Origin of the sequence: Anaerocolumna sedimenticola (genome assembly GCF_009931695.1) — a bacterium.
In the GTDB taxonomy this organism is placed as follows: domain Bacteria; phylum Bacillota; class Clostridia; order Lachnospirales; family Lachnospiraceae; genus Anaerocolumna; species Anaerocolumna sedimenticola.
Window position 1 is genome coordinate 3,088,600 of sequence record NZ_CP048000.1, and the last position, 57,671, is coordinate 3,146,270.

Sequence of the window (57,671 nt, forward strand, 5' to 3'; positions counted from 1 at the left end):
TAGTGTCTGATAATCATCTATTGACTCATTTCCTGATATTAGCTTAGGGCAAAATCCTCGGGAAATTTCATTTCTTATTTCTTTAGAGGCGGTATTATAGTCAAAGGAATAAGTCTTATCCGGAATTAATTCTCTTATAGTACCACCGGTCTGTTTTTCAATTTCTAATGCTAAGCTCTTAGTGTTTTGGAAAAGAGAATAATATACTATCAGTGTATTATTCATCATGTAAAATCCTTTCGTTATCCGAATTACCCGGTTGATAATAAATCATTACTTTGGTATGTATCGTTTTAATAACTGTCAGTTAAAGGTTTTAAGTATTTATCGGTCTTAAGACCGGGTTATATCCCAGTACTTTTAACTTTATAAATTTTTTATGATTTCTTTACTCTCTAATACCTTTCCAAAACGGTTATTCCAGATTCTATAAAAATAAAATTCACGTATTTCCTTTGCGGAGATTGAGGGCTGGTCAAAGGTCGAAATGGCATCTTCGGCTATGATCAGATCAAAGCCATTCTCAAAAGCCACTTTAATAGAAGTATCGATACAATATTCGGTCTGCATTCCGGCGATGATTAACGTAGCATATTCTTTCGTATCAAGATAATCCTGCAGCCCGGTACCTTTAAATGCACTGTTATAATCTTTGTTAAACACTCTTTCTGTACCGGTTGGTTTTATTTTATCATAAATCTGCCAACCCTCGGTTCCGGGGGCAAGATTTTCCTCTTCCTCTCCATTATGCTGAACATAGATAACTTCTATTTCTTTATCTCTGCAGCTGGATATTAATTGTTCCAATGAATGAATCATACTATCTTCCTGATAAGGGTGTTCCTTTACCAGTGCATTCTGAACATCGATTACTAACAAAGCGGTTTTTCCCATAATATCTACACTCCTTTTGATTATTTTTTAACAGGTAACTGTGAAACAATGTTATAGTCTGTAAATTATATAGTTTCAAAAGTACCTTATGTTTGTTTCAATATTCCTGATTATAGCATACTATTCGAAAAAAAAACAGTAAAGTCATGTAAAAATTGTAAATGGTTTCATTAATTTAAGAAAAAAATGTCTGAATTCGGTGAGAAAACAAACATGAAAATGGGACAAAATGGGAAAAATAGTTTGACAATATATGGAATAAGCGATAAAATAATTTTAATATCACTAAATTGAAAAAAAGGTGGTGAAACATTATGGGAGACAAGAATCCAAAAAAGGCACCGAAGAAAAAGGGATCAGAAAAATCTGGTGCACAATCTTCTGTTTCTTCAGGTTCTAACAAAAAATCAAAATAGTAAATATAAAAAATTCCCTGGTAATTAAGGGAATTTTTTATATTATTTACGTGAAAGCAAAGTGAGAATTAGCAAGCCAGCTTGCAATAATTCGAACGCCCACACGAGCCGGAGAAACACGCGAAGCGTGTTTCATCGGATTACGTGAAAGTAAAGTGAGAATTAGCAAGCCTGCTTGCAATAATTCGAACGCCCACACGAGCCGGAGAAACACGCGAAGCGTGTTTCATCCGGATTACGTGAAAGCAAAGTGAGAATTAGCAAGCCTGCTTGCAATAATTCGAAACACGCACACGAGCCGGAGAAACACGCGAAGCGTGTTTCATCGGATTACGTGAAAGCAAAGTGAGAATTAGCAAGCCTGCTTGCAATAATTCGAAACACGCACACGAGCCGGAGAAACACGCGAAGCGTGTTTCATCGGATTACGTGAAAGCAAAGTGAGAATTAGCAAGCCAGCTTGCAATAATTCGAACGCCCACACGAGCCGGAGAAACACGCGAAGCGTGTTTCATCCGGTTGGAATAGATCCCTTCAAATATATAAGCTAAAAACTTAGAAATGTATACTTTTACTTATAACTGGTAATTAATATCCTTGACAAATTACATGATTATCGGCAACTGTGGCTTTATATGCCGTAATTGATAGGAGCAGTTATGAGAGAAAGAAAAATAAAACAGGCTTTTGTAAGTATTACAAAAAATGAATCCGAGCAGAAATCCCTGACAGAAGCTTTGGATTTACTGCCGGTAAAGGATATAATTAGGGGAGGGGAAGTAGTTGTTATTACCCCGAACTGGGTGAATGAAAAACCTCCTGAAACAGGTACCGTCGTAGGTCCTTATACCCTGCAGGAACTCATTAAGTATGTGAAACGCTTTAATCCGAAAGAAATCATTGTAGCCACTGGTTCCGGAGGAAAAGAAACCGGTACGATATTTAAAAACATTGGATATGATAAAATTATTGAAGCAGAACAGGTTCAGTTTATTGATTTAAACTATGGACCTTATACCGAATTAGAGCTGGAACATTCCATAGTTACAAAAACAAAAATCAACACTCTCATTGAAAGAATGGACGTACTAATCAGTTTCAGCCAGTTAAAACAACATGAAGAAGCTACGGTAACGGCTTCTGTTAAAAATATTGCATTAGGGTGGCCGCCTGCTGAAATCCATGGTTTCCCTAAGAAGAACCTGGGTATTCATGAAGATCTCCACGGTTTTATTACTGCCATGGCTAAAAAAATACCAATTGATTTAGCTATCATCAGCGCTGATAAAGCCATGATCGGTACCGGTCCCTCAGATGGAAAAGCAGTGGATACCAAAGGTCTTGTTATTGCTTCAACGGATGCTGTAGCAGCTGATGCAATCGGTGCACGATTGTTAGGTTTTTTACCCCAGGGAGTACAATATCTATATTCCCTTTCAAAAAGCCAGACAGGAGAAACAGATCCCAGCCATATGATAATGAAAGGTATGCCTCTTCAGGAAGCAGAAAAAGTATTTTCAATGGCAGCTTACGGACAGGAAGTTGTTCTGGACAAAGATAAAATAAAAGGGACCCATGGAAATTGATAATGGGCAGGTAAAAAGTTTAGTAAAGCTTTGGTATAAACCGATATTGGTTTCTATAGTTAAAGTTTCCGAATCTGATGTTTTTGAGGTTTTAAGGTGATTTCGGATATTACCATACCCTCCCTTTGGTTCAGAATAAAATCTACCGAATCGGCAACTTCTTCCGGTTTAACATAGGTATCCTCGGTAATCCCTTCACAAAAGCCGGCATTTCGGTAAAAATTTGTTCTTGTCATATCCGGATGAATGGTTATTACTTTTACACCATATTTTCTTACTTCATCGAACAAACTGTCGGAAAAACTTGATAGCCCGGCTTTTGTTGCACCGTATGCACAGCCATGGGTATTTGATTTAAAAGCCGTAACAGAGGATATGTTTATAATATATCCTCTGAATTTCTTTAAGTCCCTTAAAAGCAGCTGGGTTAAAACAAGAGGAGTCTCCAAATTTACTGTGACCATTTCATGAATCTTTCCGGGATTTAATTCTTCATGGGGGCCAAAATAACCGACACCTGCATTATTGATTAATATATGAATTTCATCGGATTTTCTTATTTCTTTTATTCTGGTTATCAATTCAGATGTCTTAGTAAGATCTAGGGAAACTTTAATAAAATCTTCCGAGGGTAAATTGCATTCATTAAAATCCCTGCCTATTCCATATACCCTGTATTGATTATTAATTAAGATTTTACTGATTTCAAGACCGATTCCGGAGGATGCTCCGGTGACGATTGCTGCTTTCATTACTGTGTTTCCTTCCATACATATATATTTTTTTCGGGAATAAATTCTTTTATCTGATTATAGGTATAGGAAATCATCTCCTGGGACACCTGTTTTCCGTAATGGCATACACCGTTATCATTTTCATAAGGATATTGAATAATAACTGAATCAGGCCGCTGCTTTCTCATCTGTTTCAAATAATCATGAGAAACCCGGAATACCCCCAGACTTATATCTTTTATTTTATCGGCAGGTAACCCTGAAAAAACAGTAGTTATCATTTCTTTATATATATACTTCCAATCCTTTTGATAGATCAGGGGTCAAAACATAAACGGACGGTATAGCCTTTCGTTATAGCTTTCTTAATACATTCTAAACGTACATTCAGAGCAGGTGTATGATGTTCATAAGTTTTCTGTATGGAATCCGGTGTCAGTGTCCAGGCTAATATAAAATTATTAATTGGTTTAAGATGATTTAAAACATGAAAATTTGCACTTTTTGTACGTAATTCAATGGTTAAGTCAGGGTGGGAACCAGCAAATCCATGCCATTCCTTTACGTAGCCCAATCTATTTTCCAATGCCAGTAAATCCGTATCATAAGAGATACACAGATAAACAGGATAGCTTTTTAATAAGTTCTCCGCTTCATGAAAGATATCTTCCAGGTTGACAAAAATAACGAGATTGGCAGAGGGGTACATCCCTTGCAAATAACAATATTCGCAGTCATAAAAACAGTTCATGACGGAGGAAGAATAATAAAAGTGCTGATTTCCAAAATCCTGACAGACTGGAGCCCCTTCATAAACATAGGGCGGCTTTTTTATTGCGAGTATCAGATTGGGAGTTACTTTTTGAAGTGCATAATTCTGATGTCCCCTGTTGAATACATCTTTATAGTGATTTATATCAATGTTTTGGGCACCCGGAAACTGTGCAAGAATCTCCCTTGTTTTCGGATGGTTTTTGGCATCTTTTTCGATATATATATGGGAAAAATAAGGATTATATAAATTTTTTGCTAAGCTGTTCAAAATACTTCTTCCCTTCTATCTTGGTTTTGCAGGGTAAAGATATATCCTTAAAGAATTCCCGGATAGGCTCTATTAAGTTTCCCTCTTTTAATTTATAATATTTACAAAGCTGGATAAGCTGGTTTTCCATGGATACGGACAAAGATAAATCTTTACTCAGCTTTCCCAGATAATCTTCTTCTTCCGGTGTAAATGCAGAATCATTTTTATCAAATTCACTTTTTATATTAGCTGTCCAACCCGTTATAAACGGTACATTTATTTGTACCAGTGCAGATAATTTATCCGGAGTAATATTCGTATTTGTTAAGTTATCCGATACTATTTTAAGGAAAAACAACTGATGGGGCTGATAAAAATAGGAGGCTGCCTGATACAAACCGGCTGCTTCCATATCAACAAGAGCGGACTGTTTGATAACAGATTCACAAATAACAATTTCATCGGAATCAGATTGGCCAGTATGAAACTTGTCTGTATTTACAATGATGGGGCTGGTTATAATACTACGTTCCATAAAGGGATGAGTAAACAGGATATCAGGATAAAAAAAACGTTTCGTATCCCATTCCATGATTTTATTACATAAATATACGGTTCCCGGGGTATCTTCTTTTAAAGCAGAACCGCATACACCGATATTAACGAATATATCTTTCGGAGATGTGGTGATCAGAGAGCATAAATAAGCCGTTGCGATGGCAGCATGTATGGCTCCGGTTTTCGTTATCAAAAGAATGATATCTTCATTCCTGAAAACCTGGAATTTTATAAAAGAAGTATCTTTCTTTAACTGATAATATTCTATAAAAGGAAGCGCTTCACAATAAAGCGCAGCAGTGAGGATTAACATGATAGTACCTTCTTTGTCACTTAAATATTAGTATAATTATGTAAAAGAAATCAACAGATGTCAATAAGAAATGAAATATACAGCCTGATTTGACAATTAAATATCAATGGTTGCGGCATTTTACATATGTCTGTTATAATTTATTCAATTGTGAAACTATTTAATTTTTATATATACCGTAGAATCGGATTAGGGATTGTCAGAAGTCGCTGATATCGGTATAATAGATAGGACAAAGAGAAAGGGGCTTATTTGGAGGTAAATATGTCAGTAGAAAATAATTTTTTCATGCCCGCAGAATGGGAGAAACATGAAAGAACATTAATAGAATGGCCGGTTAAGGAATCATTAGTCTGGACAGATAATTATGAAGAAGTATGTAAAGGTTATGCTGCTGTAGTAAAAGCAATATCGGGATTTGAGAAAGTTACCATTCTTGTAAATCAGAACGACGGGGAAGAGGTTCGGGAATTATGCAAAACTTACGCAGAAATTCTGGAGATTCCCCATGATGATGCCTGGTGCAGGGACAATGGGCCTACTTTTATTATAAATAAGGAGAATGAATTAAAAGGAATTAACTGGAAGTTTAATGCCTGGGGGGAAAAGTATAAACCTTATGATCTGGATGATAAGGTAGCAGGGGAGGTATTAAATCATTATAAAGTACCGGTATTAAATGTACCAATTGTACTGGAAGGCGGATCCATCCATGTTGATGGGGAAGGAACTTTACTTACTACGAGACAATGCCTTCTTAATCCAAACAGGAATCCTAATTTATCCCAAAAGGAAATAGAACAAAAAGTAAAATCTGCATTAAATGTAGAGAAAGTCATTTGGTTGAATCAGGGATTGTTTGGAGATGAAACGGATGGGCATGTTGATAATATAGCCTGTTTTGCTAAACCCGGTACGGTTCTGATTCAAACCTGCAAGGATAAAAACGATCCTAATTATGAAATTACCATGGAAAACCTGGATATTTTAAAAAATGAAACAGATGCAAAGGGGAGAAAATTGGATATAATGGAAATACCCCAGCCTCCGGTTCGCTATTATAAGGATATAAGACTAACTTTAAGTTATCTTAATTTTTATTTGGTTAACAATGGAATCATTCTGCCCGTTTTTGGAGATGATGCCAAAGAGACGGATCAACTTACTTATGATATCTTGAAGAAGGTTTTTCCGGACCGTAAAATAGTAAAAGTAGACGGCATGCCTTTAATTAAGGAAGGCGGTAACGTGCATTGTATTACACAGCAGATGCCGGCTGGTATTCGGAAAAGTTAATCAGTTGAATCTGACCCAAAGGAGGAATTTTAATGAGAATGGTAAAAGTTGCAGCCACACAGATGAGCTGTACCGATAATATAGATGAAAATATTGCTAAAGCGGAAAAAATGGTTCGAAAAGCAGCCAGTCAGGGTGCACAGATAATTCTGCTGCAGGAATTATTTGAGACGATGTATTTCTGCCAGAAAGAAATACCGGATTATTATCATTATGCAAAAGAAGTAGCCAAAAACAAGGCAATCAATCATTTCAAAAAGATAGCAAAAGAACTGGGAGTTGTACTTCCTATCAGTTTTTATGAAAAGAAAAATAATGCCAGATACAATGCTCTTGCTGTGATTGACGCAGACGGGGAGGTTCTGGGGGTATATCGTAAAAGCCATATTCCCGATGGTCCCGGATATGAGGAAAAATATTATTTTAATCCCGGTGATACCGGCTTTAAGGTTTGGAATACCAGATACGGTAAAATCGGGGTAGGTATCTGCTGGGATCAGTGGTATCCGGAAGCAGCAAGATGTATGGCTCTTATGGGAGCGGAAATCTTATTTTATCCTACGGCAATCGGATCCGAACCGGAAAGTCCGGAGGTTGATTCCAAGGATCACTGGCAGCGGTGTATGATTGGACATGCAGCTTGTAACTTAATGCCGGTCGTAGCATCAAACCGGATCGGAAGCGAAACAATTGGAGATTCCAGTATTAAGTTTTACGGATCTTCTTTTATTACCAATGCTGTCGGTGAGAAAATCGCTGAGGCAGACAGGACGGAGGAATCCATACTGGTGGCTGAATTTGATTTGGATACCATAGCATTTCAAAGAACGGAATGGGGTATCTTCAGAGACCGCAGACCTGATTTATACAAGGTAATATTAACGTATGACGGAGAGGTGCGTTAGCTAATAAATTTTTTACTTGGAATTATAATCCAAAGTAATAAATTTTGATTCTTAGGTAATATAACGTTATTTAGGTAATGTAAACTTATTAAATATTATCTTTCAAAATGAGGGTGTTGCTTAATTCCTGGATATAAACTTGCAGAAGAATTTTTCAATGATATTGGGGCAAGTTAAGTAATCTGCAGAATTGGCAGCAGCCTCTTAATTTTATGAAATAGGATTGACTTATAAAGAATAAATATAATATAATACTAAAATATTAAAGCGTTTTCTAAAGAAAAATATGTAATTTACCAATTAAATAATTTTTTATCAAATATTAAAAAGAGGAAAACATGTTAACTATATATGATATAGCAAAAATGACCGGCTATTCCATTTCTACCATATCGAAAGCTTTAAATAATTATTATGGTGTCAGTGAAAAAGCGAAAAAGGCTATAAAAAAAGCTGTTGAAGAAACAGGATATACACCAAATCAATATGCCAGGACTTTAGCTACTCAAAGGTCCTGGCTTATCGGCGTATTGTATTCGGAAGAAAAAGGTTTAGGTATCGTACACCCCCATTTTAATAAAATATTGCAAAGCTTTCAGGTTAATATAGGTAAATACGGGTATGATACGATATTTCTAAATAATTCCGCCTGTTCGGATAAACTATCTCTTCTTGATAAATGCAATGCAAGAGGAGTTGACGGTGTAATACTTGCAGGCAGTGTTAAGTTCAATGATTCGCTGCAAAGTGTATTGGAATCGGAGCTGCCTAAGGTATCGGTTGAAACCATATATCCGGGTGTATATACCGTAATATCTGATAACCGACTGGGAACATTGCAGGCTCTGGAGCATTTATACCTGTTGGGACACAGGAAAATTGCACATATCGCTTCAGATTTAGAGGGCAGTGTAGCTGCCAGGGAACGGCATGAAGCCTATGTTGAGTTTATGACAAAAAAAGGTTTGGAACGAAAGGATTCCTATTTTGTAGAAGCAAAAAAATTTACAAAAGAATCGGGTGAACAGGCAATTCGGCAATTATTAAGCCAATGCTGGGATGACATGCCTACGGCTATCTATGCCTCCTATGATGAATATGTAGCCGCAGCAGTATCGGTTTTAACCAACCAGGGATTTAAAATACCGGAGGATATATCATTGGTCGGTTTTGATGACTTGCCATTATGTGAATATGTAGCACCGGCAATTACAACGGTTCATCAGGATAGAGAGTCAATCGGCAAAGAAGCAGCCGGAATCTTAAGTGCTATCATCACCGGAGAGGTTGAATATAAACCTGAGGTAATTCGAATTCCCACCTCGTTGGTAATCAGGCAGACAACCCGAAAAATAACGAATTAGTTTGTTGTGCAGGAATCCATAGCAGTAATGGTAGCACAAAAAATACGGGATGATATTATGAACCGGACTTTAAAATCAGGAGATAAGATCAAGAAAGTAGAATTAAGTAAACAGTTAAATATAAGCCGTATGCCGGTAAGGGAGGTATTTCATATATTGCAGTCAGTAGGTCTTGTGTCACATAATCCTATCTTAGAGGAACAGCTAAAAGAATTAAAAAATGTACAAAAGAGATTAGAGAGATATGGAGAACTGAAAAACAATCTATCATGATTAATACGGAAGTATAGAAAGCGTTTTCAATAAATGATATAAAATTCCATTATATTTTAGTTAAAGCAAGAGGCAATCCCTTATCCAAAGTATATATCGATTTATGATTGAGACATTGGAACAGGAGTAAGAGTTTAAATGCAGTTTTTCGGCAGTCACGTTATTAAATTGTCCTAAGGTTCTGTTGCATTGTGATGGACTTGATACTTTATGTACCATATATATGAATGATATTTTAATTGGTACTGCCAATAATTTACTTCAATTTTCCTCATAATTAATAAGGGATAGGAAGAGATTTGGGTTTCATTTCTTATCATTTCAATATCGTAATTAAAGTGTATTGATAAAGTATATAGGTTTAATATATAATTAGAACATGTGTATAATCTCGGACGGATATATTACTTAAAAGGAGTTTGAAAATGAAGATAGTCGTATTGGACGGATATACGGAAAATCCAGGGGATTTAAGCTGGGATAGTCTTGGAGCCCTCGGGGATTTGACCGTTTATGACCGGACACCAAAAGAATTAACAATAGAAAGAATCGGCGATGCTGAAATTATATATACCAATAAAACGGTTATTAACAGAGAAATATTAGATGCCTGCCCGGATATTAAGTTTATAGGTGTATTGGCTACCGGATATAATGTGGTAGATATTGCAGCAGCAAAGGAAAAAGGAATTCCTGTTACTAATGTACCGGCTTATAGTACCGCTGCAGTAAGTCAGTTTACCATAGCATTATTATTAGAATTGTGTCATCATGTCGGGTCCCACTCTGACAGTGTTTTAAAGGGCGACTGGGCCAAATGCATAGACTATTGCTACTGGAATTACCCTCTTATCGAACTGGCAGGGAAAACTATGGGTATCATTGGATTTGGCCGGATCGGACAAGGTACGGCGAAAATTGCCCAGGCTCTTGGTATGAAAGTTTTGGCATATTCCCGTAATCGACATCCGGAGCTGGAAAATGAGACCTGTAAATATGCGGAATTGGATGAATTACTTGCAAATTCCGACGTAATTACCCTGCATTGTCCTTTATTCCCTGAAACAGAGGGAATTATCGATAAAGAAACAATAGCGAAGATGAAAGACGGCGTAATGATTATAAATGATTCCAGAGGTCCACTTATCGTAGAAGAGGATTTAAGGGATGCTTTAAACAGCGGGAAAGTAGCGGGAGCAGCCGTTGATGTAGTTTCAACGGAACCTATAAAACAGGATAACCCTTTACTTTCTGCAAAAAATATTATAATTACACCTCATATTGCCTGGGCACCTAAGGAATCCAGACAAAGGCTGATGGAGATTGCTGTGAAGAATCTGAAAGATTTCCTTAAGGGTGATCCTATTAATATCGTAAATAAATAATTAAAGGAATGCCACATATTGTTCCTATGATGATGGAAAATAATTTTAAACCTGGGTTTAAAATTAATTTACAAATAAAAGATTTAAATAATGCATTAGATACCGCTCATGAAGTCGGAGCACCTCTTCCTCTTACCGCGCAGGTAATGGAGAGGTTCCAAACACTGCATGCTGATAATTGCGGTGGCGATGATCATAGTGCTTTAGCAAAATATTATGCTAAGATTTCCGGAGCCGTTATCGGAGATTAAATTACAACGGAGGAATAAACATGAGTCAGATACAAAACGAGGCACAAATAATAATTGAGGAATCCATTAAAAATGTACTTCCTCAGACAGCAGTGGAAAAAGCACTTGCAAATAAATCATTTTCAGGGAATATCATAGTAATATCCATAGGTAAGGCTGCCTGGACTATGGCGAAAGCTGCAAAGAATATACTTGGTTCATCCATTAAAAAAGGTGTCATAGTAACGAAATATCAACACTCTCAGGGAGATATGGAAGGGTTTGAAATTATTGAGGCAGGACATCCGGTACCGGACGAAAATTCAGTTCTTGGTACGGTTCGCGCGATTGAAGCCGTTAAGGGATTAACAAATGAGGACCAGGTAATATTTTTAGTTTCCGGCGGCGGTTCCGCATTATTTGAAAAACCGGCGGAAGGTCTTAGTTTAGAGGATATTAAGAAAGTTACCGGGGATTTACTTAAGAGCGGTGCAAACATTGTCGAAATGAATACCATCCGGAAACATCTGTCCGATGTAAAAGGAGGTAAATTTGCGTCTCTTTGTGCTCCAGCTAAAGTTTATTCTATTGTTTTATCCGATGTAATCGGTGACCGTTTAGATTCCATCGCTTCCGGACCGGCTTATCCGGACAGTTCTACAGTTATGGATGTAAAAAATATTATTAAAAAATATAATCTGCAATTTAATGAAGCCATATTGAACGCTTTAAACAATGAAACTCCCAAAGAACTAAGCAATGTAGAAACCGTAATTACCGGAAGTGTCAGTGAATTGTGTAAAGCCGCAGCTGAAAATGCAAAAAAACTTGGATATACTCCCTATGTTTTATCATCAACCTTAGAGTGTGAAGCGAAGGAAGCAGGTAAATTTTTATCCTCTATGGCCAGGGAAATCCGTAATGGAAACCTTTACGGGCTGAAAGCACCTTGTGCTCTTATCGTAGGAGGTGAAACTACCGTTAAAATTCAGGGTACCGGTTTAGGAGGAAGAAATCAGGAGTTAGCATTAACTGCTGCAGCAGGAATTGAAGGAATGCAAGATACCCTTATCTTTTCCCTGGGTTCCGATGGTACTGACGGCCCAACGAATGCTGCCGGAGGTATGGTGGATGGAGAAACTCTGGATAAATTAAAACAGCTTGGTATGGATCTCGAAGAAATACTGAATAATAACGATTCTTATCATGGATTAAAGGCTGTGGACGGCTTGATTATGACAGGTGCAACAGGTACCAATGTAAATGATGTAATGGTTGTTTTATGCAGATAATTTATATTAAATTGATTTAATAAGTAAATTAACGGAATAATATATAGAATATAAATATAAGAACGAAAAACAGTTTAGTAAAAGCTAAGCTGTTTTTTTACAAGAAGGTAAAGAAAGTTAGTGAAAATAAGTAATGAAGCAGTTTAGCAATATTATATATCAAGGTGTTGCATATCGCTAAAGCTACCATAAATAATGTATCATAAAGCCGATTTTTAAATATTGGAGGTTATAAATGGAGAACGAGGTACAGATTAAAAATTTTTATGAAGTAGAGCTTGAAGACTTGAACAATTGCCATAATGGAGTCGGTGTTTTAAAACACAAAGAGTTATTTTCTGGTGAAGAATTTAAATCAGGACTTCGGTTTATGAATTATACAATTCTGCCACCGGGTACAACAATCGGTGATCATAAGCATGAAAATGATGAAGAAATCTATGTGGTTTTAGAGGGAAAGGGTATTATGCATTTGGACGGAAATTCGTTTGAAGTGAAAAGCGGATCTGTAATCCGTAACAAACCATATGGAACCCACGGATTAGTAAACACCGGAGATTCCGATATGAGAGTATTAGTATTTGAGGTTGCAATTTAACTATTCATTAAATTGCCTGAAATTTTTAGTTGCATTCAATAATAATACCGCATATAATTGAGGAACATAAATATTATATTAGATTTATTGTTAAGCAGCCGGATAAGCTATTATACTAAGTTTCTGCAAATCCGGATAGAAAGAAGGTTGGTATATGATTGTTTCTATCAATAAACCAGAATTGTTAAATATTACAGACAGTTTGGAACATAAAACGTATTTTGGTGCAAATCAGGTTTGGTATACAAAAACATGGAATAGGGAAGCCGGGTGCGGTCCAACCTGTGCTTCTAATATAACCGCTTATCTTGCCCAGACCAGGGAGAAATATAAGGAACTGTTTATACCAAATAGCTTGGAAAAAAAAGAGTTTCTAAAACATATGAATGAACTTTTTAAATATGTAACTCCCGGCGCCATGGGTGTCAATCATGTAGACAAATTTGTCAGCGGTATAACCCAATTTGCTAAGGATAGGGGCGTTTTAATAGAAACCGAAGTATTTTCGGTAGAGAATTGTTTTACCAAGAAAAGAAATGCTGAGAAATTAACCGAATTCGTATGCCGGGGACTTACAGCAGACTGCCCACTGGCATTTTTGAATCTGTCAAGGGGTGAGGAAACCAGTCTTCAAGCCTGGCATTGGATAACAATTACCAGTGCGGAAATTAAAGAAGGCAGTTTGATTGCAACCGCATCGGACGAGGGAAGGGCAATCCAGTTTGATTTACTGAAATGGTATTTAACTACCCGCATGCATGGTGGATTAATTTTTATAAAATAACTGTTAATGTGGATATGTTTGGTAAAAAAGGGAGGAGCTTAGAAAGTGAAAATTAATCATATAGCACTCTACACCAGTAATCTGGAAGGAATGAGGCAGTTTTATATTACTTATTTTGGAGGAAAGGCCAATCATTTATATGAAAACAAACAAAAAGGTTTTCAGTCTTATTTTATTACCTTTGATGATGATACCAGACTGGAACTTATGTTTTTAACCGATTTGAAAGACAGTCCGGAAAAACTCAATCATCTGGGATTTATTCATTTGGCTTTCAGTGTGGGAAGCATGGAGATGGTTGATCAACTGACTGATAAATTAGCAGAAGACGGTTATAAGGTTATCAGCGGGCCAAGAACTACGGGGGATGGATATTATGAAAGCTGTATTCTGGATCCGGATGGAAACCAGATTGAAATTGTAATATAACAAAAGTCGGGTGATTCATGAAGCGCTTTTGATGTATGACAGATTCCATGAACCGCCATAAAGGATGGAACACTTGTTTTTGTCTGCGTTTTTATGAAATTTTGGTATCTGATTAAAACCCAATAAGAAACTCCGTTAAACGATTTTACGCAAAATAATAACATACCTACTATTATCTATAAAGATATTAAAATAAATGCAGTTAAACTTATTATACCGTTTAACTGCATTTTCTATGAATTAAATTCCATTATATATGTCGTTTTTAATAATAACATAATGAATAAAAACGTTAAAACTATCATCATCCTTGGCCAAAATTAAGCGCAGATTCGTTCTATATCTTCCCCATTCAAAGATTCTTTTTCTAATAGCTCGGAAGTGATCTTTTCAAGAAGTTCTAAATTAGCTTCCAGTAGTTTTCTGGTTTCATCATATAGGATATTCATCTGATTCCTGCATTTGTTCACCAGCTCACGATCAAATCCATCCAGTAAAACAGCCGTACTGAATAACCCCATATCCTGGTCCATACCATATTTGTTAATATAATCCACTATGATGGAGGAAGCTTTCTGAATGTCATTGCTGGCACCGGTGGTGATTTCCTCTTCTCCAAAGATTAATTCTTCTGCTGCTCTGCCTGCAAGCAGCATTTGTATATTGGCATTAATTTGTTTCTGTGTCTGGAACATGGTATCTTTCGGAATACTTAGATTAAAACCTCCGGCCCCTCTGACACTGGGTATAATAGTAACTTTGGAAATATAATGATCGGGCTGGAGAAGTTTGGTTACCAATGCATGTCCGGCTTCATGATAAGCGGTAATCCTGCGATCACGATCAGAGATAAAACTGCGGTCTAACATAGGTGCTCCGGCAATTACAGTATAGAATGCCTTTTCAATATGTTCCATATTTATTACCGGCTGTTCCTCATTGGCAGCATTAATGGCAGCTTCATTTAAAAGATTTTCTAACATGGCACCGCTGAAATATACGGTGGATTTTGAAAGTGCATCTAAATCAACATCATCGGATATAGGTTTTTTGCCTGCATACAGATCCAGTATTTTTTTTCTGGCATTCACATCGGGTAGTCCGATTTCTATTTGCCTGTCGAAACGGCCTGGTCTTAAAAGTGCTTCGTCCAATGTATCCAATCGGTTGGTTGCACCGATTACAACAATTCCTTTATTCTCATGAAAGCCGGACATTTCCGTCAGAAGTGCATTCAGGGTTTGGTCTCGTTCATCATTACTGGCAGAAGTGTTTCTTGCGCGTTTTTTACCTATTGCATCAATTTCATCAATGAAAATTACTGCTTTTTCACTCTTTTTTGCTTTGCTAAACAGATTTCGGATACGGCTGGCACCTACACCGACGTACATCTGAACAAAATCCGAACCGCTCATGGCATAAAAAGGTACATTTGCTTCTCCGGCAATAGCTTTTGCCATTAAAGTTTTACCGGTTCCGGGCGGGCCATAAAGAAGAAGGCCTTTGGGCATTCTGGCTCCGACAGCAGCGTATTTTTCAGGCTGCTTTATAAATTCAATAATATCCTCAACCATTAATTTAGCTTCCGTGTTACCGGCAATCTGATTTAAAGTGATAGCTGAAGCACTGGCAGATTTATTTGCGTCCGAAATTAAAGGTTTGTTACTGCCTCCTTTACGAACATACAAGAAGACACCACCGGCGATCAGGATGAGAAAACCAAATTGTAAAAATTTCAATCCGGTACTGTTCTGACCGTAATTTACGGTAATATTATTGGTCAGTAAATATTCAATAAAATCTTCAGTTTTGGGATTTGGAACCATATAAATATTATCTGGTTCTTTGCTAAGCATTGCTTTGAATGTATTGCCGTTTATATCATAAATAACGGATTCCACTTGATGTTCATTTACTGCATCTAAAAATGAGGGGTAGGACATCTCAAGTTCTGTCTTATCTTTATTCACATACTGGTATCCTGCCAGGCCAACTAAAACCAGTATCAGGATTGACAGTATTATAAAATAAATTTTTTTCATTAAATAACCTCCCGAGGTTAGTAGTGGTTTACATAATACTTCTTAATTCATTGTAACGGTTTGTATTCCAAATTTCTACAAAATATTTCTGGAAAGTATGTTTGAAAATACCAAGTGGATTCCTGCGTTAGTAATAAACATAAGGAGGGACCCGTAAGTATCGTACCTAAACTGAATTTTTCACTCGTTTAATCTATATCCATATTTAGCAGTGCATTATCATATAATAAGATTAATAAAAGTTTTAAGCCAGAGGCTTACTATGCAGGAACAAGAATTTTTTACATTTCGGGAATATATGAGAAAAGACCAGGAACTCTTATCTGCATCGGCAGAAGATTATATGGAGATGATATACAGACTTTCAGAGGAAAACGGATTTACCAGGGTAAACGACCTTGCGGCAGCACTAAATGTACAACCGCCCTCCGTAACCAAAATGATTCAAAAATTAGCGGATATAAATTTGTTAAAATATGAAAAGTATGGTGTTATAATGCTTGAAACAAGTGGGGCAGAAATAGGAAAAGCATTACTGAACCGGCATAATTTAATTGAGCGCTTTTTAACATTACTGAACATAAAAGACGGTCTTTTAGAAAGTACCGAAAAAATGGAACATACCATAAGTAACGAAATATTACTTGGTATACGGGATTTTATTGATTTCTTTGACAGCAATCCCCAGGTTAGGGATAGTTTTTTTAACTTTCGGAATTCCAAAGATAAACGATAATTAAGAAACGGAGAAATGCCTAAAGTATTTCTCCGTTTTATTGTCCATGAAATAATATTTGCTATACCCAGTTAAATACCCGAAAAACAGTTGCTGTAATAAAACATACTATTACTGCAATAAGTGTAGGGATAACAGCACCAAGAATAGTCCATTTAATGCTTCCGGTTTCTTTGTGGATGGTTAAAAGGGTTGTCGCACAAGGCCAGTGAAGAAGGCTGAATAACATAACATTTAGTGCTGTAAGGTAGGTCCAGTTATGATTTATAAGGATTGTTCTTAAAGATTCAATATTATCATATTGTACCATAGCTCCCGTTGATAAATAACTCATTATTAAAATCGGCAGTACTAACTCATTCGCCGGAAGAGCTAACAGGAAAGTCATTAGAATATAACCGTCCAGCCCAATCATTTTTGCAAAAGGATCCAGAAACGATGCAACATGGCTGATGATACTTAAATCACCTACATGAATATTGGCGAGAATCCAGATAAAAATGCCGGCCGGGGCTGCTACGGCAACGGCTCTCCAAAGTACAAAAAGTGTTCTGTCTATTATGGAAGTATAAAGAACACGGCCTATTTGGGGTGCCCGGTACGGAGGCAGTTCCAGGGTAAAGGTGGATGGGATACCCTTTAATATAGTTTTGGATAATCCATAGGAGACCAGTAACGTTATGATGATTCCGAAAATGACCAGCCCAGTTACGGATAAAGCCGGAAGTATTCCATAATTCAAACCTGTATTGGTAACAAGAAAAACAGAGGATATGGCAATTAAAGTAGGAAACCTTCCATTACAGGGAACAAAATTATTCGTTAATATTGCTATTAACCGCTCTCTTGGTGATTCGATTATTCTGCAGGATACAATACCTGCCGCGTTACAACCAAATCCCATACACATACTGAGACATTGTTTGCCATGGGCACAGGCTTTTTTGAATAAATGATCCATATTAAAGGCTACCCGTGGAAGATACCCTAAATCTTCTAAGATCGTAAATAAAGGAAAAAATATTGCCATAGGAGGCAGCATAACGGAAATAACCCAGGACATGGTCCTAAAAAGTCCAAGAACGAATATTCCGTGCAGCCATTCGGGGGCATTTAAAAGGTTGAAGAGGTGAGTTAATTTGTCCTCAAGGTTAAAAAGTACATTGGATAACATTGTTGAGGGTATATTGGCTCCGAATATGGTAATCCAGAAGATAACTGCTAAAACAAGCAGCATAAGAGGAATTCCAAATATTCTGGATGTTATATAATTATCTATTATTCTGTCCCGATTCATTTTTAAACAGTCTTGTGTTACATATTTAACTTTAATATCCTCAGCTTTCTGATAAAGTTGTTTTGTTATTTCGTCCCGTATTTTCTTTTTTTCTGCTTCCATTTCATAGGAACATTCGGTGGAAATATATTTATTTAGCAGAGGGTGATTTAAATTTGTTAAGATGGAATCCAGAAACCTGGTATCTCCGTCAATTAGCCGCAAGACCAGCCATCTGGTATTAATTCCTTTTACATTCTCATCTAATACAGGAATCAATGCAGCAGCTTTCTCTTCAATGTCCTTACTGTAACGGACAGGATTCGGACTTGGATTAACTTCACCTGTAGTCACTTTATATATCATTTCTCTCAATTCCGAAAGACCGGTACCATTTCTGGCAGCACATAAAATTACAGGTATACCTAATTCTTTTTCAATTCCCGCCGCATCTACCTGAATATTTTTTTTCCTTGCTTCATCAATGAGATTGACACATAATATGACACGATTCGTAAGTTCCATAACCTGATAAACCAGATTTAGATTTCGTTCAAGGCAAGTTGCATCGCATACAACCACTACGGTATCAGAATTTCCAAAACACAAGAAATCCCTGGCAACTTCTTCTTCTGCCGAGGTGGCAAATAACGAATAAGTACCCGGCAGATCCACCAGAACATAATCATATCCGCTATAGGTATATTCACCTCTGGCATTAACTACAGTCTTACCCGGCCAGTTGCCGGTATGCTGATGTAGTCCGGTTAACGCATTAAAAACAGTACTTTTACCTGTATTTGGATTGCCCGCCAGGGCAATGACATACTGTTTCTCAGTTTTATCAATCTGAAAAATATCTGTCAGGGAACAGGATTGTATCGATTGAAATGTTAAACCCATTACGAACCTCCTAAGCTTATTTTTACATCCTAAATTTCTTTATTTCGCTCGTGGTTTATTTAAATATCCAATACGGTTATAAGGGAAGCCTCTTCTTTACGTAAGGCTATCATTGCTCCACGGATATTATATATGGTGGGATCACCGCTGGGACCTTTTCGAATAACTTCAATTTTAGCTCCCTTAGTTAATCCTAAAGCAAGCATTCTTTCTCTTGCTTTATCAGTGGATGATAATTCTTCGACAGTAACCAGTTTTCCAACAGATACAGCATCAAGTTTTATCATATAATTACCTCCAAATTTATTCCAAAGAAAAGTTATAATAAACTAATTTTATAGTATGATAAAAATATGGGATGGTTACTGAAATCAGCCGATAACTAAAAATTTTACCCTCCTTTAATTAAGTTTCATCAAACTAATACTTTCCCTGATTATGGATAATTGTGTAAAATGATAAAAAGAATTAGTAAGAAATTTAATTTGGCAGATTGACAGATATAGATTGTTGTTGTAAGATATATAACATAATTTAATCATAACCTCACTTTTGCAGGTGAGGTAGAGGCGCGATATTTAACAGTCTTTAGCGGAGTTTGAGAAGCAAAGATGCTATTGAGAAGGAAATGTCGCCGAAGTGGATAATATACTCAGGATTATCTGCTGGGCCTGCAGTTAATAGCTGTAGGACTGTCTCAATGAACATCCCAGTTTGTTGAGTTGTGCTATCTCGTTTGGGAAAGAAGGGGGTTATTAGGTCAATGTGTATATTAGACCTGAGGTTTCCTCAGGTCTTTTTTTTCGCGTTAGCAAATGCGATGGCATATATGAACCAAGGAAACCGGCATAAGGTGTTACATCAGGTTTTCCTTGAATAGAACAAAGAATATTTAGAATTAAATTGATCAAAAGAAGGAGAGACTAAGATATGAAGAAAAAATTAGGTGTATTATTAGCAATGTCATTATCGGTAGTTTGTTTATTAGCAGGCTGCGGAACTAAAACCGATTCCGGGAATCCTGGTACGGCACAGACCACATCAGGGGATGCAGCTACCGCTTCTGAAAATACGGGAGCAAGTACAACTGAAGAAGATACTTTTAAAGTAGGTATGGAAGCAGGATATGCACCATTTAACTGGACACAGATGGATGATTCCAACGGTGGTGTAGCAATAGAGGGCGGAGCGGAATTTGCAGGCGGTTATGATGTCGAGATCGCAAAGAAAATTGCAGATGGTTTGGATAAAAAATTAGTAATTGTAAAAACAGAATGGGATGGTCTTGTACCGGCTTTAACTTCCGGTAAGATAGACGCAATTATCGCAGGTATGTCACCTACGGCTGAAAGAAAAGAAACCATTGATTTCACAGATAATTATTACAAATCTGATTTGGTTATGGTTGTTAAAAAAGGCGGCAAATATGAAAGTGCCAAATCTATTCAGGACTTTAAGGGAGCTAAAATTACGGCTCAGTTAAATACATTTCATTATTCAGTTATAGATCAGATTGAAGGTGTTCAAAAGGAAACTGCTATGGACAACTTCCCGGCAATGAGAGTTGCACTGGAATCCGGAATTATAGACGGTTATGTTTCAGAACGTCCTGAGGGTGTCAGCGCTTCCAGTGCTAATGAAAATTTTGCCATGGTAGAATTTACAGACGGATTTCAAACATCGGATGATGATACAGCAATTGCAGTTGGTGTTGCTAAGGGAAGTGAACTTACTGCTAAAATCAACGAAATTTTGGCAGGTATCTCAGAAGAAGAACGTACAAGCATTATGGATACTGCTATATTAAATCAGCCAGCAGCTCAGTAATGAGAATACTTACGAAACCGGGTGTATAAAGAAGGCAGCCGGTTTCTATCTTTCATAGGAAAGTTCGTCCTATAAGATAGAAACCCCCAGGGGATACGTTTTACGCTTAAGATGAAATTATCACTAAAGTGACAATGTGTCAGCGCTGGAGTCTGGTAAACCAGACTCAAATTTGTTGAAAACTTTTAGAATATAAATCTGACAGAATTCAGCAATTCTAATTTTGTTATTTACATCTAAGGAGGTAATAATATGAGCCTGGATTGGCTTATGAAGATTATATCAAATAACTGGCCGATGTTTTTACGGGGAGCCGGGGTTACTCTATATGTTTCTATCATTGGTACCATTTTAGGGTCCCTGATTGGATTAATGGTAGGAGTCGTTCGTACCATACCGGTACCGGAACGCGGGTTTAAAAAAATTATATTAAAAATTATTAATTTTATACTTTCAGCATACATTGAATTCTTCCGTGGTACACCTATGATCGTTCAGGCCATGGTTATTTATTATGGTTCTGCACAGGCGTTTCACATTGATATGAATAAATCCGTTGCAGCAATATTTATCGTATCCATTAATACCGGTGCGTATATGTCTGAGATTGTCCGCGGTGGTATCGTTTCCATAGACAAAGGCCAGTTTGAAGCAGCTGCCGCAATTGGCATGAACCACATTAAAACCATGCTGCATGTTGTATTGCCGCAGGTTATCCGTAACATCTTACCCGCAACAGGTAATGAATTTGTAATTAATATTAAAGATACCTCCGTATTAAATGTAATTGCCGTATCCGAATTATTCTTCCAGACTAAGTCCGTAGCAGGTAATAATTTCAGGTATTTTGAATCTTTTGCGGTCGCCTGTGTATTGTACTTTATCATGACATTTACAGTGACAAGAATTTTACGAGCAATTGAAAGAAAATTAGACGGCCCGGATAATTACATTATGATGGGTAATCAGATGCAGGTTTAGGAAAAATACAGGGAAAGAGGTTAGGTTAATAGAATGGAAAAAGTAATTGATATTCAACATCTGAGTAAGTCCTTTGGGTCTCATGAAGTGTTAAAAGATATTGATTTCTCAGTAAATAAAGGTGAAGTAGTTTGTATCATCGGTTCTTCAGGATCCGGCAAATCAACTCTGCTTCGTTGTGTTAACCTGTTAGAAAAGCCTACCGGCGGACAGATTATATACAATGGAGAAAATATTTTGGATAATAAGCACGATATCTATGCTTACCGTACGAAACTTGGCATGGTGTTCCAGCAGTTTAACCTGTTTAATAACCATGATGTTCTAAGTAATTGTATGGTTGGACAGGTTAAAGTACTTGGCCGTTCCAAGGAAGAAGCGAAAACAGTTGCCATGAAATACTTAAAAATAGTTGGTATGGAACAGTACATCAATGCGAAACCAAGACAGTTATCCGGCGGACAAAAACAGCGTGTGGCAATAGCCAGGGCTTTATCCATGGAACCGGATGTAATGTTATTTGATGAGCCCACATCAGCCCTGGACCCTGAAATGGTAGGTGAGGTTCTTAAGGTTATGAAAGAACTTGCACAGTCAGGACTTACTATGTTAGTAGTAACTCACGAAATGGGATTTGCTAAAGAAGTTTCCAACCGTGTTGTATTTATGGACAAAGGTGTTATAGCAGAAGAGGGAAGTCCGGAACAGATTTTTAACAATCCAAGGGAAGAACGTACCAGGGAATTTTTAAGCCGTGTATTAAACGCGGATTAAATTTAATTTCCGCGAAAGCAAAGTGAGAATTAGCAAGCTTGCATGCAATAATTCGAACCCGCAGGCGAACCGAAGAAACTCGTAAAGCGTGTTCCTTCCGGTTTATAACAGATGATTTAACCTTACCTGCGTAGCAGGTATAAGGGATAGAGCCAAGTAGCATAGCGGACCTAAGAATATCCGCTTTGACTGCCAGATATTAATTATATACATGATCAGACATAATAGATATTTTATAGGGTCTGTTGCTAAAAGTAAATTTATCAGGTTGGGTCTGGAATATAAACTATATTCTCTCCCAAGTAAGATAAATTTTGAACTTTGCAACAGACCTTTTTATAACTGTGATACAATCATACATCTGCATAGGTTTAATAATATATCTTTTGTATTGGCCGTTTAAACTTTTGTTACTGTAAAAAGGTTATTCACTACCAGCCAGCTCTGCGGGAAGAAATTCATAATTTGCCATACTCCGACACCATGGAGATTATATTCCGGTATTAAGCGATATTTCGCATTCATACTTCTGACATCATCAAACCAAACCACATGGGCAGCACCCTCCTCACTTGTGTAATAATAAAACGGTGCTTGTGCCGGTTCATCAAATTGTATGGTTACTCCAAACTGAGCCGCCCGTTCAATAGCCTGCACATTACTGATATTTTCGGCCTTAGTCTGCCCCCTTATAAAAGGTAAAGGCCAGTCATAGGCATAATTTGGCATTCCCATTAATATTTTATCCGGATCAATTACGGAAACACCATATTCCAAAACCCTTCTGACACTTGCAAGCGGTGATGTTGCCATTGGAGGTCCGAAAGTATAACCCCATTCATACGTCATAAGTAACACCAAATCTGCAATTGCGCCAATAGTAGGATAATCGTGTGCCTGATATAAGAGACCGGGCTGTTCACCGGAGGTTTTCGGTGCTAAGGCCACGGTTAATATATATCCAGCCGGTGCTAAGGCATTTTTCATATTTCTGATAAAGTTAATAAATGATTCCCTGTCTTCCGGTAACACGTATTCAAAGTCAATATCAACACCCCGGTAACCTTTTTGTCCTAAAGTAGTCAAGATATTCTGAATTAATTGGTTTTGTCCTTCTGTATTAATAAACATTTCATGTGCAAGTTCACTGCTGAAAGTACCTTGGGCATTCATCGGAGCAAGCACCAATAAGGAACCCACGCCAAAGTCATCTGCAATTTGTATCAGTTCTTCGTCATCCGCAGGAATCAGCTCTCCCTCCGGCGTAAATCCATAATTAAATATGGATAGGTAAGTAAGGAAAGGTAAGGTTTTCCTAAGTACGGTCCGATCAATAAATGGATAAGCGTAGCCATTGATTGTAATGTTTCCAAAATTCTCATCCTTACGAAAACGGATAACAACCAACTGCCCTGGAACTAATCCTTCCTCTTCACTTATCCAGGGATTATTCTGAAGAATCTGGGTAGGGGTAACATCATAAGCTTCCGCAATCCCATACAATGTATCGCCGGCTACTACCGTATGTGTTACCTCTGTATATAAAACTGCAATGCTTTGTCCGACCACTAAATTATCAGGGTTTGGCAGTTCATTATCTGTTATTAATCTATTCTGTGTCACGCCATACTGGTTTGCTATAGAAGCTAGTGTTTCACCCGGCTGAACGACATGAATATCCATAAAAACCTCGCATTTAGAGTAAACAATTTATAATTAGTATATGCTCATATTATGGAGTTGTGATATGAATAGTAATGAATTAAGATGCCGCCTTATTTTGTGCCAGATTTAACCGTCTGTACAAACCGTCCTGATTTATTAATTCGTTATGGGTGCCACATTGTACAATTTTACCTTCTTCCAATACAAGAATCATATCCGCGTTCTGAATTGTGGAAAGCCTGTGGGCTATAGCAACAATTGTTCTGGTTCCCGCTAAATCATTGATTGCCCGCTGGATTTCCCGTTCCGTTTCAACATCTACGGATGCTGTGGCTTCATCCAGTATTATAATCGGAGCTTTTCTTAAAATAGCACGGGCAATTGCAATCCTCTGCTTTTGACCTCCGGATAAACGCATTCCCCGTTCGCCGACTTTCGTTTCATATTGATTTGGCATATCCATAATATTGTCATGGATTCTGGCTGCTTTGGCTGCAGCTATGATTTCATCCATACCGGCAGTAGGATTGGCATATCCGATATTATCTGCTATGGTTCCGTTAAACAGGAATGTATCCTGGAGTACCGGGGCTATATTAGAACGAAGACTTTCCAAAGTAACTTTCTTTATGTCTTTTCCATCAATTAAAATACGTCCGTTTGCGGGATCATAGAATCTGGATATTAGCTGGGTTAAGGTGGTTTTACCTACGCCTGTGGGACCGACCAGCGCAATCATCTGCCCGGGCTTACAATGGAAATTGATATCTTTTAAGACGGATACATTGTCTTCATATGAAAAATCAACGGAATCAAAGGTAATGCTGCCTTTTACATCTTTTAATTCTTCCGCATTCTTTTCATTTTTTATTTCAGTCGGAGTATCCAGAATTACCATAACACGTTCAGCACCTGCATACGCCTGCTGTACTTCTTCCAATAACCTGGCAAGTCCGGATATGGGAGTATAAAACAGAGATAAGTATAACAAGAAAGCAACAATATCAGCTACGGATAATCCGCCCTGGAAAGCCAGAACACCGCCAATGCCAACAACAATAACGGTTCCGGCAGAAGAAAGAAATTCAACTCCCGGATGAAATACCGCGCTTAAATTCAGGGCATGGAGCATTGCTTTAGTAAAATGTCCGGCATGTTCCGTAATCTGAAACTGTTCGTATTCTTCCTGCCCAAAGGCCTGAATTTCATGGATACCGGAGAAATTATCCTGCAATTTCGCATTTAATTCCGCCAGTGCTTTTTGTGATACTTTAAAATTCGGACGAATTTTAGTTGCAAATACCCAGCCGGAAAATAGAATTAACGGAATTGGAATACAGGTTAGCAGAGCCAGCTCCACATTAATGGTTAATAATATAATCATAACACCTATAACCGTAACTACGTTAGTTACCATTTCCGGTATGATATGGGCATACAACAATTCAAAAGTAGCGGTATCATTAATTACCCGGCTCATCAAATCGCCCGTTTGTTTGTCATGGAAAAAGTTCATGGAGAATTCCTGTATATGCTCATACACACGTACTCTAAGGTCCTCGACCAGATTCCAGGCAGCTTTGTGGGCCAGATAATTGCTGAGATAACGGAACAAAATCCGTAGTAAATACAGGGCAATTAATATGACAGTTAATAAAAATATCTGTTTTGAAGCTTCTTTGGATGCACCTTTTTCTACGATTGCTGTCATGGAAGAAAGTATTTTAGGTGCAGCCAGATTAATTAATGTTAATACAAATGTGGAAATTATGGCTATGAGATATAAAGTTTTATATTTTATTGCCTCTTTACCAAGCCTCCATAATAGTTTCATTTTAGTTTCCTCCCTCATTGGTCTTTTAACCAATTTTACCATATGTAAAATATTTTATGAAGCCCTGTATTAAAAAGTAAGGTTCATAAATCGGATTTGGCATAATTAAAAGGTTGGAGCTGATTTGATATTCATAGATTGTTATAAATTTATAAAAATAAGCTTTGCTTAAATTGGAATATAACTTTTCAATCGGAATTTTAAGTATGATATGAAATTTTAGGCACATACTAATTTGGACAAATTGAAAGGAGTGTGATTTATTATGAAGAAACAAATGAAAAAAATACCACATACCACACATCGTGTTCCATTAAAGACCTGCCCTACTCAGAATAACTTAATCAGAAACCAGACTATCTGCAAGTTAAACAAAGTAAAAAACAGCAGTAAGGCAGAAATATCAAAACAAATAAAACAACTTAATTGTGAATGGGATACGGAGAGAGTTATAGAAGTTCATGCAGCTTCCCTTATTCTTCTTAGTACGTTAATGGGTGTAAAAGGCGGACGTTTCTGGTTCTGTCTGACCAGTATGGTAGGAGTATTTTTATTAAATCACGGTTTATACGGGTGGTGTCCAAGTTTACCGATTCTTAGAAAGATGGGTATCAGGACGTCGGAAGAAATAAATATTGAAAAAACCGTTCTGAAAATGATTCGGGGAGATTTTATGAATATTGGTACGGATGTAGTTGCAATGTATAATATGGTTGTCAAACAATAATAAAAGGATAACAACAGATGAAATACATGGGCTTGCAGAAAGAATGTAATTTATATTTCCAGAATAAGATGTAAAACTTAAATTGCAGTAAATTAAGCTTTAAAAATAAATTGTAAATCAGATTTTGCTTATTATAGAAAATTTAAATTACATTCTTAAGTAAGTAGTATTATAATTTTATATAATTTAATTATCAATAATTTGTGCCATAAATTTATGCAAATCTGATAAAAGATCGTAGGCATCAAAATTTTCTAATTTAGTAGAACAGATTAAATCTTTAGGAATTTGGTATGCTTTGTTTTTTAAATCTCGTCCGTCATCGGTTAATTTAATTAAAACATTACGTTCATCCGAAGTACTTCGGATTCTTTCAATATAGCCTTGCTGTTCCAGCTTTTTTAAAAGCGGGGTCAGAGTTCCGGAATCTAAATACAGTCGTGATCCAAGCTCTTTAACGGTAATTTCATCCTCTTCCCATAATGCTAAAAGAGTAATATACCCGGTATAAGTAAGACCAAGGGGATCCAGAATGGGCTTATATTTCCGGATAATTTCTTTGGAACAGACGTACAGGGCAAAACAGAGTTGATTATCTAATTTTAACATTTCATCTCCCGAATTAGTAGTAGTTTTAACTGTTTTGATCCTATCAGCTTGGTTTTCAATCATATTAGTATTATCCTTCCTCATTTTATCAAAAAATCAATGAATGTTTTTTATTAGTATTAAATATATTTTAAAGGTTAACTTTCATGAAAGAAATACATTTTAGCAATTAAATAGTAATAAAGAATAAAAAAAAGTCAAGGAAGTATTGACAAAAGGAATTAAATTGAGTACAATTTAATTGAAAACAATATATAAAATTTGATCAATTATATTTTAGATAAATATGTTAAATTTATAAAGCATAGCAAATATAAAAAAGAAATCAGGAGGAAAAAATATGAATATTTATGATTTTAAAGTTAAAGATGTTAAGGAAGAAGAAGTTTCATTGGAAAAATATAAGGGTAAGGTAGTATTAATTATTAATTCTGCTACCAAGTGCGGATTTACCCCCCAATATGATGAATTACAGGATTTATATGAAAAATATAAAGATGAGGATTTTATTATTTTAGACTTTCCATGTAATCAATTTGGTAATCAGGCTCCGGGCAGTAATGAAGAAATATTAAGTTTCTGTGATGCAAAGTTTGGTATCACATTTCCTATGTTTTCTAAAATTGAAGTGAATGGTGAAGATGCAGAGCCGTTATTTAAATATTTAAAAAGCCAGAAAGGGTTTGCAGGATTTGATGAAGATCATAAATTAACTCCTGTATTAAAAAATATGTTATCTGAGGCGGATCCTGATTATGAAAAAGATCCCAGTATCAAGTGGAATTTTACTAAATTCTTAATTGACCGTAACGGTAATGTTGCAGAAAGATTTGAGCCGACGGAACCATTATTTGTGGTAGAAGATAAAATTAAAGAGTTACTTTAATTAGATTGGATGGAAAATTGATTTTAGGTGTGTTTAAACAAAAATACCAATAGATTTCGAAAATTTTTATTGAATATATAGGAAAAATAACTTTTAGCAAAGAATGAATTGACAAACAATAATTTGCCATTTATACTAGAATGATAAAGCAAAGGTGCTGCAGGGCTAATTCCTGCAGCGCCTTTTTCTTTTATACTTTTATATGGTATTATTAATTTTGAACAAAAATGACCATGTGAGATCATCGGTGTTAAAGGAGGAGTGTAATTTGGGTAATCTTTATTTATTATATTGCAGATTGAGGATATCTAATTTAAACAGTTTTAAACGAAGTAAGTATTATCTCAACGAAGTAACTGAAATTAGTAACAAATAGAATAAAACAAAACGCAAAGACGTGTATTTTGGATGATAGTAAAACCAAAGTATATGTTTTTTTTAATTTGGGAGGGAAAAATTATGTACTCAGCAGAAAATACAATTTGGGTTTTAGTTGCAGCAGCACTGGTTTTCTTTATGCAGGCGGGATTTGCAATGGTTGAAACAGGTTTTACAAGAGCAAAAAATGCCGGTAATATTATTATGAAAAATTTAATGGACTTTTGTTTAGGTACACCTATTTACTGGTTGTTAGGTTTCGGTATTATGTTTGGCGGAAGCAGCGCTTTAATCGGTGGTTTTGACCCTATGGTAAAAGGAGATTATTCCTCCATTTTACCATCCGGTGTCCCACCTATGGCATTTTTAATTTTCCAGACAGTATTCTGTGCAACGGCTGCAACCATTGTATCCGGTGCTATGGCTGAAAGAACGAGGTTTTCAGCTTATTGTATCTATAGTATGGTGATCAGTGCTATAATTTACCCGGTTTCCGGTCATTGGATCTGGGGCGGCGGCTGGCTGGCTCAATTAGGATTTCATGATTTTGCCGGTTCTACCGCAGTTCATATGGTTGGAGGCATAGCAGCTTTTATTGGTGCTAAAATCTTAGGACCTAGAATCGGAAAGTATGATAAAAAGGGAAAATCAAAAGCAATTCCCGGTCACAGCTTAACACTTGGAGCTTTAGGTGTATTTATTTTATGGTTCTGTTGGTTTGGTTTTAACGGCGGTTCAACCGTATCCGCCACCGGTGATGATGTTTTAGCTTCCATGGGCAATATATTTGTTACTACCAACATGGCAGCAGCGGTGGCAACAATTACAGTAATGTGCATCACCTGGATTCGTTATAAAAAGCCGGATGTATCCATGACTCTAAACGGTTCTCTTGCAGGTTTAGTTGCTATTACTGCAGGCTGTGATTTAGTAACACCATTTGGGGCGGCTCTTATCGGAATGATCGCCGGATTTATTGTCGTATTTGGTATTGAATTTATTGATCAGAAATTAAAAATTGATGATCCGGTTGGTGCAGTCGGTGTTCATGGTTTATGCGGTGCTTCCGGTACGATAATGGTCGGTTTATTTGCACAGGAAGACGGTTTGTTTTATGGCGGCGGAGTATCCTTATTATTAACACAAATCCTTGGTGTTGTTGCTGTTATTGCTTGGGTTACAGTAGCAATTACAATTACTTTCCAGATAATTAAACATACAATTGGACTCCGGGTATCCAAAGAAGAAGAAATTATGGGGCTTGATGTAAAAGAACATGGTTTAGCAAGCGCATATGCTGACTTTATGCCTACAGTAGATGTAATTTCCGAATTTCAGAGAGTACCGGCTGCTGTATCAGCTGAACAGGCTATTCCCGTATCTAAGGTCGGATATACTGATTCCAATCCAGACGGAAGTAAGCTTACAAGCATTGTAATTATTGCAAAACAAAGTAAATTTGAAACCCTGAAACAAGCCATGAATACCATTGGTGTAACAGGTATGACTGTTACCAATGTGCTTGGATGCGGTATACAAAAAGGTGCAACCGAATATTACCGTGGTGTTCCTTTGGAAATGAATCTTCTGCCAAAAGTCAAGGTGGAAATTACCGTATGCAAAGTTCCGGTTGATCTTGTCATCCATGAAGCAAAAAAAGCCCTGTATACCGGAAATATCGGTGACGGTAAAATATTTGTATATGATGTTGAAAACGTTGTTAAAGTACGTACCGGCGAATCAGGTTGTGCTGCTTTGCAGGATGAAGATTAATATTTTTGATTATTACTAAATAAGTGTTGATATGGAACTATTTTAATTAGTTTTCTATTAACACTTATTTTTTATAGCCTATACAGCATATCCGTTTTTTAACTAATATCCGGCGTGAAAAATGCAGGAAGGAATTTTTGCTAATGTATGTATATCTGGTAAGTCATATTGGTATAATATTCCAGGGAAAGTACCATAATTATTATTTCTAAGATTGCGAATAATTTTGGATAGTGGTGGGTTTGGGAATAACTTGTTTCAGTCGGAGTTCAAGCTCCGACTGAAATGCCTGCGCAGCAGGCATAAGGTTATGAGCAAGTATCGTAGCGGATTACGAATATCCGCTTTGATTGTTATTTTTATAATGTCTGTTAATTTGAATATTTCCATAAAATATTTATGACACCCGAAAGATAATTTTAAAATAGTTATTTATTATATTAAAAAAATACTGGTTAATAGTTAATATTGCGCAAAAATCCTCATTATTGAGAAAAATTATTGACAATTCGGTGTATTGAATAATTATTTCCGGGATGCTAGAATCTTACCTATAGAAATTGCATGCAGTCTATTTGACACAGGCGTCATTACTTTTTAAGTAATGGCGCTTTTTTCGTGAAAGCAAAAGGAGTATTAGCAAGCTTGCTTGTTTAATACGAGTGTACACACCAACCTTAAGATACTCACAAAAGTGCGTAATTAGGGAAATGTTTTAATTTTGTTTATTGATTAGGGCAACAAGGAGATTAAGGAGGAATGGATTATGAGACAGGTTGCAATTTATGGTAAAGGCGGAATCGGAAAATCTACAACAACTCAGAATTTAACTGCAGGTTTAGGCGAAATGGGTAAAAACATTATGATAGTTGGTTGCGATCCCAAAGCGGATTCAACCAGATTAATACTTGGAGGTCTGGCGCAAAAGACGGTGCTGGATACCCTTCGAGAAGAGGGGGAGGACATTGATCTTGACTACATCATGAAAAACGGATTTGCCAATATAAGATGCGTAGAATCCGGCGGACCGGAACCCGGTGTCGGCTGTGCAGGCAGGGGTATTATAACATCCATAAACCTGCTGGAACAGCTTGGGGCATATACGGATGATCTGGATTATGTATTTTATGATGTATTAGGAGATGTTGTTTGCGGCGGTTTTGCAATGCCGATTCGTGAGGGCAAAGCACAGGAGATTTATATAGTAGCTTCCGGTGAAATGATGGCTCTATATGCGGCTAATAATATTTCAAAAGGTATTCAGAAATATGCCAATACCGGTGGTGTAAGACTTGGCGGTATCATCTGCAATTCCAGAAAGGTTGACGGGGAAGCGGAATTAGTTTCAGCTTTTGCCAAAGAGCTCGGTTCCCAGATGATTCATTTTGTTCCCAGAGATAACATGGTACAAAGAGCGGAAATCAACAAGAAAACAGTAATCGATTTTGATCCTGCCGCAAATCAGGCAGACGAATACCGTGCATTAGCTAATAAGATCGACGGAAATGATATGTTTGTAATACCTAAGCCAATGAAACAGGAAAGACTTGAAGAATTATTAATGGAACACGGCTTAATGGATATCTAGATTAAAATATTGGAGGTAGATTTATGTTATTAGTGAGAGCAATCATCAGACCGGAAAAAGTCGGAACCGTTTTATCAGAATTATTGGCAGCAGGTTATCCGGCTGTAACAAAAATGGATGTTTATGGACGCGGTAAACAAAAAGGAGTTAAAGTTGGTGAAGTTTTTTATGATGAAATCCCTAAAGAAATGCTATTAATGGTTGTTGAGGATGCAGATAAAGATGATGTAGTTAAGCTAATTATGAGGTATGCCCGAACCGGAGAAAACGGACATTTTGGAGATGGCAGGATATTCGTAAGCCCGGTAGAAGAAGCTTATACCATCAGTACAAAGACAAAAGGTCTATAAGGAAGCTTAAGCTTAGATTATTTCAACTATAAAAGGGATTGTTCCATCATAAGCCAAATATCCAGAAAAGAGGTTCATATGAAAGAAGTAATGGCAATCGTAAGACAGAATAAAGTCAATGTGACCAAGGAGGCCCTGGCAGAAGCAGGTATCCCGGCTTTTACCTGCAGAAAGGTATTAGGCAGAGGAAAAAAACTGATTGACATGACATTATTACGCTCCATAGTAGATTCCGGAGAGGTTCCTGCAACTCCTGCAGGGGAATATTTATCCGAAATGAACCGGTTAATTTCTAAAAGGGTTTTTACCATGATTGTTGAGGATAATGACGTAGAAAAGGCAGTAAATACAATTATGGATGTTAATTCTACCGGAAATCCCGGAGACGGTAAAATATTTGTTCTTCCGATTTATGAAAATTACCGGGTGCGTAACGGAGAGAGAACAACGGAGGCATATTAACAGGAGGTGTAAATATGAGCGTAATGGAAAAGGTACTTGACCAGTACAACTCAAGAGTATATAAAAATCGAAAAGAGCATATGGTTACCGTTAACCGGAATGAAAAAAATGAAATTGCAGCGAATGTCCGTACCATACCCGGTATCATAACACAGAGAGGATGCTGTTATGCAGGCTGTAAGGGTGTTGTTCTCGGACCGATTAAAGATGCATTTATCATAACACACGGTCCCATTGGCTGTGCATTTTATTCCTGGGGTACCAGAAGACATAAAGCCAAGAAAGAAGATGGAGTTGATAATTACCTGCATTATTGCTTTTCCACGGATATGCAGGAAGCAGACATCGTATTCGGCGGTGAAAAGAAGTTAAAAAAGGCCATTGAGGAAGCAATGGATTTATTTCATCCCTCCACTATCATGATCTGTTCCACCTGTCCTGTCGGCCTTATCGGTGATGACATCCATGCGGTAGCAAAATGGGCGGAACAGGAATACAAAATCAAATGTATTGCTTTCAGCTGTGAGGGATATAAAGGGGTCAGCCAGTCGGCAGGACATCATATTGCCAACAACCAGTTAGTCAGATATGTCATTGGGGAAGGCGATCGGGAAATCAAAACAAAATTTGCCGTTAATATCTTAGGTGAATATAATATCGGCGGTGACGGCTGGGAAACCGAACGGTTATTAAAGCGCATCGGTTATGAAGTGGTATCAACTTTTACCGGTGACAGCAGTATGGATGATTTAAAAAATGCACATAAAGCAAACTTAAGCCTGGTGCAGTGCCACAGGTCCATCAACTATATCGCTGAATTAATTGAGACAAAGTATGGAATTCCCTGGATGAAAGTAAACTTTATCGGAGTGGAGGGAACCATAGAAACCCTTAAGAATATAGCCAGATATTTTAATGATCCTGAACTTATGGCCAGAACGGAAGCTGTTATCGCAGATGAATTGGATTTAATTGAAGAAGACATGGCATATTATAAATCCAAATTAAAGGGTAAAACGGCGGCTATTTATGTCGGCGGTTCCAGAGCGCATCATTACCAATTCCTTTTAGATGATCTTGGAGTGCATACCATACTTGCAGGCTATGAATTCGGTCACCGAGAAGAATATGAGGGAAGAGAAGTCATTCCATTTGTAAAACCCGATGCAGACAGTAAAAATATTGAATCCATTACCGTACAGCCAGACCCTGAAAAATACCATGTTTACTTATCAGAGGAGGATATAAACCGTCTAAAAGAAGAAAAGCTCCTTGATTATTACGGTGGTATGGTAAAGGACATGAATGACGGAACTTATATGGTTGATGATTTAAACCATTTTGAAACGGAGGAGTTTTTAAAACTATTAAAGCCGGATATTTTCTTCTCCGGTATTAAGGATAAATTTGTTGCACAAAAAGGCGGTACCTTATCCAGACAGCTCCATTCCTATGATTACAGCGGACCGTATTCGTGCTTTCGAGGAGCCGTTAATTTTGCAAGAGACATCACCATGGGCATTTATACCCCGGCTTGGAGTTATGTAAAAACACCCTGGAAATCAGCTCCAATCCTTGAGGGAACGATAGGAGGCGGTAAAGCATGCTAGATTATACAAAGAAAGAACAATATGACAGAAGTGCACTAAGAGTTAATCCTGCCAAGACCTGTCAGCCGGTAGGTGCAATGTATGCTGCATTGGGAGTACATGAATGTATGCCTCACAGCCACGGTTCACAAGGCTGCTGCGCATTCCACAGAATGTTTTTGACCAGGCATTTTAAAGATCCGGCTATGGCTTCCTCCAGTTCTTTCACGGAGGGTGCATCCGTATTCGGCGGAGGAAGTAATTTAAAAACAGCTGCAAAAAATATTTTTGATATTTATAATCCTAAAATTATCGCAGTGCATACCACATGCTTGTCAGAAACCATCGGTGATGACTTAAATGCTCTCATTCAGGGAATCGATATCCCTGACGGCAAATATATGGTGCACACCAATACCCCAAGTTACAAAGGGTCTCATGTTACCGGTTTTTCCAATATGGTTGCAAGTTTTATAAATTACCTGTCCGTATCCTCAGGAGCAAAAAACGGTAAATTAGCTATGATTCCGGGATTTGTTAACCCAGGTGATATGAGGGAAATGAAACGTCTTACGAAAGCAATGGGAATTTCTTATACCATGCTTCCTGACACCAGCGGTGTTATGGATAGCCCCATGACCGGTAAATTTGAGATGTATCCCCAAGGCGGTACTACCGTAGAAGAAATCATTGGACTTGGAGATTCAAAACTTACCTTGGCAATCGGTAAATTTGCCAGCGAGGCCGGTGCGGAAGCGCTGGAAAAGAAATGCAAAGTTCCTTATAAAACACTGCCAATGCCTATCGGAATCGGTAATACGGATAAATTTATCATGGAACTGCAGAGTTTTACCAAAGACGAAGTACCTTATTCCATTGAAGAGGAACGTGGACAATTAGTAGATATTTTAATTGATATCCATCCCTATACTTACAACAAGAAAGCAGCTATCTTTGGTGACCCGGATACGGTACTTGGTATCGCGGAATTTGCAATGGAAATGGGAATGATACCGAAATATCTGGTAACAGGAACTCCGGGTGAGGCTTTTGAAACAGCGGCGGAAGAGTTATTTACTAAATTCGGTTTGTCGGGCTGCAAAGCAAAAGCCGCAGGAGATTTATATGAACTGCATCAATGGATGAAAGAAGAAAGAGTAGATTTACTAATTGGCGGTACCCACGGTAAATACATTGCCAGGGCAGAGGACATTCCGTTTGTCAGAGCCGGCTTCCCAATTATTGACCGTTATATCCATTCTTATATGCCCTTAGTAGGTTATAAAGGCGGTATGAGATTAGCAGAATTAATTACCAATGCCTTGATGGACAGACAGGATAGGGATAGTACGGAAGAAGATTTTGAAATGGTCATGTAAAAGAACCGGTAAGATTTGAATGTTAAAATCCAATTGAATTTTAAATTACTAGAGTAAACTTATTCACTAAATCTACTCTGAATAGACTTAGGTATGGAGTTTAATAAAAAATATGGGTATTTCTATATAATTCTCGCAGGAAGACAAATAAGTCATTTTGCGGGAATTATGTGTTTTAATCTTAAGTTAAGTCCCCGCTTACAAAGCGTAAACAAAACCAATGGGATCGGGACTTACTTATTTCTTCGGAGGTGGACTCCGTCTGAAATACCTTCGTAGAGTTAAAAAGATAGAGTCGCAGCGTATCGGACCAGCAAATATCCGCTTTGACTCAATATATTATGAAAGGAAATGTATCCTATGGAAAAAACAAGTGTACTTGACGAGAGAAAAGATTTTATTCTGTATAAGCAGGACGGGTGTAACGGCAATGGAATGAAATGTGATGCAAACAGTGTATCCGGTTCGGTCAGTCAAAGAGCTTGCGTCTATTGCGGAGCCAGGGTAGTGCTGAATCCTATCACAGATGCATTTCATATTGTGCATGGTCCGATCGGATGTGCCAGTTACACCTGGGATATCAGGGGGAGTTTATCCAGCGGGGAGGATTTATACCGGAACAGTTTTTCCACTGACTTAAGGGAACAGGATATCATATTCGGGGGAGAAAAAAAATTAACAGCTGCGATTGAAGAAATCGCCGAAAAATACCATCCGAAATTAATTTTTGTATATGCAACCTGTATTGTCGGGGTAATTGGTGATGATGTGGAAGCTGTCTGTAAGATGATGTCAAACAAATATAATATGTCAGTCATACCCGTTAAATCCCCCGGATTTTCCGGAAATAAATCTGTTGGATATAAGATGGCCTGTAACGCTATTATGGATTTAATTTCAAAACAGAAGCCGGCAGAGAAAAAAGGAGTTAATATACTGGGGGATTTTAATCTGGCAGGGGAAATGTGGATTATTAAGGATTATCTTAAGAAGATAGGGATTCCGGTGGTCGCTGCCTTTACCGGTGATTCCTGTTATGAATCTTTGATGAAATCACCCAATGCAGAATTAAATATCGTCCAGTGTGCAGGCTCCAGTACCTATCTGGCTAACCGGATGGAAGAAGAGATGGGAATTCCATATATTAAAGTCAGCTTTTTTGGAATTGAGGATACCACAAGTTCGTTGATTCGAATAGCCGAAGCATTAAAGGATGAGGAAGCAAGGCGAAAAGCCATTCAATTTACCGAAACTGAGACCAAAAAACTGGAAGACTTTTTATCCAAATACCGCAGAAATCTGGAGGGCAAAAAAGCAGCTATCTATGTAGGCGGTGGATTTAAAGCAATTTCCCTGATTCGTCAGTTTAAGTCATTGGGGTTGGAGACGGTTGTGGTAGGGACCCAAACCGGTAAAAAAGATGATTATGAAGTGATAGAAAGTCTGGTAAATAAAGACACTGTGATTTTGGATGATACCAATCCGGCGGAATTAGAAAAATTCATGAAAGAAAAAGGTGCCGATATTTTAGTCGGAGGAGTAAAGGAAAGGCCGTTAGCTTACAAGCTTGGAATTGCCTTTTGCGACCATAATCATGAAAGAAAGCATCCTTTATGCGGCTTTGACGGTGTTATTAATTTTACCAAAGAAATTAATATGAGTATAAATAATCCGGTATGGAAATATTTACAAGAAGTTTTGTGAGAGTACATTACATCGGTTCTTTTTAGTTTAAGCAGAGTCAGGATCTTTGATTATGCGGAAAAGAGGTTGGTATGAGAGGGACATTAGTTAATTTAAACGTAAATCCTTGTAAGATGTGTATGCCCATGGGTGCAGTGACGGCATTTTATGGTATTAAGAAATGTATGTCCATTCTTCACGGCTCCCAAGGCTGCAGCACCTATATCAGACGGCATATGGCCACCCATTATAATGAACCTGTAGATATCGCCTCTTCTTCCCTTACGGAAGAAGGAACGGTATACGGCGGTGAGGAGAATTTAATAAAAGGTATCAAGAATGTAATCGCGGTTTATGAACCGGAAGTCATTGCAGTTATGACTACCTGCCTTGCTGAGACGATCGGGGAAGATGTTGTTCGTATTATAGAGAAATTTTATAGCGAAAATCCGCAATACAAAAATATCAAGATTATCCCTGTACCGTCAGCCGGATATGCAGGCACGCAATTTGAGGGTTATATGAAAGCATTATTTCAAATCGTAAAAAATACAGAGATGGACACTGCTAAAAATAATAAAATCAATATAATTACCAGTACCCTATCTCCTGCAGATACCAGATATGTAAAAGAATTACTGGAAAGCTATTCCATTGATTATATATTGTTGCCGGATTTATCCGAGAATCTGGACGGAATCTACAAACCGCAGTATGAAAAACTACCGTCCCATGGGACTGATATAGCTGATATCAGAAAAATGGCAGGTGCGCAGTTTACATTAGAATTGTCGGCTTTTACGAGTGATAATCCATCCGCAGCGGAATATCTGAATGAAACCTATGGGGTGCCATATAAAAAGCTGAATTTACCGGTCAGCTTACGGGATAATGATGAATTATTGCGTATCTTATCTGAAATCTCAGGTAAGAAAACTCCAGAAAAACTTTTAATACAAAGAGGGCGTTTCCTGGATGCCATGATAGACGCTCATAAGTATAACGGTGAAGCCAGGGCGGCTATCTACGGTGAACCGGATTTCGTATATAGTACAGTTCGTTTATGTGTGGAGAACGGAATTATGCCGCTTCTTGTTGCTACCGGTTCCAAGTGCGCTGCTCTGAAAAAAATGCTGGAAATAGAAATAAAAGAAATAGCTGACAGCTACTTTATTAAAGAATATATAATTCTGGATGACGTGGATTTTCAGACCATTGAAGAATATGCCAGGGAATTGGATGTGAATGTTTTAATCGGCAATTCGGACGGACGAAGAGTTGCTGAGAAATTAGGTATTGATTTGGTTAGACGAAGTTTTCCGGTTCACGACCGGGTTGGGGGACAGCGGCTGCGTACTTTAGGTTATGAGGGTGCCTTAAGCTTTTTAGACGACATATCCAATGTCATATTATCAAGAAAAGAAACAACATTCAGAGAAAAACTTTATAACCGGTATTATAAAGAGAAAAAGCTGGAGGATGTGAAACAGCAGATGAAAGAAAACATAACAGAACTCACTATACATAAGAAAGACTCAGCAGTGAAATATAAAACAATCGAAGAAAAAACTGCGACACATCCCTGTTATAATTGCGGTGCTCACGACTATGCCAGAATGCATCTGCCAATTGCTCCAAAATGTAATATCAGCTGTAATTATTGCGTAAGAAAATATGATTGCCCTAATGAAAGCAGGCCTGGGGTAACCACAGAAGTGCTGACTCCAACGGAAGCATTTCATAAATATATGGAGGTCAAAAAGAAAGTTCCCAATCTATCTGTGGTGGGAATTGCAGGTCCTGGGGATGTTTTAGCTAATTTTGAAGAAACGAAAAAAACCCTGGAACTGATCCGCGAACAGGATAAGGAGGTCACATTCTGCTTATCAACCAACGGACTTATGCTTCCTCAATATGCCAATGATCTGATTGATTTAGGCGTAACACATGTTACGGTAACGATGAATGCCGTAGATCCTAAAATCGGCGGAAAGATATATAAGTACGTGCATTATATGGGAGTATCTTATTATGGTGAAACTGCCGCTGCCATTTTAATGTCAAACCAATTAGCCGGCATTAAAATGCTTACATCAAGGGGGATTATCTGCAAGGTTAATATCGTTATGCTGAAAGGCATTAATGAAAACCATATACCTGAAGTAGTGAAGAAAGTGAAAGAAATCGGCGGAACCATAACCAATATCATGCAATTGATTCCGGTAAAGGGAAGTGTTTTTGAAGAGCTGCCACTGGTAAATAACCAGGAAATTATGGCAATGCGTAAGCTCTGCGGGGAAACTATGCAGCAGATGTATCACTGCAGACAGTGCCGGGCGGATGCGATTGGTATATTAGGCAGTGACAGGTCCATCGAATTTAATTCCTGTCATAAGGCAGCTGATACTATTGCTAAGACTGAAATTAAAACTTCTTTATCAATCACACAATTAAAAGAAAAGGAAGAAAAAACCTTTCAGGTTGCAGTTGCATCAAAAAACGGAATGCTGGTAGACCAGCATTTTGGTCAGGTTTCGGAATTTTATGTTTATGAATACAGCCATGGAAATGCAGTATTTAAAGAGAGAAGAAATATAGAAAAATATTGTAACGGTAAGAAAGAATGCGGTGATAAGGAGGACAAAATGGAATCCATTATAAACACTATTGCAGATTGTGATGCGGTTATCGCAATGCGTATAGGGGAATCCCCAAAAATGATATTAAACCAAAGGGGAATACAGGTTTTTGCTACCTATGACAGAATTGAGGATTCTGTTAAAAAAGCTGCTGCTGAATTAGGTTAGAGGATTTTTGCGAAACTCCAATATTGTATCTATATACCGTATATTAATACAATTTCAGAGCTGAATATTGCCCTGAAGGCAACTGAAGTTATGAAATACGTATCATGTATGGTATATTCGAAAAACTATATAGTTTAGCCATTACCTAAAAATAGTAAGAAGGAGAGGAGTTTATTATGATTAGCCCAAAGTATCATATATTTATTTGTACCAGCTGCCGAATTAACGGTGTCCAGAAAGGTTTTTGTTATTCAAAGGATTCGGTGAATATTGTTCAAAAATTTATGGAGGAAGTGAATGACAGGGATTTATCCAGTGAAGTGATGATAACCAATACCGGATGTTTTGGTATCTGTGATAAAGGTCCGATTGCAGTGGTTTATCCGGAGGGCGTCTGGTATGGCAACCTGACGGAAGAGGATGTGGAAACCATCATGGAGCAGCATATGGAAGGCGGAAAACCCGTAAAAGAGTTAATGATATAAAGCTATGCGTTGTTCTTTAGAACCGTCGTAACTTAAAAGTCATAAGAATTAAGTATAACAGAGAACTGTATAACTTCGTTAGGTGGCGGGAGATGGCAGTATGATTCGAATGATTGATAATACTTTAACCGGATTTGATGGACGACTGCCATCAAAAGAGGATTTACATTTATTTTGTAATCTATTAGTGGCAATTGGTGTGGATTTAATTGAATTATCCGTAGCAGCATTAAAAAAAATGGAGACATTACCTGGGGAGGGTAATTATGTATTACACATTGATTATGCTGACGAGATGATGAAATATCCGGGTTTTAGCCGTTATACCTGTCATCAGGAGGAGTATTCGGAAAAGTTGATCCGTGATATACAAATAAATGATGTAAGGGAAATAGTTAAGCTAAGAGCACTGAATTACTGTAAGGAAGTACGTATTATCGGTCTGGATGATTTAATGTGCGGATCCTATGATAAAACAATGAATGAAATAAAACGGGTTCTTCCAAACAGTAAGATAAATTTTTGTCCTGAAAATACTTACAGCTGTGCAAGTGCTATTGCGGTTCAATGGTTATTGAATTATGGGAATGATGTTACAACCAGCTTTGCCGGCTCACGAAATAATGCAGCTACAGAAGAAGTAATACTGGCATTACGCTTAAGTGTCAGACATAAACCGAACCGTGATTTGACGGTATTGCCACTGCTTGCTGCGCTTTTTGAAAAGATTTCAGATACCAGAATAAGCAACAAGAAACCGGTTATAGGGAGGAATATTTTTAAAGTAGAGGCAGGTATCCATGCCGATGGAATCAGGAAAAACCCGGCTACGTATGAAGCTTATGAACCGGAATGTGTCGGCGGAAAGTCAGAAATCGTCATAGGAAAACATTCCGGCATGAAAGCTATTAAATTAAAAATGGAAGAAATGAATTTAGCAATTCCGGAGGAGAAAACAGTTGAAAAAATCCTGAATTTAGTTAAGCAAGTATGTACTGATACCAGAAGCAGTTTAAGTGATGAAAAGTTTAAAAGATTGGCTATTGAGGTGATTGCCTATGAAAGAAAATAAATATATTGTGGATACAACCTTAAGAGATGGGGAGCAGAGTCCCGGAATTGCTCTTAATACCAGAGATAAGGTGAAAATAGCTAAATTATTGGATGAAATAGGAGTTTATGAAATAGAAGCAGGGGTTCCCTGCCTTAGTACTGCAGAAGCAGACGGAATCAGTGAAATTATCGAAAATACCAAACACGCCAAAATATCGGTCTGGAGCAGGATGAACGTAAATGATATAAAATATTCCATAGGGTGTAAACCTCATATTGTCCACATAGGAACTCCGGTTTCTTATATCCAGATTTACAGCAAATTAAAGAAAAATAAAGCATGGGTTCAAAAGAATATTTTAGAATGTGTGGATATTGCAAAAAGAAATGGTGTGGATGTAACAGTTGGATTAGAGGATGCCTCAAGATCAGATATAGGATTTATATTAAGCTTAATTAAGGAGTTGAAAAAAGCAGGGGTAAATACTATAAGAATTGCAGATACCGTTGGGATATTAACTCCAAGCCGTACGAAAGAAATAGTTAAAACTATTAAAGAACATTCGGATGTTGAGATAGAGATGCATGTACACAATGATTTGGGGATGGCTGTAGCAAATTCCATAATCGGAGCTAAAGCCGGGGCGGCATATGTTGACTGTACTTTATTTGGTATCGGAGAAAGAACAGGAAATTGTAATTTTTATGATTTTGTCCATGCTAGTGAATCTATTTTTAATTTTGCAATGAATAAAAGACAGATTAGAAAAATAGAAGAAGAAAGTTACGAGGAATTAAAAGGAGCGATGTAATTTAAAGTTTAAATTGGAATAAATTTAAAAGTAAGCATTCCTTAAAATATAAGACAAATAGCAGAAGAATAAAAAAATGCACAAAAATCATGGAGATTTATGTGCATTTTTTATATCCTGTCCTGGGATGCACTATTATAATAAAAAGTTTTTCATATTTCAAAAAATTTTGGAACCATAAAATAAATACTCTCGTCTAATCAATGTAAAGGCTTAAGAAAGGAGGCACTAGATAATCTCTTTCGGTACCAAAGAGATTATCAGAGAAAATAGAGTTTGTATAAAAATTAATATATGTTACTTAATAAATTATGAATTTATAACCTAATAAATTATTAATTTAATGATAACTATTAAAGAAACGAAATAGACGGAAAATTTTAAGAAAGATGAGGTATTATTTATGATTAAAACTAAATTTATGAAAGCTATTATGTTAGGTTTGTGTGTATCGGCATTGTCAACGGGTGTGGCATTTGCAGAAACCATTGACAGTAAAGCAGCAGAAGTAACAGCACAGGATACCGGGATTGACAGTGAATTATTAAAATTACAGAGTAAAATAGATCAATATGTGTTTGTTGATCATTTTGAAGAAATAGAAAAATTGGGATTTACCGTAACCCATACCGGGCCGGTAGATAATTATGTGGAGATTGGTATTAATCCTTATAGTGAGAAAAATGCAGATTATCTGTATGACATCTTTGGCAGCGAAAAGGTGAAAGTTGTGAAAGGGGAAGAAGCCGTATTATATGCAACCGGCGAGGCAGCAGCTCCGGATACCGCGGTATCATCAGAGATGATAGATAACAGCCTGGTTACCAGACAGGATGAAGTTAATAAAGCCTTATTTGAAGATAAGGCCTCTGAGTTAGAAACTAAGGGAATTTCAATTATGTATACTACTCCTCTCGACGGATATATAGAAGTTGGAATTCGTCCATATAATGAAGATAATGCTAAGTTTATTTATAGTTTAACCGGTGAAGATATGGTAAAAGTTGTCCTGGGTAAAGAACCGGAATTAATGGCAACTTCAGGACTTGCAACAGATGATGTGATGACTGCCACAGCAGCGCAGGATGGTAAGGAAATAGCAGAAGAGGGTAATATTGAAGTTGTCAGTGTAGCAGATAAAACGCCTGTTGAGGAAGCAGCTGCCAAAGAAAATAATTTCTTACCAATTGTAGGGATAGCCGGAGTTGCAGCCTTACTTGGCGGCGTGGTAATCTTTTCTCAGAAAAAGAAAACATCAAGATAAGAATGTAACAAAAATAATCAAAGACATATGAGGAAAATTCAAATAAGAGCTTATTTATAAGCAAAAATTAGATCAGGCTGTTGCAAAATCCAACTTGTTATCTGCAGGGCTGCAGGTCAAGTAGTAATGATTGTGCAACAGCCTGTTTTTCATGCAGCCTGTCCAATTAATCGACCGGTTCCGTTAGTTTAGAATTCTCCATACGGTAAGTCTTAGGGCTGACTCCGTAAGTATTTTTAAACATTTTTGAAAAATTAAACGGATTATCATAACCGGCCTTAATTGAAATATCCTGTATGGAAAGGTTAGTAGTTGTTATTAGTTCGGCTGCTTTGCGTAACCGGTAATTAACCAGGTATTCCTGAGGAGATACCTGGAGTTCTTTTTTAAATATGGAAGTAAGGTAAGAACGGTTAATACCGATATAATTTGCTATATCACATACTTTTATATGTCCATAGTTTAAGGATATATATTGAAGAGCATGTTCCACATAGGTTTCACTGGAATAATCATATCGTTTATCTTTGCTTCTGGTTGAACTTTGTGCGTCAATTAATGTAGATAACAAATCAAATAAATATCCAACTCGCCTTATCTCATTTGCTAATGTCAGGATATTGGTATCTAACATCTTTTTAACCATGGGCAGATAGGTTGCAATGGGGATAGCGGATACGGCTACCGGATTATCCGCAGAAAGACCCGCATAAGTTAGATAATCGGTTGCTTTATCACCGTCAAAAGTGACCCATATATATTCCCAAGGCTCCTCCATATCAGCATTGTATTGAATTGAAACATCTTTAGGAATTAAAAAAATATTTTCCTTCTTTACATGATAATGTTTACCATCTATAATTAAAGAACCCTTGCCGTTTAATACAAAATGTAGATGATATTCATTAGGTATCTTATGATTATAGGTGTATCCGGGCGGACATTGCTGCTGGCCGCAATGCACCAGGTACAAATCATTCGTCTGTTTTTTAATATTTCTAAGACAACGAAATCCGACTGTTGTATTATAGGTTGTGGGTTTTTCCATAAAACCCCCTTTCTACTTCTAGTTTATATAGTTAATTAGTAAAAATGATTGATATAAATTATTATAATTTTAACAGATAATTAAATTTAATTCAATCAAAGTTCCAGAATAATAACGCAATATTTTTTGTTTATGGACATATTTTACTAACAATGTATCTATTAATTATAAATTAGGGATAATAATAACAAAGGAAATTAGCTGGTTTTTAAGAATTAATTAGCTGGCATTGTCATAATGGTTAAAATGCATAAGTATAAGAGTGAAAATATATGTATAAGCAACATAATGACATGTTTATATAACATAAATCCATTTCCTAATTGTTAATATGACTATATAATTATATCTACATTGAATCTGAATTATAGATTCGGTAGAACACAAGGCATTATAAAGACGAGGAGGAAAATTATGAAACTTAAGAAGTTATTGGCTTTAACAATGGCAACAATTATGGTAATGTCTTTATCAGCATGCGGTAACAACAAACAAAGCGGCGGTTCAACAGATACTGCCAGTACGGTAACTGAATCATCAGGAGAAGAAGCAACTCCGGCTGCAGAGGGTACTGCAGATGCTGGAGCGGAGGTTTCCGGTGATACGTTAACCGTAGCAATTTGGGATACTAACCAGGAACCGGGATTAAGAAAAATTATGGATGATTTTACTGCTAAGACCGGTACTAAGGTAGAAATTCAGGTTACTCCATGGGATCAATACTGGACCATGTTGGAAGCAGGCGCAACAGGCGGAACGTTACCGGATGTATTCTGGATGCACTCCAATGAAATTGCAAAATATTCCGAATATGAAATGTTGCTTGATTTAACTGACAGAATTGCTAAAAGTGATGTAGTAGATATGTCTAAATTCCCTGAGGACATCGTAAATATCTATAAATGGCAGGGAGAAAAGCAATACGCTATGCCAAAAGATATCGATACAATAGCATTATGGTATAACAAAACTATGTTTGATGAAGCTGGTCTTGCTTATCCGGATGATTCCTGGACCTGGGATGATTTTAAAGAAGCTTGCAAGAAGTTAACGAAACCGGACGGAAGTCAATACGGATATACACTTAAACCAGGCAATAACCAAGACGGATGGTATAATATGGTTTATGATATGGGTGGAACCGTTATATCTGATGATAAAAAATCATCCGGATTTGATCAGCCGGGCACCATTAAAGCACTTGATTTTGCATCCGGTTTAGTAAAAGAAGGTTTAACACCGCCATATGAAACAATTGCAGAAAATGATGCAAATGCTTTATTTGAAGCAGGTAAAGTAGCTATGATCACACAGGGTTCCTGGATGCTTGCAGATCTTTGCAATAATGACTATGTAAAAGCAAACTGTGATGTGGCAGTACTTCCTAAAGATGCAGCTACCGGAAGAAGAGCATCTATCTATAATGGTCTTGGTTGGGCAGCAGCAGCTAACACAGATAAACCGGATCAGGCATGGTCTCTTATCGAATATATGGGATCACAGGAAGCTCAGCAAAAACAATCTGACTTAGGTATCGTTATTTCAGCTTATGAAGGAACTGTATCAAACTGGACCAAAGCTTATCCTGATTTCAATACTCAGGCATACCTGGATATGATGGGTGACTTAGTAATCAGACCATATTCTAAAACAACAGTAACTTGGGAAAATATGATTAGTGAAAAATTAGTAGATGCTTGGACAGGTAAAAAGAGCGTAGAAGATGTATGTAAAGACATCACTACAGAAATGAATGCAACTTTAGCAGAAGAACAGTAGAAAAAGTTCCTGATACTGTTTCGGGGCTAATATAGAATAAAAGAAGAACAATTGTGGCAGGCATCGTCCAGGTAGCAATGGGTGAAGTCTGCCATTCTTCTCAAAGAGAAATTATATAAGGAGATGATATTGTGTCAGGAAAAGTAAAATCAAAAGGGATAAAACAGAAAAGAAATGAATTTTTCTGGGGTTGGTTATTTATTCTGCCTACTATGATCGGCTTGGTTGTATTAAATATTATTCCTATTTTTCAAACCATATACCAGAGTTTTTTTAAAACCGGTGCATTTGGTAAAGGGAATATCTTTATAGGTTTTGATAATTATAAAAAAATGATTGCAGATGAAAATGTCTGGCAGGCACTTATTAACACATTTAAGTATGCTATCATAGAGGTTCCTTTTTCCATTGCCATTGCCATTGTTCTGGCTGTTTTATTAAACCGCAAAATACTTGGACGTACGGTTTACAGAACAATTTATTTTTTGCCTATGGTCGCAGCACCTGCGGCAGTAGCTATGGTATGGAGATGGCTATATAATTCTGAGTTTGGTTTGTTAAACCATATGTTAAATTCCATTGGGTTAAAATCCGTTAATTGGATTTCAAGCCCTAATTTTACTTTTATATCGATTGCAGCAGTAGGTATTTGGTCTGTTATCGGTTATAATTTGGTACTTTTTCTGGCAGGTCTTCAGGAAATTCCCAGGGATTATTATGAAGCATCGGAAATTGACGGTGCTAACGGAATAAAACAATTTTTCGCTATAACCCTGCCTTTAATTTCTCCAACTATGTTCTTTGTTACCATTACCAGAATTATCGGGGCAATGCAGGTTTTTGATTCCATTTTTATGATGATGGACAGAACTAATCCGGCGTTTCCCAAAACCCAGTCGCTGGTGTACTTATTCTATAAGTATTCCTTTATTGAATCTAATAAAGGTTACGGTTCCGCAATCGTAATGTTATTACTGCTTGTTATTATGATTATAACGGTAATCCAGGTTCAGTATCAGAAGAAATGGGTTAACTACAATTAGAAAGGAGAAGAAGATATGGGAAAACAAAAAAAATTCAGTCATGTTATTATTCATATTGTTTTGATTATTGGAGCTATTACCATGCTTGTTCCCTTTTTATGGATGATATTAACTTCATTTAAATCAATTTCCGAATCGACACAAATGAATCCGTTTATTATTTTTCCTACCGTTTGGAGGACGGAATCCTTTACCTCGGTTTTAAGTAAAATGCATTTCGAAAGATTATATATCAACACCTTAATATTAATAGTTGGCCGTGTTGTATGTGCCGTTCTTACTGCCACCATGGCAGGGTATGCTTTTGGACGTCTTACCTTTAAAGGAAGAGATATCGCTTTTTCTTTAGTATTATTCCAGATGATGGTACCGGGACAGATTTTTATCATTCCTCAATACTTAATGGTTAGCAAAGTGGGAATGTTAAATACTAGTTTTGCTCTTATTTTTCCTGGTTTGGTAACGGCATTCGGTACATTCCTATTAAGGCAGTCATATATGAGCCTTCCCAAGGATTTAGAGGAAGCTGCTACGCTTGATGGTTGTAATATCGGTCAGACGTTCTTATATGTTATGGCTCCCTTGACGAAATCTGCTATGGTTGCTCTTGGAATTTTCACAGCTCTTTTTGCATACAAAGACCTTATGTGGCCTTTGGTAGTAAATACGGAGCAAAATACCATGCCTTTATCAGCGGCATTAGCAAAACTTCAGGGTCAATTTTCTGCCAACTATCCGGAACTTATGGCCGCATCTTTACTTGCCTGTATCCCGATGATTGTTATTTATATTATTTTCCAGAAACAATTCATTGAAGGAATTGCAACCAGCGGCGGTAAACTGTAAGCCAAAGTGGATATACTTAGGTCCGCTGCGCTGCGGTTCTATCCTTATACCTGCTGCCGCAGGCATTTTAGCCAGAAGTAGTATTCCGACTGAAACAAGCAAGTCCAAAACCTACCGCTAAGAAACGGGATACTTACTTGTAAGGTTGAACTGACATAAGTTACACATTATAAATATGACAAAATTATATAAGGGAGAAAACTATGCCAATTTTATATCATGAACAATCAAAAGAATTCCACCTTTATAATAAAGAAATCAGTTATATTATTGAGATAATGGAAGATAATCAGCTGGGGAATCTTTATTACGGAAAGAAAGTTATAGATAGGGATTCTTTTGCCCATCTACATGAGGAAATGAAACGAAGCCAAGCGGCATCCCATTTGCCTGAACCATCAAAGCTTTATTTACAATACACCAAACAGGAATATCCTTCTTATGGTACCGGAGATTACCGTTATCCGGCTTTTGAAATAAAACAGAATAATGGAAGCAGAATCAGCCATTTTGAATATATCGGCCATAACATTTATAAGGGAAAGAAAAAGATAGAACCTCTTCCTGCAGTATATGTAGAAGAAGAAGGGGAAGCCGACAGCCTTGAAATTGAGTTATTTGATGAGCTGACCAATACCAGGTTATTGCTTTTTTATACCATATATGCCGAATTGCCGGTAATAACAAGGAGTGCTAAATTTATTCAGGAGGGAACGGAATCCATCTGCCTTACCAATGCTATGAGTGCCAGTATCGACCTGCCTGACATGGATTTTGAGATGCTTCATCTGGCTGGGGCCTGGGCAAGAGAACGCTATGTTAAGCTGAGAAAATTGGAACAGGGCGTTCAGTCCGTATACAGTATGCGTGGTGCCAGCAGTACGGAACATAATCCTTTCCTTGCTCTGAAACGTCCGGAAGCAACAGAACACACGGGGGAAGTATATGGTTTCAGCCTCGTTTACAGCGGAAGCTTCCTGGCCCAGGTCGAAGTTTGCACCCATGATATGACCAGGGTTTTATTCGGAATTCACCCCAATAATTTTGAATGGCCTTTAAATACAGGAGAATCGTTCCAGACGCCCGAAGTAGTTATGGTATATTCCGATCAGGGATTAAATAAGATGAGTCAGACCTATCATAAGCTTTACCGAACCAGACTGGTAAGAGGAAAGTGGAGGGATAAAGCCCGTCCTGTCCTGTTAAATAATTGGGAAGCTACTTATATGGATTTTAATGAAGAATCTATTTTGAAGATCGCAGAAAAAGCAAAATCCGTAGGAGTAGAATTATTTGTATTAGATGATGGCTGGTTTGGTACAAGAGACGATGATAAACAAAGCCTGGGTGACTGGTTTGTAGATAAAAGAAAACTGCCCAACGGTATCAGTGGTTTATCTGAGAAAATTGAAGCTATGGGTATGAAGTTCGGACTTTGGATCGAACCGGAAATGACCAATAAAAACAGCGATTTATACCGCAATCATCCGGATTACATTATCTCTGTCCCTGGCAGGTTTGAAAGCTTAAGCCGTACTCAGCATGTATTGGATTTTTCAAGAAAAGAAATAGTGGATTATATTCATTCCATGATTGCAGGTATTATAAGGGAATCAAAAATTTCCTATATTAAATGGGATATGAACCGTTATATTACGGAATGTTATTCAAGGGCTGCATTACCGGAAGAACAGGGTATGGTAATGCATAAGTATATATTAGGTGTATATGACTTATATACAAGGTTGATTACGGAATTTCCGGATATTTTATTTGAATCCTGTGCCAGCGGGGGCGGACGTTTTGATCCTGGTATGTTATATTTCGCACCACAGACCTGGTGCAGTGATGATACAGATGCCAATGAAAGACTAAAAATTCAATATGGCACCAGTATGGTTTATCCTTTATCCAGTATAGGTGCTCATGTATCTGCTGTTCCAAATCATCAGCTTGGAAGATTGACACCGATTCAGTCCAGAGCTAATGTGGCATTTTTCGGCGCATTTGGTTATGAGTTGGATTTAAATAAACTGACTGAGGAAGAAATTGAAGCAGTAAAAGAACAGGTACGCTATTATAAGGAAAACCGTAGTTTAATCCAGCAGGGCAATTTTTACAGACTAAAGAGTCCGTTTGAAGGGAATGACACTGCATGGATTGTGGTATCCGATGATAAATCCAAAGCGATTGCAGGTTATTACCAGCGTTTAAATAAAGTAAATGCCAGCTGGCTGCGCTTACAAATAAAAGGTTTGGATGAGAGTACTTTATATCAGGTTTCAAGCCTTGGAAAAACCATGGAAGCTTATGGGGATGAATTGATGAATATAGGTATTATCATTAACCGCAAAGATTTAAATCGTACCGGTGGTGATTTTGCCTCCCTGTTGTTTGATTTTGTTAAGGTTAAATAACTGGACAAGACACAATAAAGGAAATATTAACTAAAAACAGTTTCATAAATTATATATCAGAGCCTGTTTAACTTATTTTTTAAAGTAATATTTGATAAGTTAAAACGGGCTCTCTTTTTGTTCTGCTGCAAAGTTAACATAGTGTACTTTTAATTTTGTGAATTGGTATTAATTTTCACATTATACACATAATAAAAATATCGGTCAGAAACTCGTAAAGAATTCAGATAAAAAGGTTCAGCACGACAGAAAGTGAAAAGAAAGGGTATAAAAAATGAATGTAATTGGTAATGTTCCAAAAGATAAAACCTTAGATAACAGTATGGCTTTATTAATGGAAGGGTATGAATTTATTCCAAATAGGTGCAGAAAATATCAATCCGATCTATTCATAACAAGGTTATTAGGGGAAAAAGTAATTTGCATCAGTGGGGTTGATGCCTCCAAAATCTTTTATGATAATCAGAAATTTACAAGAAAAGGAGCAGCGCCCAAACGGGTGCAGAAAACTTTATTTGGTGTAAACGGAGTGCAGGCTTTAGACGGAAATGCCCATAAACACCGTAAAGCAATGTTTATGTCAATTATGACTCCCTATAATTTAAAAAGGCTGGAAAGTATTACAAGAAAGCACTGGGAAAAGGCAGCAAAAGAATGGGAACGGAAAACGAAATCCAGGAATAAGTCTTTTCTTAATCCTAAGCAGATTATTTTATTTGACGAAGTGCAGAATATAATGTGCAAGATAGCCTGTGAATGGGCAGGCATACCATTAAGTCCCAAGGAGGTAAAACTGCGGGCGGATGACCTTGGTAAATTGGTCGATGGTTTCGGTGGAATCGGTATCAGATATTATGAGGGACGTTGTGCGCGTAAAAGAACAGAAAATTGGATAAGAGGTATAATTACTCAGATCCGTCAGGAAAAAATTGTGGCAGCCAAAAATACGGCCGCTTATACCATAGCCAGACACCGGGGGCTAAAGGGCAAATTGTTAAATACACAAATAGTGGCGGTAGAACTGATTAATATCGTAAGGCCTATTGTTGCTATTGCTACTTACATTACTTTCGGGCTCTGGCCTTGTATGAACATCCGGATTGCAGAATAAAGCTTGCCAGAAATGAAGATAATTACGATCTTTTGTTTGTCCAGGAAATCAGAAGATATTTTCCCTTTACCCCATTTGTAGGTGCAAGGGTCAGAAATGATTTTGTATGGAGTAACTGCTTATTCAAAAGAAATACGTTGGTACTATTAGATGTATATGGGATTGATCATGATTCACGTTTATGGAAGAAGCCGTATGAATTCCAACCGGAAAGATTCCGTAAATGGGATGGAAATCCATATAGCTTTATACCTCAGGGAGGAGGAGACCATTATGATGGCCACCGCTGTCCCGGTGAAATGGTTGTAGTTGAAATAATGAAAGTAAGTTTAGGTTATCTGGCAACGAAAGTGAATTATAATGTACCAAGACAGAATTTAACTTATCCTTTAAGAAGAATACCGACTCTTCCGAAAAGCAGATTTATAATTAATAAAGTAAGAAGGATATATTGATTTTAAATCATCAAGACTGTTGCTGCTTTATAAGCTGCAACAGCTTACTTTTTTAACCGGAAGAAACACGCATTGGGAGTTTCTCCGGTTCGCGTGCGCATTGGAATTATTGCAAGCAAGCTTGCCAACTCTCACTTTACTTTCGCGGAAATAAATAAAAGCAAGGATTAATTCAAATCCCTGCTTTTATTTTTGTGTCTCACTCAATATTCAGTTTTCATTCGATTAAAATTAAGTCTTACCAACATCATCTGAAATAGTAATTTTTTGTGACACTAAGCCAGTCCAAGACAACCATCTCCTACAGTTTTGGTAAAAAACTTTTCTTTTGCAGTTCTGAGACTAAACCACAAAATTTCAAATTCTATCGGAAGGATACTTCTACAAAATCCATCTTATGAATCAGATTCATAAAAAAATTTGTTTTTGTATCCATTCCTTATTATATCAAATTCGAGGTTTATTATACATTACAGAAAATGTAATATATTGGTAATTTCTGATATTACTAATTCAACATCTAATTATAATACTCTTAAAACTTACTGCCGCGATAGTAAAAAAACAGAGAATAATTATTCTGCTTCGATAGTTAATTATAACTTTGCAAGTATAATATTGTGGTTATATTAACAAATCATTCCTCTATTTTACATCCAACCCGCTCAATTCCGTCTGTTATTTCTTTGGTATCGGTAGTTTCATTATATCCCACTTCAATGGTCCCCCTTACAAGATCCACATCAATGGAGCTTACTCCCTCAACTTTATTTAAAACATTTTTTACCTGAGTTTTCATTTTTTCATTTAATAATCCGGAAACATTATAGTGCACTTTATTCATACAGTTACTCCTTTCTAAAAATATGATTAGGTAATGCGAAACTATAAAGTTTTGCAAATTATAGTTTCGTAATTATCTAAAAAATAGGATTCATAAAAATTAAAAAATAAAATATTCCTTTAATTTATCAGCTTGTATTTAATAATTTTATTTAACATGAATAGTATTCGTTCATATGTAAGATTCTATAAATGGAAATAATTCTTATATAAATTGGAAAAGTTATGTTAAATATTAAACAGAATTTGGATGAAAACATGGTTGTAAAAAGTCAATCTATACAATATAATTGAAACAAGGGTTATTTATTGGCTCATAATTTTAGCTTAAGGAGAAAAACATGCAGGATTGGATAATTGATTTTATGAACCAGTTTGGTTATTTAGGAATTACGTTATTAATTGCTTTGGAGAATATTTTTCCACCAATTCCATCAGAAGTTATTCTGACTTTCGGTGGGTTTATGACAACTTATACAGATTTACAAGTGTTCGGAGTTATTATTGCTTCTACTTTCGGTTCTTTATTAGGAGCCTGTGTATTGTACGGTGTCGGAAATATACTTTCTGCTGAACGGCTGGGAAAGATTTTAGATGGTAAAATTGGCCAGATACTTCATTTTAATAAAGAAGATGTTTTTAAAGCATGCGACTGGTTTAACAGTAAAGGAAAAAACACTGTATTTATCTGCCGCTGTATTCCAATTGTCCGCAGTGTAATCTCCATACCTGCAGGTATGGCAAAAATGAAATTCGGATTATTTTTTATCTTAACGACTGCCGGTTCTTTTATTTGGAATACGGTCTTAGTATATTTAGGTGTAGCTGCAAGTTCTTCCTGGGAGAAGATCGTAGCAGGAACCGGCCTGTATACGAAGATTACGGTAATAGTATTAGGTGTTATTGCTGTTGTTATTGCTTACCTTTATCTTAAGAAAAGACTTGGAAAATAAATAATATTTAAAAAGTAAATTAAGAATTAATTTTTAAAAAAGTAATTACTAAATAATATTTGGTTAGAAATATCATATATACAGATATATCTATTTCATCTGTATGATATTAAAATATAACAGTTTTACATTACTACCGTTTTTATTTTGGAGGTGAAAATGTGGCTAACGAAATAGTACAAGCTGTTCGCCAGGCAGAGCAGGAAGCTGTTAAAATTGAAAAGGAGGCAATTCAGAAAGCAGAAACAATGATACAAAAAGCAAATATTGATGCTAAACAATTAATTTCATCAATGACCAAGGAAGTACTGGCTAAATCTCAAAAAGATTTGGAACAGGCACAGCTTCATGGGGAAGAACTTATGGTAACTGCTGTACAAAAAGCAGAGAAAGAAATACTTTTATTAAAAGAAATAGTAAAAAGTAAAGAACAAAATGCAATTGAGCTTGTTCTTTCGGAAGTAATATAACTCAACTGCCTGTCAGATGAGTTAATTCTAACATAAGAATTACTAAAGGAGGTGTTTGTTATATGGCAGTGCTGCAAATGCAGCGTATTTGTATATGTGCCTTAAAAAAAGAGCGAAAGCAGATTTTAGAACTATTGCAACGCCGTGGGGTAATTGAAATAAATGATGTATTACCGGAAGATAGTTTATTTCATAAGTCAGATGTTCATGCAGCAGAGAATTTATTAGAGAAAAATAAAAATGCTGCGAGAGAAGCGCTGTTAATTCTTGATCAGTATGTTCCGGAGAAAAAGTCCATACTAGATGCTTTAAATGGCAGAACAGAAGTAACTGCTGATGCTTATGATAATTTTAGAGTGAAATATAATTCGGTAGTTCATACTACAGAAAGAATCCTGTCTCTGGCAAAAATCATTGCAGAGAATAAGGCAGAAATACTCAGATTGCAGGCTCAGGCTGAGATGCTCTCACCTTGGCTGGCGCTGGATATACCAATGAACTTCACAGGGACGAAATCCACCAGCAGTTTTATCGGTACTTTACCCAATATGTGGACATTAGAGATGATTTATGAAAAACTTGCCGGGCAAAGTCCCCTTAATGTTGAAATCATCAGTACATCACGTGATCAAACCTGTATATTTGTTCTGTGTTTGAAACCAAGGGCCGAAGCTGTTTCTGAATTGTTAAGAACAATCGGTTTTTCTTATCCGAATACCCAGAATGATAAAGCTGCGAAAGAGTATTTACAAGTTTTAAATAATATGATGAAAGAGTCTGAAGCTGTAATTGTTAAATCGGAAGAAGAAATTAAATCATACAATACTTTAAAAAGTGAAATCTGTTTTTTGCAGGATTATGAAGCAATCAGGTCGGAAAAATACGAAGTAATCAGTCATTTGATACAGTCGAACAAAGTTTTTGTACTGAACGGCTATATTGCAAAAGATGAAGTGCAGGAGTTATCTGATTTTCTTAACAAGAAGTTTGCTATTGCTATTGATATTTCTGATCCGGAAGAGGATGAGGAAGTACCCATATTACTTCGTAACAATGGTTTTAGCAGTCCTCTTGAGGGTACGGTGGAAGCATTTAGCCCGCCGGGTAAAGATGATGTTGATCCAACTTTTATTATGTCATTATTTTATTATATGTTATTTGGATTAATGCTTTCGGATGCCGGATACGGTGCGATCATGGCGGCTGGCTGTACAGTTGGGTTAGTTAAATTTAAAAATGCGCTGGAAGATTCTATGAGAAAAACGCTGAGAATGTATTTATTCTGCGGAATCTCCACTATATTCTGGGGTGTAATGTTCGGCAGTTATTTTGGTGATCTGATTGATGTTATTTCTCAAACTTTTTTTGGTTATAAGGTAACAATCCCCCCTTTATGGTTTTTTCCGGTAAATGAGCCTATGCGAATGCTGGTATTTTCTATGTTGCTGGGAGTTATCCATATATTTACAGGCCTGGGAATTAAATTTTATATGTGCATCCGCAAAAAAGACTATAAAGCTTTAATTTATGATGTAGTCTTCTGGTTGGTATTATTAATTTGCTCAATTATTATTCTGTTATCAACACAAATGATAATTGATATATTCGGAATTGATTTGGGAATATCATCAGTGATTATTAATATTAGCAGTATTCTGGCAGTAATAGCTTCTTGTGGAATTGTTTTAACCAATGGGCGTGAATCAAAAAATCCGTTTAAGAGATTTTTAAAGGGAGCATATGCTTTATATGGTATTTCCGGTTATTTAAGTGATGTATTGTCCTATTCACGTTTATTAGCACTTGGTCTTGCAACCGGTGTAATCTGTAACGTTATTAATAAAATGGCAGGAATGGCAGCCGGCAGTGTCATCGGTATCATACCATTTATCTTAATTGTTGCATTAGGACATACCTTAAATATAGGTATTAATGCACTGGGTGCATATGTTCATACAAATCGTTTGCAATATGTGGAATTTTTCGGAAAGTTTTATGAAGGCGGCGGTCGTAAATTTAAACCGTTCAGTGCGAAAACAAAATATTACAAATTTAAGGAGAAGAGAAATAATGAATAATTTAGGAGTAGTATTTGCTTTATTAGGAGCGGCATTAGCAGCATTATTGGCAGGAGTTGGTTCTGCTCAGGGTGTAGGAATCGCAGGTCAGGCGGCAGCCGGGGTTGTAACGGAAGACCCGTCAAAATTCGGTAAAGTATTAATCTTACAGCTGCTTCCCGGAACACAGGGTATTTATGGTTTATTAATTGCCTTTATTACATTGTCTCAGATCGGTGTTTTAGGCGGTAGCAGTGATATTTCCCTGGCAAAAGGATTTTTATATCTGGCAGCCTGCCTCCCTATGGCTTTTGTAGGTTACTTTTCAGCAATCAGCCAGGCAAAAGCATCTGTAGCAAGTATCGGTATCGTAGCTAAAAAACCGGAGCAATTCGGTAAATCTATGATTTTCCCCGCAATGGTTGAAACCTACGCTATTTTCGCATTGCTTATATCCATGCTGGCAGTGAATGGAGTGTCCGCATTAAACTTATAACAGTTAGGAGAGTTAAACGATGACTGGATTAGATAAGATATTAAAGCATATCGAAGAGGATGCCGTTTCTGCTGCAGACCAAATCCTTGCTGAAGCAAAACAAAAAGCCGATGAGATTATGGCTGATGCACGTGCTGAAGGCGAAAAAATGTGCGCCGAAATAACGGAACGTTCAAAACTGGATGTTCA

The 57,671-nt window shown here is 37.0% G+C and carries 54 protein-coding genes, 1 pseudogene and 1 riboswitch (2 of these 56 only partly in view); of the genes and pseudogenes, 41 read left to right on the forward strand and 14 right to left on the reverse strand.

Features of this window, described 5'->3' with window-relative positions; translation table 11 throughout:
• Positions 1-228: the start of a flavodoxin gene (locus tag Ana3638_RS13665; protein WP_330587566.1), read on the reverse strand. Its footprint begins 252 nt before the window's first position; 228 of the gene's 480 nt are visible here — the first part of the coding sequence; it begins with the start codon at positions 226-228; its stop codon lies beyond the left edge, outside the window.
• A gap of 138 nt (positions 229-366) precedes the next feature.
• Entirely contained in the window at positions 367-894 is a 528-nt protein-coding gene (locus Ana3638_RS13670) for a cysteine hydrolase family protein (RefSeq protein ID WP_161838520.1), read from the reverse strand.
• A gap of 1,075 nt (positions 895-1,969) precedes the next feature.
• Between Ana3638_RS13670 and Ana3638_RS13675 the strand changes: the two genes are divergently transcribed.
• Positions 1,970-2,896, forward strand: a complete 927-nt coding sequence (locus tag Ana3638_RS13675) for a DUF362 domain-containing protein (protein WP_161838521.1) — start codon at positions 1,970-1,972, stop codon at positions 2,894-2,896.
• Between the two features lie 59 nt (positions 2,897-2,955).
• On the opposite strand, the gene Ana3638_RS13680 is transcribed toward Ana3638_RS13675, so the two are convergent.
• From Ana3638_RS13680 to Ana3638_RS13690, 4 genes are read right to left on the reverse strand one after another with little or no spacing between them, the layout of a single operon-like run.
• Entirely contained in the window at positions 2,956-3,648 is a 693-nt protein-coding gene (locus Ana3638_RS13680; protein ID WP_161838522.1) for an SDR family NAD(P)-dependent oxidoreductase, read from the reverse strand.
• Positions 3,648-3,911 carry a hypothetical protein gene (locus tag Ana3638_RS26260; protein WP_330587567.1) on the reverse strand — a complete coding sequence of 88 codons (264 nt, stop codon included), beginning with the start codon at positions 3,909-3,911 and terminating at the stop codon, positions 3,648-3,650. Before Ana3638_RS26260 ends, Ana3638_RS13680 begins: the two co-directional genes overlap by 1 nt.
• A gap of 35 nt (positions 3,912-3,946) precedes the next feature.
• The gene (locus Ana3638_RS13685) at positions 3,947-4,672 is read right to left on the reverse strand and encodes a spore photoproduct lyase family protein (RefSeq protein WP_330587568.1); all 726 of its coding nucleotides are present in this window, start codon (positions 4,670-4,672) and stop codon (positions 3,947-3,949) included.
• On the reverse strand, positions 4,644-5,525 hold the full coding sequence (locus tag Ana3638_RS13690) for a 5'-methylthioadenosine/S-adenosylhomocysteine nucleosidase family protein (protein WP_161838523.1): 882 nt from the start codon (positions 5,523-5,525) through the stop codon (positions 4,644-4,646). The genes Ana3638_RS13685 and Ana3638_RS13690 overlap by 29 nt, the downstream gene beginning before the upstream one ends.
• Positions 5,526-5,789: 264 nt before the next feature.
• Here Ana3638_RS13690 and Ana3638_RS13695 point away from each other — a divergent pair, with 264 nt between their 5' ends.
• From Ana3638_RS13695 to Ana3638_RS13740, 11 genes and pseudogenes are all read left to right on the forward strand, one after another.
• The gene (locus Ana3638_RS13695; protein WP_161838524.1) at positions 5,790-6,821 is read left to right on the forward strand and encodes an agmatine deiminase family protein; all 1,032 of its coding nucleotides are present in this window, start codon (positions 5,790-5,792) and stop codon (positions 6,819-6,821) included.
• A gap of 32 nt (positions 6,822-6,853) precedes the next feature.
• Complete coding sequence (gene aguB / locus Ana3638_RS13700) at positions 6,854-7,726, forward strand: N-carbamoylputrescine amidase (protein WP_161838525.1); 873 nt, start codon at positions 6,854-6,856, stop codon at positions 7,724-7,726.
• A gap of 338 nt (positions 7,727-8,064) precedes the next feature.
• Positions 8,065-9,090 (forward strand): LacI family DNA-binding transcriptional regulator, encoded by a 1,026-nt coding sequence (locus Ana3638_RS13705; protein ID WP_161838526.1) that lies wholly within the window; start codon positions 8,065-8,067, stop codon positions 9,088-9,090.
• Positions 9,091-9,117: 27 nt separating this feature from the next.
• A complete protein-coding gene (locus Ana3638_RS13710) occupies positions 9,118-9,363 on the forward strand; it encodes a GntR family transcriptional regulator (protein ID WP_161838527.1) in 246 nt (81 codons plus the stop codon).
• A gap of 145 nt (positions 9,364-9,508) precedes the next feature.
• Positions 9,509-9,640, forward strand: a pseudogene (locus Ana3638_RS27070) (glycosyl hydrolase 2 galactose-binding domain-containing protein); the annotation flags it as partial.
• A gap of 148 nt (positions 9,641-9,788) precedes the next feature.
• Complete coding sequence (locus Ana3638_RS13715) at positions 9,789-10,748, forward strand: D-2-hydroxyacid dehydrogenase (protein ID WP_161838528.1); 960 nt, start codon at positions 9,789-9,791, stop codon at positions 10,746-10,748.
• Between the two features lie 8 nt (positions 10,749-10,756).
• Entirely contained in the window at positions 10,757-10,999 is a 243-nt protein-coding gene (locus Ana3638_RS13720) for an NAD-binding protein (RefSeq protein WP_161838529.1), read from the forward strand.
• A gap of 20 nt (positions 11,000-11,019) precedes the next feature.
• Positions 11,020-12,270, forward strand: a complete 1,251-nt coding sequence (locus tag Ana3638_RS13725; protein ID WP_161838530.1) for a glycerate kinase type-2 family protein — start codon at positions 11,020-11,022, stop codon at positions 12,268-12,270.
• 235 nt (positions 12,271-12,505) lie between these two features.
• Positions 12,506-12,868, forward strand: coding sequence for a cupin domain-containing protein (locus tag Ana3638_RS13730; RefSeq protein ID WP_161838531.1), 363 nt, complete (start codon positions 12,506-12,508; stop codon positions 12,866-12,868).
• A gap of 154 nt (positions 12,869-13,022) precedes the next feature.
• Complete coding sequence (locus Ana3638_RS13735) at positions 13,023-13,652, forward strand: hypothetical protein (RefSeq protein ID WP_161838532.1); 630 nt, start codon at positions 13,023-13,025, stop codon at positions 13,650-13,652.
• A gap of 45 nt (positions 13,653-13,697) precedes the next feature.
• Complete coding sequence (locus Ana3638_RS13740) at positions 13,698-14,081, forward strand: VOC family protein (protein WP_161838533.1); 384 nt, start codon at positions 13,698-13,700, stop codon at positions 14,079-14,081.
• 320 nt (positions 14,082-14,401) lie between these two features.
• Here Ana3638_RS13740 and Ana3638_RS13745 read toward each other — a convergent pair whose 3' ends face one another.
• Positions 14,402-16,123, reverse strand: coding sequence for an ATP-dependent metallopeptidase FtsH/Yme1/Tma family protein (locus tag Ana3638_RS13745; protein ID WP_161838534.1), 1,722 nt, complete (start codon positions 16,121-16,123; stop codon positions 14,402-14,404).
• Between the two features lie 262 nt (positions 16,124-16,385).
• Between Ana3638_RS13745 and Ana3638_RS13750 the strand changes: the two genes are divergently transcribed.
• Positions 16,386-16,859 carry a metal-dependent transcriptional regulator gene (locus tag Ana3638_RS13750; protein WP_161838535.1) on the forward strand — a complete coding sequence of 158 codons (474 nt, stop codon included), beginning with the start codon at positions 16,386-16,388 and terminating at the stop codon, positions 16,857-16,859.
• A gap of 61 nt (positions 16,860-16,920) precedes the next feature.
• On the opposite strand, the gene feoB is transcribed toward Ana3638_RS13750, so the two are convergent.
• Complete coding sequence (gene feoB / locus Ana3638_RS13755; RefSeq protein ID WP_161838536.1) at positions 16,921-19,038, reverse strand: ferrous iron transport protein B; 2,118 nt, start codon at positions 19,036-19,038, stop codon at positions 16,921-16,923.
• 59 nt (positions 19,039-19,097) lie between these two features.
• Positions 19,098-19,325: a FeoA family protein gene (locus tag Ana3638_RS13760; protein ID WP_161838537.1), complete on the reverse strand. Its 228-nt coding sequence runs from the start codon at positions 19,323-19,325 to the stop codon at positions 19,098-19,100.
• A gap of 269 nt (positions 19,326-19,594) precedes the next feature.
• Positions 19,595-19,776: riboswitch (Lysine riboswitch) on the forward strand.
• A 192-nt stretch (positions 19,777-19,968) separates the two neighbouring features.
• Between Ana3638_RS13760 and Ana3638_RS13765 the strand changes: the two genes are divergently transcribed.
• The 3 genes from Ana3638_RS13765 (at position 19,969) to Ana3638_RS13775 (ending at position 22,620) form a co-directional block, all read left to right on the forward strand.
• A complete protein-coding gene (locus Ana3638_RS13765) occupies positions 19,969-20,865 on the forward strand; it encodes a transporter substrate-binding domain-containing protein (RefSeq protein ID WP_161838538.1) in 897 nt (298 codons plus the stop codon).
• A 252-nt stretch (positions 20,866-21,117) separates the two neighbouring features.
• Positions 21,118-21,846, forward strand: coding sequence for an amino acid ABC transporter permease (locus Ana3638_RS13770; protein ID WP_161838539.1), 729 nt, complete (start codon positions 21,118-21,120; stop codon positions 21,844-21,846).
• 33 nt (positions 21,847-21,879) lie between these two features.
• The gene (locus Ana3638_RS13775; protein WP_161838540.1) at positions 21,880-22,620 is read left to right on the forward strand and encodes an amino acid ABC transporter ATP-binding protein; all 741 of its coding nucleotides are present in this window, start codon (positions 21,880-21,882) and stop codon (positions 22,618-22,620) included.
• Positions 22,621-23,019: 399 nt separating this feature from the next.
• On the opposite strand, the gene Ana3638_RS13780 is transcribed toward Ana3638_RS13775, so the two are convergent.
• Positions 23,020-24,303 (reverse strand): glycosyl hydrolase family 18 protein, encoded by a 1,284-nt coding sequence (locus Ana3638_RS13780; protein ID WP_161838541.1) that lies wholly within the window; start codon positions 24,301-24,303, stop codon positions 23,020-23,022.
• A 79-nt stretch (positions 24,304-24,382) separates the two neighbouring features.
• Complete coding sequence (locus Ana3638_RS13785; protein ID WP_161838542.1) at positions 24,383-26,119, reverse strand: ABC transporter ATP-binding protein; 1,737 nt, start codon at positions 26,117-26,119, stop codon at positions 24,383-24,385.
• Between the two features lie 265 nt (positions 26,120-26,384).
• Between Ana3638_RS13785 and Ana3638_RS13790 the strand changes: the two genes are divergently transcribed.
• On the forward strand, positions 26,385-26,846 hold the full coding sequence (locus tag Ana3638_RS13790; RefSeq protein ID WP_246240224.1) for a YgaP family membrane protein: 462 nt from the start codon (positions 26,385-26,387) through the stop codon (positions 26,844-26,846).
• A 186-nt stretch (positions 26,847-27,032) separates the two neighbouring features.
• Here the strand turns inward: Ana3638_RS13790 and Ana3638_RS13795 are convergent, their stop codons facing one another.
• Complete coding sequence (locus Ana3638_RS13795; protein WP_161838543.1) at positions 27,033-27,518, reverse strand: MarR family winged helix-turn-helix transcriptional regulator; 486 nt, start codon at positions 27,516-27,518, stop codon at positions 27,033-27,035.
• 277 nt (positions 27,519-27,795) lie between these two features.
• Between Ana3638_RS13795 and Ana3638_RS13800 the strand changes: the two genes are divergently transcribed.
• From Ana3638_RS13800 to Ana3638_RS13860, 13 genes are all read left to right on the forward strand, one after another.
• Positions 27,796-28,341 carry a glutathione peroxidase gene (locus tag Ana3638_RS13800; protein WP_161838544.1) on the forward strand — a complete coding sequence of 182 codons (546 nt, stop codon included), beginning with the start codon at positions 27,796-27,798 and terminating at the stop codon, positions 28,339-28,341.
• A 459-nt stretch (positions 28,342-28,800) separates the two neighbouring features.
• A complete protein-coding gene (locus Ana3638_RS13805) occupies positions 28,801-30,492 on the forward strand; it encodes an ammonium transporter (protein WP_161838545.1) in 1,692 nt (563 codons plus the stop codon).
• Between the two features lie 766 nt (positions 30,493-31,258).
• Positions 31,259-32,080: a nitrogenase iron protein gene (gene nifH, locus Ana3638_RS13810; RefSeq protein ID WP_161838546.1), complete on the forward strand. Its 822-nt coding sequence runs from the start codon at positions 31,259-31,261 to the stop codon at positions 32,078-32,080.
• A 23-nt stretch (positions 32,081-32,103) separates the two neighbouring features.
• Positions 32,104-32,430 carry a P-II family nitrogen regulator gene (locus tag Ana3638_RS13815; RefSeq protein ID WP_161838547.1) on the forward strand — a complete coding sequence of 109 codons (327 nt, stop codon included), beginning with the start codon at positions 32,104-32,106 and terminating at the stop codon, positions 32,428-32,430.
• Positions 32,431-32,508: 78 nt separating this feature from the next.
• Entirely contained in the window at positions 32,509-32,892 is a 384-nt protein-coding gene (locus Ana3638_RS13820) for a P-II family nitrogen regulator (RefSeq protein WP_161838548.1), read from the forward strand.
• Positions 32,893-32,906: 14 nt separating this feature from the next.
• Positions 32,907-34,502: a nitrogenase molybdenum-iron protein alpha chain gene (gene nifD, locus Ana3638_RS13825; protein ID WP_202621497.1), complete on the forward strand. Its 1,596-nt coding sequence runs from the start codon at positions 32,907-32,909 to the stop codon at positions 34,500-34,502.
• Entirely contained in the window at positions 34,496-35,860 is a 1,365-nt protein-coding gene (locus Ana3638_RS13830; protein WP_161838549.1) for a nitrogenase component 1, read from the forward strand. Before nifD ends, Ana3638_RS13830 begins: the two co-directional genes overlap by 7 nt.
• Positions 35,861-36,220: 360 nt before the next feature.
• A complete protein-coding gene (gene nifE, locus Ana3638_RS13835; RefSeq protein WP_161838550.1) occupies positions 36,221-37,564 on the forward strand; it encodes a nitrogenase iron-molybdenum cofactor biosynthesis protein NifE in 1,344 nt (447 codons plus the stop codon).
• Between the two features lie 71 nt (positions 37,565-37,635).
• The gene (nifB, locus tag Ana3638_RS13840) at positions 37,636-40,350 is read left to right on the forward strand and encodes a nitrogenase cofactor biosynthesis protein NifB (RefSeq protein ID WP_161838551.1); all 2,715 of its coding nucleotides are present in this window, start codon (positions 37,636-37,638) and stop codon (positions 40,348-40,350) included.
• A gap of 176 nt (positions 40,351-40,526) precedes the next feature.
• Positions 40,527-40,835, forward strand: a complete 309-nt coding sequence (locus Ana3638_RS13845; RefSeq protein ID WP_161838552.1) for a 2Fe-2S ferredoxin — start codon at positions 40,527-40,529, stop codon at positions 40,833-40,835.
• A gap of 100 nt (positions 40,836-40,935) precedes the next feature.
• Entirely contained in the window at positions 40,936-41,907 is a 972-nt protein-coding gene (locus Ana3638_RS13850; RefSeq protein ID WP_161838553.1) for a homocitrate synthase/isopropylmalate synthase family protein, read from the forward strand.
• Entirely contained in the window at positions 41,894-42,700 is an 807-nt protein-coding gene (locus Ana3638_RS13855; protein WP_161838554.1) for a beta/alpha barrel domain-containing protein, read from the forward strand. The genes Ana3638_RS13850 and Ana3638_RS13855 overlap by 14 nt, the downstream gene beginning before the upstream one ends.
• Before the next feature lie 403 nt (positions 42,701-43,103).
• Positions 43,104-43,964 (forward strand): hypothetical protein, encoded by an 861-nt coding sequence (locus tag Ana3638_RS13860; RefSeq protein WP_161838555.1) that lies wholly within the window; start codon positions 43,104-43,106, stop codon positions 43,962-43,964.
• A 166-nt stretch (positions 43,965-44,130) separates the two neighbouring features.
• Here the strand turns inward: Ana3638_RS13860 and Ana3638_RS13865 are convergent, their stop codons facing one another.
• On the reverse strand, positions 44,131-45,012 hold the full coding sequence (locus tag Ana3638_RS13865; RefSeq protein ID WP_161838556.1) for an AraC family transcriptional regulator: 882 nt from the start codon (positions 45,010-45,012) through the stop codon (positions 44,131-44,133).
• Between the two features lie 414 nt (positions 45,013-45,426).
• Between Ana3638_RS13865 and Ana3638_RS13870 the strand changes: the two genes are divergently transcribed.
• The 6 genes from Ana3638_RS13870 to Ana3638_RS26270 all read left to right on the forward strand — a co-directional run bounded on the left by Ana3638_RS13870 (position 45,427) and on the right by Ana3638_RS26270 (position 52,663).
• Positions 45,427-46,791 carry an ABC transporter substrate-binding protein gene (locus Ana3638_RS13870; protein WP_161838557.1) on the forward strand — a complete coding sequence of 455 codons (1,365 nt, stop codon included), beginning with the start codon at positions 45,427-45,429 and terminating at the stop codon, positions 46,789-46,791.
• 128 nt (positions 46,792-46,919) lie between these two features.
• Entirely contained in the window at positions 46,920-47,834 is a 915-nt protein-coding gene (locus Ana3638_RS13875) for a carbohydrate ABC transporter permease (RefSeq protein WP_408609522.1), read from the forward strand.
• A 15-nt stretch (positions 47,835-47,849) separates the two neighbouring features.
• A complete protein-coding gene (locus Ana3638_RS13880; protein WP_161838558.1) occupies positions 47,850-48,680 on the forward strand; it encodes a carbohydrate ABC transporter permease in 831 nt (276 codons plus the stop codon).
• 203 nt (positions 48,681-48,883) lie between these two features.
• A complete protein-coding gene (locus Ana3638_RS13885; protein ID WP_161838559.1) occupies positions 48,884-51,097 on the forward strand; it encodes an alpha-galactosidase in 2,214 nt (737 codons plus the stop codon).
• Between the two features lie 274 nt (positions 51,098-51,371).
• Positions 51,372-52,208 carry a cytochrome P450 family protein gene (locus tag Ana3638_RS26265; protein ID WP_330587569.1) on the forward strand — a complete coding sequence of 279 codons (837 nt, stop codon included), beginning with the start codon at positions 51,372-51,374 and terminating at the stop codon, positions 52,206-52,208.
• Positions 52,181-52,663, forward strand: coding sequence for a cytochrome P450 (locus tag Ana3638_RS26270; RefSeq protein WP_330587570.1), 483 nt, complete (start codon positions 52,181-52,183; stop codon positions 52,661-52,663). The genes Ana3638_RS26265 and Ana3638_RS26270 overlap by 28 nt, the downstream gene beginning before the upstream one ends.
• Before the next feature lie 637 nt (positions 52,664-53,300).
• On the opposite strand, the gene Ana3638_RS13895 is transcribed toward Ana3638_RS26270, so the two are convergent.
• A complete protein-coding gene (locus tag Ana3638_RS13895; protein ID WP_161838560.1) occupies positions 53,301-53,507 on the reverse strand; it encodes a heavy-metal-associated domain-containing protein in 207 nt (68 codons plus the stop codon).
• 340 nt (positions 53,508-53,847) lie between these two features.
• Here Ana3638_RS13895 and Ana3638_RS13900 point away from each other — a divergent pair, with 340 nt between their 5' ends.
• The 5 genes from Ana3638_RS13900 to Ana3638_RS13920 all read left to right on the forward strand — a co-directional run.
• Positions 53,848-54,459, forward strand: a complete 612-nt coding sequence (locus tag Ana3638_RS13900) for a DedA family protein (protein WP_161838561.1) — start codon at positions 53,848-53,850, stop codon at positions 54,457-54,459.
• A gap of 161 nt (positions 54,460-54,620) precedes the next feature.
• Positions 54,621-54,929: a hypothetical protein gene (locus tag Ana3638_RS13905; RefSeq protein ID WP_161838562.1), complete on the forward strand. Its 309-nt coding sequence runs from the start codon at positions 54,621-54,623 to the stop codon at positions 54,927-54,929.
• A 62-nt stretch (positions 54,930-54,991) separates the two neighbouring features.
• Positions 54,992-57,007 carry a V-type ATP synthase subunit I gene (locus Ana3638_RS13910; protein ID WP_161838563.1) on the forward strand — a complete coding sequence of 672 codons (2,016 nt, stop codon included), beginning with the start codon at positions 54,992-54,994 and terminating at the stop codon, positions 57,005-57,007.
• Entirely contained in the window at positions 57,000-57,482 is a 483-nt protein-coding gene (locus tag Ana3638_RS13915; protein WP_161838564.1) for a V-type ATP synthase subunit K, read from the forward strand. The genes Ana3638_RS13910 and Ana3638_RS13915 overlap by 8 nt, the downstream gene beginning before the upstream one ends.
• A 19-nt stretch (positions 57,483-57,501) precedes the next feature.
• Positions 57,502-57,671, forward strand: partial view of a V-type ATP synthase subunit E gene (locus Ana3638_RS13920; protein ID WP_161838565.1) — the 5' portion only. Its footprint extends 427 nt past the window's final position; only the first 170 of its 597 coding nucleotides appear in the window; the start codon lies at positions 57,502-57,504; its stop codon lies beyond the right edge, outside the window.

Excerpts from the sequence above, each read along its gene's own strand:
- Ana3638_RS13670 (WP_161838520.1), bottom strand. The coding sequence starts at position 894 with ATGGGAAAAACCGCTTTGTTAGTAATCGATGTTCAGAATGCACTGGTA.
- Ana3638_RS13675 (WP_161838521.1), top strand. The coding sequence starts at position 1,970 with ATGAGAGAAAGAAAAATAAAACAGGCTTTTGTAAGTATTACAAAAAAT.
- Ana3638_RS13680 (WP_161838522.1), bottom strand. The coding sequence starts at position 3,648 with ATGAAAGCAGCAATCGTCACCGGAGCATCCTCCGGAATCGGTCTTGAA.
- Ana3638_RS26260 (WP_330587567.1), bottom strand. The coding sequence starts at position 3,911 with ATGATAACTACTGTTTTTTCAGGGTTACCTGCCGATAAAATAAAAGAT.
- Ana3638_RS13690 (WP_161838523.1), bottom strand. The coding sequence starts at position 5,525 with ATGTTAATCCTCACTGCTGCGCTTTATTGTGAAGCGCTTCCTTTTATA.
- Ana3638_RS13695 (WP_161838524.1), top strand. The coding sequence starts at position 5,790 with ATGTCAGTAGAAAATAATTTTTTCATGCCCGCAGAATGGGAGAAACAT.
- aguB (WP_161838525.1), top strand. The coding sequence starts at position 6,854 with ATGAGAATGGTAAAAGTTGCAGCCACACAGATGAGCTGTACCGATAAT.
- Ana3638_RS13705 (WP_161838526.1), top strand. The coding sequence starts at position 8,065 with ATGTTAACTATATATGATATAGCAAAAATGACCGGCTATTCCATTTCT.
- Ana3638_RS13710 (WP_161838527.1), top strand. The coding sequence starts at position 9,118 with ATGGTAGCACAAAAAATACGGGATGATATTATGAACCGGACTTTAAAA.
- Ana3638_RS13715 (WP_161838528.1), top strand. The coding sequence starts at position 9,789 with ATGAAGATAGTCGTATTGGACGGATATACGGAAAATCCAGGGGATTTA.
- Ana3638_RS13720 (WP_161838529.1), top strand. The coding sequence starts at position 10,757 with ATGCCACATATTGTTCCTATGATGATGGAAAATAATTTTAAACCTGGG.
- Ana3638_RS13725 (WP_161838530.1), top strand. The coding sequence starts at position 11,020 with ATGAGTCAGATACAAAACGAGGCACAAATAATAATTGAGGAATCCATT.
- Ana3638_RS13730 (WP_161838531.1), top strand. The coding sequence starts at position 12,506 with ATGGAGAACGAGGTACAGATTAAAAATTTTTATGAAGTAGAGCTTGAA.
- Ana3638_RS13735 (WP_161838532.1), top strand. The coding sequence starts at position 13,023 with ATGATTGTTTCTATCAATAAACCAGAATTGTTAAATATTACAGACAGT.
- Ana3638_RS13745 (WP_161838534.1), bottom strand. The coding sequence starts at position 16,123 with ATGAAAAAAATTTATTTTATAATACTGTCAATCCTGATACTGGTTTTA.
- Ana3638_RS13750 (WP_161838535.1), top strand. The coding sequence starts at position 16,386 with ATGCAGGAACAAGAATTTTTTACATTTCGGGAATATATGAGAAAAGAC.
- feoB (WP_161838536.1), bottom strand. The coding sequence starts at position 19,038 with ATGGGTTTAACATTTCAATCGATACAATCCTGTTCCCTGACAGATATT.
- Ana3638_RS13760 (WP_161838537.1), bottom strand. The coding sequence starts at position 19,325 with ATGATAAAACTTGATGCTGTATCTGTTGGAAAACTGGTTACTGTCGAA.
- Ana3638_RS13765 (WP_161838538.1), top strand. The coding sequence starts at position 19,969 with ATGAAGAAAAAATTAGGTGTATTATTAGCAATGTCATTATCGGTAGTT.
- Ana3638_RS13770 (WP_161838539.1), top strand. The coding sequence starts at position 21,118 with ATGAGCCTGGATTGGCTTATGAAGATTATATCAAATAACTGGCCGATG.
- Ana3638_RS13775 (WP_161838540.1), top strand. The coding sequence starts at position 21,880 with ATGGAAAAAGTAATTGATATTCAACATCTGAGTAAGTCCTTTGGGTCT.
- Ana3638_RS13780 (WP_161838541.1), bottom strand. The coding sequence starts at position 24,303 with ATGGATATTCATGTCGTTCAGCCGGGTGAAACACTAGCTTCTATAGCA.
- Ana3638_RS13785 (WP_161838542.1), bottom strand. The coding sequence starts at position 26,119 with ATGAAACTATTATGGAGGCTTGGTAAAGAGGCAATAAAATATAAAACT.
- Ana3638_RS13790 (WP_246240224.1), top strand. The coding sequence starts at position 26,385 with ATGAAGAAACAAATGAAAAAAATACCACATACCACACATCGTGTTCCA.
- Ana3638_RS13795 (WP_161838543.1), bottom strand. The coding sequence starts at position 27,518 with ATGATTGAAAACCAAGCTGATAGGATCAAAACAGTTAAAACTACTACT.
- Ana3638_RS13800 (WP_161838544.1), top strand. The coding sequence starts at position 27,796 with ATGAATATTTATGATTTTAAAGTTAAAGATGTTAAGGAAGAAGAAGTT.
- Ana3638_RS13805 (WP_161838545.1), top strand. The coding sequence starts at position 28,801 with ATGTACTCAGCAGAAAATACAATTTGGGTTTTAGTTGCAGCAGCACTG.
- nifH (WP_161838546.1), top strand. The coding sequence starts at position 31,259 with ATGAGACAGGTTGCAATTTATGGTAAAGGCGGAATCGGAAAATCTACA.
- Ana3638_RS13815 (WP_161838547.1), top strand. The coding sequence starts at position 32,104 with ATGTTATTAGTGAGAGCAATCATCAGACCGGAAAAAGTCGGAACCGTT.
- Ana3638_RS13820 (WP_161838548.1), top strand. The coding sequence starts at position 32,509 with ATGAAAGAAGTAATGGCAATCGTAAGACAGAATAAAGTCAATGTGACC.
- nifD (WP_202621497.1), top strand. The coding sequence starts at position 32,907 with ATGAGCGTAATGGAAAAGGTACTTGACCAGTACAACTCAAGAGTATAT.
- Ana3638_RS13830 (WP_161838549.1), top strand. The coding sequence starts at position 34,496 with ATGCTAGATTATACAAAGAAAGAACAATATGACAGAAGTGCACTAAGA.
- nifE (WP_161838550.1), top strand. The coding sequence starts at position 36,221 with ATGGAAAAAACAAGTGTACTTGACGAGAGAAAAGATTTTATTCTGTAT.
- nifB (WP_161838551.1), top strand. The coding sequence starts at position 37,636 with ATGAGAGGGACATTAGTTAATTTAAACGTAAATCCTTGTAAGATGTGT.
- Ana3638_RS13845 (WP_161838552.1), top strand. The coding sequence starts at position 40,527 with ATGATTAGCCCAAAGTATCATATATTTATTTGTACCAGCTGCCGAATT.
- Ana3638_RS13850 (WP_161838553.1), top strand. The coding sequence starts at position 40,936 with ATGATTCGAATGATTGATAATACTTTAACCGGATTTGATGGACGACTG.
- Ana3638_RS13855 (WP_161838554.1), top strand. The coding sequence starts at position 41,894 with ATGAAAGAAAATAAATATATTGTGGATACAACCTTAAGAGATGGGGAG.
- Ana3638_RS13860 (WP_161838555.1), top strand. The coding sequence starts at position 43,104 with ATGATTAAAACTAAATTTATGAAAGCTATTATGTTAGGTTTGTGTGTA.
- Ana3638_RS13865 (WP_161838556.1), bottom strand. The coding sequence starts at position 45,012 with ATGGAAAAACCCACAACCTATAATACAACAGTCGGATTTCGTTGTCTT.
- Ana3638_RS13870 (WP_161838557.1), top strand. The coding sequence starts at position 45,427 with ATGAAACTTAAGAAGTTATTGGCTTTAACAATGGCAACAATTATGGTA.
- Ana3638_RS13880 (WP_161838558.1), top strand. The coding sequence starts at position 47,850 with ATGGGAAAACAAAAAAAATTCAGTCATGTTATTATTCATATTGTTTTG.
- Ana3638_RS13885 (WP_161838559.1), top strand. The coding sequence starts at position 48,884 with ATGCCAATTTTATATCATGAACAATCAAAAGAATTCCACCTTTATAAT.
- Ana3638_RS26265 (WP_330587569.1), top strand. The coding sequence starts at position 51,372 with ATGAATGTAATTGGTAATGTTCCAAAAGATAAAACCTTAGATAACAGT.
- Ana3638_RS13895 (WP_161838560.1), bottom strand. The coding sequence starts at position 53,507 with ATGAATAAAGTGCACTATAATGTTTCCGGATTATTAAATGAAAAAATG.
- Ana3638_RS13900 (WP_161838561.1), top strand. The coding sequence starts at position 53,848 with ATGCAGGATTGGATAATTGATTTTATGAACCAGTTTGGTTATTTAGGA.
- Ana3638_RS13910 (WP_161838563.1), top strand. The coding sequence starts at position 54,992 with ATGGCAGTGCTGCAAATGCAGCGTATTTGTATATGTGCCTTAAAAAAA.
- Ana3638_RS13915 (WP_161838564.1), top strand. The coding sequence starts at position 57,000 with ATGAATAATTTAGGAGTAGTATTTGCTTTATTAGGAGCGGCATTAGCA.